We start from the raw sequence: 43,832 nt of genomic DNA, 5'->3' as shown, positions 1-43,832 counted from the left end.
TAATAAACTTAACAACTCAGCACTTCGTGCTTCGTTCGTTTCCGTCTATCTCGTCGGTATGGGTGCATTCTAGAGGATTCCTGAAGCTTTGCAAGCGCTTTTAACCTCTTGTTTTCACGAGTGTTGTATTTTTACGCACCATTTTGAATCAAAAATACACAACTTAGCACCCAACCCATTAATATTTCACACAAATATGTATTTTTAATTAAAACACATTTTTATATGCATTTTTTAATTCGTTGGTGCTTTTATCTTCATATTGATAATTTCAACAGCTTCTACAGGTACATCTTGATGTGTTAGTTTATTTTGCGTTGGCACATTTGCTATTTTATCCACTATATCCATACCTTTAATGACCTTGCCAAATACGGCATAGCCTGCATTTCTTTCTGCTTTATTCAAAAAAGCATTGTCCTCTAAATTAATAAAGAACTGGCTTGATGCAGAATTAGGATCATTACGACGCGCCATTGCTAAAGTGCCGCGGCTATTTAACAGACCATTACTAGATTCATTACGAATAGTTTCGTTAGTTTGTTTTTCTGAAAGATCTTTAGTCATACCACCACCCTGAATCATGAATCCTGGGATTACACGATGGAAAACAGTTCCGTTATAAAAACTACTATCTATATAGCGCTTAAAGTTATCTACTGTAATAGGCGCTTTATCATCATAAAGCTCGAGTTCCACCACACCTACGGACGTTTTCATTTCAACAATAGTATTTGCAGCCATCGCACTAATAGTAGCGAAGCCCATTGTCGTTGCTAAAATAATTTGCTTTAACATTTAATACCTATATCTTCAGATTCACATCACTTGCGTTGCATCATATGCATCTATAGCTATTAAATCTGTTTAAGAAACATAATTTGTTTAAAGTTTACGCTAAAAAACCAAACGCATATATTTTTACTTTTTAGACATAGATCTTAGTTGCTCATCATTTATCTTATCTATACGTTATTCACTACATATATAGTCAAATAACCGCTTTTCTTTATTTATATGATTTGTTTCACATGGAACATTTTTTAGACAAATTATTTAATAATCGAAGTTTGCTTATTATAGTTAATCTAATGATGTCTTAGAATGATGGCTTCTAACAAAATTACTAAAATCAATGCAGCCCTTCTATCCTTTATTCTTCATCCGAAGAACCTAATATAGTTTTTATAAGAAATACTGCAACTCAACCAATTATACAAAACCTTAAATACGGTGATGAAATGCCGAAATGAAATAAACCCAAAGATAAAATGTATCTTTGGGTTTATTTTTGGGAGAGATCAACTATTGAGAATGCCGCTTTTTGTTTAACAACAAAGCGTATTAAATTAATTAAAAATAATATAAAAAAAAGGCCCACCCATAGGACGGGTAAGCCTTGAAAACTAAATAATAAAATAAGAAGAAACATACAGCGATATGAATCTGAGTAAATAATATTCAACTTATCACATCTTGTGAAATATAATTTTAATCGATATTAATAGGTTTTAAATCTTAATAAATTTTTAAGTATAAAAAAAGCTGACCATGGGGATGATCAGCCAAAAACAAGAATTGAGTTGCAGTAACCATATTTAGCTCTCTCCTCAAAATATAGCCACTGCGCATATAGACATAATAGCGATGAAATCCCGCTTCGTAAAAACGATATATTTCATAATATTAATCAACTATTACGATCAATCATTATTTTCTATTACTGATTAACAACTTAAGGCCACTTCACCTCACCTTTTACAACTTTTGCACCAAGTTCAAGACTAGAATCACCTGCTAATTCAGGATATTTCTTTTTCATTTGTGCAATAAGTTCTGCTGAATTTTTTGATGCTGTAACTGCTTTTTCATATTGAGCTAAATAGTCCAATGAAAAGTTCACTGCTGCTAAATTTTGCGGTGCATTTACAGAGGTATGTGCAGGAACAACAACTTCAGGATTCAGTTTTTTAATATTGTTTAAAGCGGCTGCCACGCTTGCACGATCTTGTTTTGTCGAAGAATCTGCCATCCACAAATGAGAACCCGAAGTTACAGGAATACCGCCTACAACTGCTTTTTGTTGTGGAATCCACAAATAAGTCAGTTCATTTTTACCTTTAATCTCAATATTCACATCTTCGAGTTTTAACTTTTTAGATGTGTAAGCTTCTGGCACAATAATTTTGCTTGGTGCATTTGCGCCCATTTGCGGTGCCCAATAATCCACTTTCAATTGATATGTAGATTGAATATGTTTAACAGTTTCAGGGGTTGCAACAATTTGAACATTTGGGAAATATGTTTTAAATACGTCTAAAGCGAAGTAAAAATCTGGATCGCCATAACTAACAAAAATAGTTTTTAAATTTTTACCAGAATCGATAATATCTGCTGCAATACGTAATGCTTCTGATTTTGAAAATTGGGCATTTACTAAAATTGCATCTTTATCGCCTTCTAATAATGTTGATGTCACACCAAAATGTTCAGGTGCAGCAACATAGTTTTTAATTTTTAAATCTTGCGCCATTGCAGTATGCATACCAAGTGCAAGAGTTGTTAAAGCAATCGCTATTGTTTTCAAAGATTTCATTTTTTGTATGTCTCTATATTTGATAGATACACTTTAAATTGCAAATAATGTTTAATAAACACACAAAATTAAGATAAACTATTGCATAAATTGCAACAATCATAAAAATTATGGATACATTAAAAGCAATACAAGTTTTTGTTTGCATTGAAAAAAGTGGCAGTTTAACCAAAGCGGCAGATCAACTTGGTTATTCACGTGCAATGGTTTCTCGTTATTTAGAACATTTAGAAAACCATTTTTCGACACGTTTATTTCATAGAAGTACGCGTAATATCTCCTTAACAAGTGCAGGAGAAAAAGCACTTTTATACTGTCAAAATATTCTTCAGCAACAAAAACTTCTGCAAGAACTATCTTTAGAAGAACAATATACGGGTACGATTCGCTTAACTTGCGGTTTGTTTATTTTAGAAAATGGATTGGTTCAAGCTATTCAAGCTTTCCAAAAAAAATACACGCATATTCGATTTGATATTTTAATTACAGAAGAAACGCTAGATTTGATTGAAGCTCAAATTGATGTTGCTTTTCGAATTACAGCAAAAGTATCTGACAGTTTAATTGCACGACCTTTATTACAAGTGCATTCTGTACTATGTGCTCACCGTGAATATTTAGAAACACTACCTAAAATTGTGCATCCAGATCAACTCATTCAATATGCATGTATTACACATCACAGCATGCAAAATACTTGGACACTTTCCACACAAGAACAACAACCTCAAAACTACCCTATTCGTATTGTTGCTCAAAGTAATGATGCGCATGCATTACATCAAATGTGCCGCAATAAAATGGGCATTGCTATGTTGCCTTATACAATAGTGAAAGATGACTTAGAAAATAGAACTTTAATTGAAGTTTTAAGCAATTATGAAGCACCTCAAATGACACTTTCTGCGGTGTATTCTTCACGACGCCATCTACCTAAAAAGACACAAGAATTTATCGCTTTTGTGATTGAGCATCTAAAAAAATAGTTCAACTTTCAAAATTTAAGTAAATTTAATTATTCATATCGCTTGAATTTTTCTAGCTCGCCCCGATTTCTGTATTAATCATGACACTTAACAAACGCATGGCAGTTCAGTAGTAACAGAGTTCAATCTGACGCCAAAAGGACTGTACATGTTTAAGAACCCATTTAAACGGAGTAAATCAATGGCGACTGATCAGAATCAAGAAGCTCAAGACCTTCAACAAGAGCCAGCCGAACAGCAAACTCAAGCTGAAAATGAGCAAGCTGAAGTTTCAGTTGAAGATTTACAAGAGCAAATTAAAACATTAGCAGAAAGCTTAAAACTTGAAAAAGCACGTACTGCAAATGCGGTATATGAAGCTCAAAAAAGCGTAGAACGTATTCAACGTGAATCTGAAAAGCATAAAGATACTGTGCTTGAAAAATTCTCTAAAGAATTATTAGACACTGTAGATAATCTTGAACGTGCAATTGCTGCCGTTGGTGAAGATAAATCAGCATTATCTGAAGGTGTAGAACTTACCCTTAAATCACTCCTTACAACTTTAGAAAAGTTTGGTGTTGTGGTTGTAGATACAGCAAATGGCTTCAATGCAGATTTACATCAAGCAGTAGGTATTGCTCCTGAAGCAAAAGCAAATGAAATTGGCACTGTATTGCAAAAAGGCTACACATTAAAAGGTCGTTTATTACGCCCTGCAATGGTGTTAGTTGGCTCATAAGGCCTAAAAATTCGGGAGTTTTTTAATTTTTTTTGAAAACAATACTTGAAAAAAATTGAACGGCTCTCATATCGGATAACAAGCGAAAACATTGTAAAAGAAATTCAGAGGAAACATCCAAATGGCTAAAATCATTGGTATTGACTTAGGTACTACAAACTCTTGCGTAGCAGTACTTGAAGGCGACACAGTTAAAGTTATCGAAAACGCTGAAGGCGCTCGTACAACTCCATCTATTATTGCGTATAAAGATGGCGAAATTCTTGTTGGTCAATCTGCTAAGCGTCAAGCGGTAACTAATCCGAAAAACACATTATTCGCAATCAAACGTTTGATTGGTCGTAAGTACCAAGACCAAGCAGTTCAAAAAGATATTGGTCTTGTACCTTACAAAATCATCAAAGCAGACAACGGTGATGCTTGGGTTGATGTAAACGACAAAAAATTAGCGCCACAACAAATCTCTGCTGAAATCTTGAAAAAGATGAAAAAAACAGCTGAAGATTACTTAGGCGAAACAGTAACTGAAGCAGTTATTACTGTTCCTGCTTACTTCAACGATGCTCAACGTCAAGCAACTAAAGATGCGGGTAAAATTGCTGGTTTAGAGGTTAAACGTATCATCAACGAACCTACAGCTGCTGCTTTAGCGTTTGGTATGGATAAGAAAGAAGGCGACCGTAAAATCGCTGTTTACGACCTTGGTGGTGGTACTTTCGACGTATCAATCATTGAAATTGCTGACCTTGATGGCGACCAACAAATTGAAGTGTTATCTACAAACGGTGACACATTCCTTGGTGGTGAAGACTTCGATAACGCATTAATTGAATTCCTTGTTGAAGAATTCAAAAAAGAGCAAAACGTAAACTTGAAACAAGATCCTCTTGCTCTTCAACGTTTAAAAGAAGCTGCTGAAAAAGCGAAGATCGAACTTTCATCTTCTAATGCAACTGAAATTAACCTTCCGTACATCACTGCTGATGCAACAGGCCCTAAACACTTAGTAATTAACGTTACTCGTGCAAAATTAGAAGGTTTAGTTGCTGATTTAGTTGCTCGTACAATTGAGCCATGTAAGATTGCGCTTAAAGATGCTGGTCTTTCGACTTCTGACATCTCTGACGTAATTTTAGTTGGTGGTCAGTCTCGTATGCCACTTGTACAACAAAAAGTACAAGAATTCTTTGGTCGTGAGCCACGTAAAGACGTAAACCCTGACGAAGCTGTAGCAATGGGTGCTGGTATTCAAGGTGCGGTACTTTCAGGTGACAAAACTGACGTACTTTTACTTGACGTTACACCGCTTACACTTGGTATTGAAACAATGGGTGGCGTGTTAACAGCAATTATTGAGAAAAACACAACGATTCCTGCGAAGAAATCTCAAGTGTTCTCAACTGCTGCTGACAACCAGCCTGCTGTAGACATTTCGGTTTACCAAGGTGAACGTAAAATGGCTCAGCAAAACAAATTATTGGGTAACTTCCAATTAGGCGACATTCCACCTGCTCCACGTGGTGTGCCACAAATTGAAGTATCTTTCGACATCAATGCTGATGGTATTTTGAAAGTATCTGCTAAAGATAAGAGCACTGGTAAAGAGCAATCTATCCAAATTAAAGCAAACTCAGGTTTGTCTGATGCTGAAATCGAAGCAATGATTAAAGATGCTGAAGCGAATGCTGAAGAAGACCGCAAATTTGAAGAGTTAGCAAAAGCACGTAACGAAGCTGATGCGCTTGTATCTTCTGCTCAAAAAGCAGTTAAAGATCTTGGCGAGCAAGTAACTGCAGATGAAAAAACTGCAATCGAAACTGCTGTAGCTGAACTTGAGGCTTCTACAAAAGAAAATGATGTAGAAGAAATTAAAGCGAAAACTGAAGCGCTTCAAAACATCATCATGCCTATTAGCCAACGTGCTTATGAAGCTGCACAAGGTCAAGGCGGTGCTGAAGGCTTTGATCCGAATGCATTCGGTGGCGATGCTGGTCAAAAAGCTGACGATGGCGTTGTAGATGCTGAGTTTAAAGAAGTTAAAGACGACAAAAAATAATTTGTCACTTTAGAAAAAACCGCGCGAAAGCGCGGTTTTTTTATGCCTTTTATTCAATATATTTTCACTTTTAAAATAGAATAATCATTTAAATGATAAATTTAATTGTTCTAAATTTAACTTAAATCTTATACAGTTAAAGCACAATAATTCTTCGATTTAAAAATGCGTGTATTTATTCTGGTCTTTGTAAGCTTAGTTTTTATTTTATTGATTGTTCAAAATAAAAAACATCCTCAAGTGATATTAAATAGCCCCATTGATAGAGTTTTACACCCTACAGATACTCGACTCAGATATAAAATTTCAGAAATAGATTCTAGATTTAATATTTCACATGAACGAGCTATTCAATTAAGCCAAGAAGCAGCTGCAATTTGGACAGCAGGCACAGGAAAAGAATTTTTTATTTATGACCCAAAAGCAAAATTAACTATAAATTTTCACTACGATGAACGTCAAGAAGACAGTTCAGCTCGTTTAGTACATCAAAAAAATATTCAGAATGAGCAAACACAATGGGAAGCAAAAAATAACGAAGTAAACTCACTTCGCAATGAAATTGATCGGATTAATGCCCTTTTAAATGCCAAGAAAATTGAATACGAAACACAAGTTCAAAATCATAATCAACAAATTGCACACATTAACCAAAATGGCGGAGCACATGCTTCACAACGCGAAGCTTTCAATCAACAAAGAGTATTTCTAGAACAAAAATTGCAGAATTTAAAATTTGAAATAGATAGCTATAATTCAAAAATTCACCAGCTCAATATGCAAATAGATGAGTTAAATCAAATCAACCAAAATATTAATGCATCTATCCAGCATTTTAATTCGAAATTTAAACCTTATTTATTCGATAAAGGTAATTTTGATGGACGTAATATTAATATTTTTGAGTTTCAATCTGAAGATGACTTACGTTTAACACTTGCACATGAATTTGGTCATGCATTAGGTTTAAAACATCATGAAGACCCTAAAGGTCTCATGCACCCAATGATGCAAGATCAAGAACAAACTAATTTTAGATTATTACATTCAGATTTAATGCTATTTCAAAATCGTGCTTATTCAAGGGAATAATCAATAAAATAATGTATCTAACAAATATCACTTATTAAAAGCTTTTTGCTTTAAAAAAACTCAACCAATCTGCCAATTTCTTGAATATCACGATTCATGCTATTGTATAGATAGATCACTTAGAGGAAAAAGCTGTGAGTTACTATCATATTATTTTGGAAGTAAACGATCATATCAGCACGATTGAAGAAACACGTGATATTGAACTATTTGATATTGTTGAACTTCAACCGTATCTTCACTCAATTTTATTACCTTATTTCAATGAACAAATACTTGAATTAGATGATGATAATATTGAGTTTAAAGATGTTCTTCACCTTGAAATTAAGCAAACATTATTACCAATAAATGACTTAATTGAAGAAGAACAGCGACTTCTTCCAAGTGATACAGACGTAACCATCACAGCTTATGAAATTTTTAATAATCGTGATTTAAGTATTGATATCACAACAGCTGTTTTTGACTTATTAGAAGCTGTAAAAATTGATCCGAATGCGACAATTTAACTAGCTCTAATCATAAAAAAGGTCTGCAAATGCAGACCTTTTTTATTTGTATCATTTGTTATTTCATTATCTTTTTTGCATTTTCATCACGAATAGCATTCAAAAATAATTGCCCTGCTCTACCCGTTGGACTCAAACCAAAACGTAATTGTTCCTGACGAATAGCTTGGCGAGTTCTATCACCAATCAAACCATCAACATCACCAATTGAATAACCACGGCTTAATAAATAAGCTTGAATTTGACGACGTTCAGTTCTAGATGTTCCTGCATCATTGGTTGGCCATTCTGTTACAAAGCCCTGTGCACCTTGTAAACGGTCAGATAAATGTGCAATTGCAAGTGCATAACTTTCTGCTGCATTGTAGCTATAAATGGCTTCAAAGTTTTTAAAGACTAAGAATAATGGTCCACTTGCACCCGCTGGTGACATTAAACCTGCTTGCGATAATTCGGTTAAGTTACCTTGAATTAAAGGTGTACCATCTACTCGAACAACGCCACGCTCTACCCATGAAGCAAGTGACTTTTTATTGCGACGTCCTTCACCAGCAATAGACATACCTTCAGGCACTTTAATTTCAAAACCCCATGGTTGACCTGTTTGCCATCCACGTTTTTTCAGAAAATTAGCTGTAGAGGCTAAAGCATCTGTCGTACTTGAAACTAAATCACGACGACCATCACCATCAAAATCTACCGCAAGTTCTTCATAAGTTGATGGCATAAATTGAGTATGACCAAATGCCCCAGCCCAAGATCCTTTTAGCTTATCTTGTGTTAAATCGCCACGTTGAAGAATTCGCATTGCCGCAAAAAACTCTCCTCGGAAAAAGTTTTGACGACGACCTTCACAGCTTAATGTTCCCAATGACTGTAATAAATCATTTTTACCGGAAATATTACCGTAGTTACTTTCAACTCCCCAAACGGCAACTACTGTTTCAATAGGCACGCCGTAAGTTGCAGAAACTTTCTTTAGTACATCTGCATGTTGTCGAATTTTTATTTTTCCTAATTCAACGCGCTCAACATCAACCAAGCCAGATAAATAATCCCAAATAGGCGTTGAAAATTCTGGCTGATAATTAAGTTTTTCAATAACCGAATAATCTGGCGTTAAATTTTGTGTATAGCGATCAAAAGTAAAACTTGAAACACCAGACTGCATTGCCTGATTTTTTAAGTTCGAAATACAGATTTGAAAAGGATTTGGAGAATTGGAGTCAGAAATATTTTGCCCAGCAGTAATTACTGGAACCGTTTGACCATTAATAATGAGCTCAGCTTGAACCTGAGTTGTGATAAATAAAGCTGAACCAAAAAGAAAAGCAATATTACGCATATTATCCCGATGCTTTTTTGAATTTAAATTATGACTTAAACATACCACTAACAAAGCCAAATAATAGAAGTAAATCGTAAATTTAAATTCATTTTCCTTCACTTTAAATTCATATTTCCAATTTTAAATTCAAAACATAGTTTTAAATTGGATTTTTTAAATTTAAAACTATAAGTATGCGTAAAACTTTGAATTTAAAAACCATAAAATAGGTGCGTTTTGAATTTAAAATGGGGGTTTTAAATTTAAAACAATAGAATATAAATTCAAAATAATCGAGTTATCCACAACTAAAACAAACCAAGAAACCTTCAATTCACTAACTTTGAATTTAAATTAATACTTTTGAATTCAAAATATCCGTTTTTAAATTCATTTTTAGACAATTTAAACTCAAAAACAACCTTTTGAATTCATATTAATTTTTTTAAATTCAAAACTTTAAATTTAAACTACTCGATTTCTTATTTTTATGAATACCTCTCATATAACCATCTATTTTTATTCTTTAATTTTTATATAACTAATTTAATATATTGATTATTTTTAGATCAACAACCTTCCGATAAATGGCACCAAACTCGAAAGAGGCGCAATCATGCCCGAACTACACGCATAAAAAAAGCGGTCATTTGCATGACCGCTTTTTTAACATTCAAACTTTGGTTTAAATGCTCATATCTTCGCTAAGTGCAAGTGGATTCGGTAAAATCTTCGCCAATTTACGACATAAAGCTGTAAGTTCAGCGCTGTCATTTGGCATTAAAGTAATATGACCAATTTTACGACCTTCACGCTCAGTTTTATTGTACAGGTGAAGATGAGCACCTTCTAAAGCAAGTACATCTTCGGTCTTTGGATGTTGACCAATAATATTCACCAATACCGTTGGACGAATAATTTCAGTCGAACCTAAAGGCAAGCCTGCAACAGCACGAATATGGTTTTCAAATTGAGAACAAACTGCGCCTTCAATTGACCAGTGTCCAGAGTTGTGAACACGTGGTGCCATTTCATTGGCATATAAGCCTTTATCCGTCACAAACAATTCAAGCGTTAACACACCCACATAGTTCAAATGATTGAGTAGGCGAGTGATATAGTCTTGCGCCACAGGCTGTAAATCTGTGCTATTTGGAGCAGGAACAATTGAATGCGACAAAATACCATTATGATGATGGTTTTCAGCCAATGGCCAAGTTTTTACATCACCATTTTGACCACGTACTGCAATAATTGATACTTCACGCGAGAAAGTGACAAAGCTTTCTGCAATAAGTTCACCCGCAGGGCCAAGTTCCGCCCATGCTTGATCAATTTGATCTGCCTGACGTAAAACAAACTGACCTTTACCATCATAACCGCCACGTGAGGTTTTAAGGACAATAGGTAAACCCAATTCAGCCACAGCAGACTTTAAGCTTTCTAAAGAATGTACAGCTTTATACGGCGCAACAGGAATTGCCAATTCATCGAACAATGCTTTTTCAGAAAGACGATGTTGTGCAATTGCCAATGCTTGGCGTGGAGGATGCATATCTTTGTTTTGCGTTAAAACATCAACATCTGCCAACGGCGTATTTTCAAATTCAAGGCTAAAAACATCTGCACTTTCAATGAATTGTTGTAATCCATTTTCAGCTTTAGTCGAAATAACCTGACCCAAAGCTGCTGAAGGGCAATCTGTACTTGCTTCAAAGAAAGTACATTGAATGTTTAAAGGCAATGCCGCTTGCGCCATCATTCGACCAAGCTGACCACCACCAAAAATACCAATGGTTTTATCCATGATAAAAATTCCTTAATTAAGCTTGGCTTTAGATTTGACCAGGAATATTTTTGCTTGCGACTTTTTCAGTTTGTGCAGCACGGAATTCTGCAACATTTTTAGCAATTTCAGGACGTGTTAAACCTAGAATTTGCGCTGCCATAATTGCAGCATTTGTTGCGCCCGCTGGACCAATTGCAAGTGTACCTACAGCAATACCTGCTGGCATTTGTACAATTGAAAGCAATGAATCCACGCCATTTAAAATAGATGACTTCACTGGTACACCAAGCACAGGTAAATCAGTTTTTGCCGCACACATACCTGGTAAATGCGCTGCGCCACCTGCACCTGCAATAATGACTTGAATACCACGATCACGTGCTTGTTCAGCATATTCGAATAAGCGATCTGGAGTACGGTGTGCAGACACAACCTCAGCTTCAAAAGGGACACCAAGTTGCTTAAGCATATTGGCAGTGTGTTCTAGAGTAGCCCAGTCAGACTGAGAACCCATGATAATTCCAACTAGAGGAGTGTCTTGTGAAGCGGCCGCATTCATTGCAATGTTTCCAGAGATTAAAGTAAGAGAGATAAATCTCGACTATAGCCAAGCTTTAATAAGAGCCACATATTATAGACTGATTTTTCAACTCAATAAAATTTAACGCTTCATTCAAAGCATGATTTTTATTATTTTCTATGAATATTACAAAAAATAAAGCAAAAATAGGGCAGTAGTAAATTTCTGTTTTTACTACTGACTGCGGAATACAAAATAAACACAACCACATAAGCATAATGCTGCCCATATATAGTCAAGTTTGAAGGGTTGTTTAAATAGGAAAATCATAAAGGGCACAAATACCAATAAAGTTACAACTTCTTGGGTAATTTTCATTTGCCCAACAGCCCAACCATTTTGAGCCAGCATTTTGGTCGCAGGAATCATCAAACCATATTCAAATAGCGCAATAAACCAACTGAATAAAATAGCCTGCCACAACGGAGCATCGTGCGGTAAAAATTTTAAATGACCGTACCATGCAAGTGTCATAAAACAATTGGCAAGAATTAGAAGTAATATTGGTACAAACATCTAAGAAATAACCTAAAAAAGATTTCGCTATTGTACAAATTTATTTCCAAATTTGATGCAAATTTATGAATCATTTTTTTTGAACAAAATTAGGTATTTTCATTGCGAAAAACGTATTAATTGATACAAGAAAAACTATCTTTTCAGGTATAGCCTTGCTATCGTTGCTTACAAATCGAATAAATCATGACAACACCACCAAAAACAACGTGATGTGTCAAAAAAAGAAGTGGAGTTAAACGTATTATGCATCTGCATATTTTAGGTATCTGTGGCACATTCATGGGTTCTTTAGCATTACTTGCGCGTGACCTTGGTCATACAGTTACAGGCTCAGATCAAAACGTTTATCCACCTATGTCTACGCAGTTAGAAAATGCGGGTATTACCTTAATGCAAGGCTATGACCGTAGTCACTTACAACCACATCCAGATTTAGTGATTGTTGGTAATGCCATGAAACGTGGTATTGATGCTGTGGAATATATGCTGAATGAAGGCTTACCGTATATTTCGGGTCCTCAATTCCTTGCAGATCATGTATTACAAGGCAAACATGTACTTGGTGTTGCAGGTACACATGGTAAAACAACAACAACAACAATGCTGGCTTGGGTCCTCGATCAAGCAGGTTTAGAACCAGGTTTCTTAATTGGCGGTGTTCCTTTAGGTTTTAGTGAAAGTGCTCGTTTAGGCGGTGGAAAATACTTCTGTGTAGAAGCGGATGAATACGATTCTGCATTCTTCGACAAGCGTTCTAAGTTCGTGCATTACCATCCTAAAACAGCCATTTTAAATAACTTAGAATTTGACCATGCCGATATTTTTGATGATTTGGCGGCAATTCAAAAACAATTCCATCATTTAGTTCGTACCATTCCAAGTGAAGGTCGCATTATTGCGCCTATTACTGAAACCAATATTGATGAAGTTTTAGAACAAGGTTGTTGGACGCCTGTTGTGCGTACAAGCTTAGATGCGAACGAAAAATCTGAGTTATATGCAGAGCAATTATCTGCCGATGGTTCTCACTTTAAAGTTTTACAACACGGCGTTGTAAAAGGCGAAGTGAAATGGACAATGACAGGTCAGCATTCTGTAGCGAATGCTTTAGCGACCATTGCTGCCGCAGAACATGTTGGCGTTTCAATTGAAACTGCATGTGAAGCATTATCTAATTTTGGTGGTGTAAAACGCCGTATGGAGCTTTTAGGCACTGTACGTGGTATTCAAGTTTATGATGACTTTGCACATCACCCAACGGCAATTGATACGACACTTGAAGGTGCACGTAAGCGTTTAGGCAAACGTAAACTTTGGGCGATTATTGAACCACGTTCAAATACAATGCGTATGGGTAGCCATAAAGATGGTTTAGCACATTCTGCACGTTTGGCTGATGAAGTGATTTGGTACCAACCTGAAGGTTTAGATTGGGACTTACAACCTGTAATTGATGCTGCGCCAAACAAAGCGGTGATTGCGCGCACTTTAGATGACATTATTCAAACTGTAGTCAGCCAAGCAGGTGAGGGCGATGCTGTTGTGATTATGTCGAATGGCGGTTTTGGTGGTTTACATCAGAAGTTAATTACAGCGTTAAAAGCTTAACTTATTGCTTAAAAAAAAAGCCCGCGAATGCGGGCTTTTTTTTATTTTATGCTAATAATCGCTTAATACTTTCTTTCCACTTATCATCGTGAATAATTCTTTTCTTCTGTAAACTATTTGAAATAATTTCAGTTTTAGAAAGCTTAGACAGCTCCTTCCATCTCTGATAGTCAAAAACATAGGTCGCATTATTTTGATTATCACTTTCTAACACGGATATATCTTTGGTTGGAAAATGATAAATAACATAGCCTTTGTAACCACCAAAACCTGTTACGATCTCAATAGGATCATATTTATTAATTTCCAACATTCTCTTTTCAATCACAGGTCTCTCAGATGCTTTTAATTTAGGTGATAAAGACTTTTTAATAGCTTCTTCAATTTCTAATTTTGAACCTTTAGGTAGAATCACCCAATTAACGAAACTAATTTTTGCAGGTAAGGATACGAAACCATCATTTGCAGGAATCTGTATTTCTAATTCACTACCAAATAACTCTAAACATAAATTCAATTTATGAAGATACAACTCGTCACAATCAGAAGGTTTAATCTCTATTAAAAAAAATAAATCTGTATTATTTTTTACACATACTACAGGTACATGAGGAGCAGCTAATCTTTCTCTAGGGTATCGTTTATATGTTCGTGACACAAAATCAGTAACTGTTATACGACTATCTCGACCATCAAATTGTGAACGGCTTGTCCAAAAAGTTCTTGTAACCTCCTCTTTAGGTAAGTCTTTACGAATAATCTCCTTACCTTCAGCATTGAGCGTTGAAAATCTACCAATCTTATTTGGTAAAAAACTTTCACCGTGTAGCCAATCTATTTTATCGGAAATCATTTTTAACCGTGTCTGCTCAATACGGGAAAGCTGAATACCAATTAAAAAATCTTTTCCTAAGTGCATTAAAAAATTAGGAACTTTTCTAAATCTTTTTTGCTTAAATTGCATAATAACCCCAATAAAAAGTGTATTTTTTATACAATTGGTGCTTTTTATGGTTATTCAAGCCTTTTGAAAATTTATTTAAAAACAAATGCTTTTAATTTCTAAGCCTTCACATCTTCTAAACTTTCATCTCGTCTAAACATTACTTCAACATAAGAACAAGTAGGCAAAATTTTCAGGTTTTTTTCACGTGCAAACTCAACTAAAACATCAAGTAATTGGCGTGCAACACCTTGACCACGTAAAGAGTCATCTACCCATGTATGGTTTGCAATAACAGTATATTCACTGCTCCACACATAGGTGATTTCAGCAACTCTTTCCCCAGCAGCATCTACTGCAAAAAACTCACCCAATTGACCATTGTCTTCATGTTGAAATTGCATAGCAAATCTCTAATATTTCTATTTAAATAATAAACATGAATATTTTAACCAAATAAAACATCATGAATAGAAGAATCTTTATTAAAAACAGATTTTGCAAAAGGGCATAACGGTAATATTTTCACGCCTTTTCCACGCGCAAACTCTACAGCACTATTCACTAAATGCACGCCTACGTTTTGTCCACGCAATTCATCTTCCACATGCGTATGGTCAATAATAAATTTATCATCACCTGCCCAAGAATATGTCATTTCAGCTAAACGCTGACCATCTTCACCAATATAAAACTCACCTTTAGAGCCATCTTCTTTATGTTTAATTTCTAACACTTTTCTGTCCTTTAAATTATTCTTAATCTAAAAAATGCCACGTTTTTTTTGGACATACTGTTAATTTTTATTACCCGCAAAATATTTAGGTCACATACAAAATCTATGATGAGAAATAAAACACAGAACTTAACTTCATATTGAATTAAGCCTACAATTCACTCAAATATTCTTTGTTCTTTTTATATGAAAACTTCTCCCATAGAAGCAGAAACCACGCCTACCAAGCAATGGATTTGCGTGATTACACTTGCCTTTGGTGCTTTTATTTTTAACACCACAGAATTTATACCCATCGCCTTATTAAGTGATATAGGCAATAGTTTTGGAATGCCTGCAACAAATGTTGGCATGATGATTACGCTTTACGCATGGGTTGTTGCACCCATCTCTTTACCGATTATGTTGCTCACTAAAAATATCGAAAGACGGTTTTTACTGACGGTTTTATTTATTGTTTTTATTGTGAGTCACGTTTTATCTTATTTTGCATGGAGCTTTACGGTTCTGCTGATTAGCCGTATTGGTATTGCATTTTCACATGCATTATTTTGGGCAATTACTGCATCTTTAGCCGTTCGTGTTGCACCTAAAGGCAAAGAATTTCAAGCTTTAGGTTTACTTGCAACAGGTACAGCTTTAGCCATGGTTTTAGGTATTCCATTTGGTCGCATGATTGGTGAAACTTACGGATGGCGAAATACCTTTGGACTTATAGCCATTTGTGCAACTGTTGTCTGTATTACGCTTGCTAAAACCTTACCGTTATTACCAAGTGTCAATTCAGGTTCTATTCGCAGTTTATCTAGTTTTATAAAACGTCCAAGTTTAATGATGGTTTTTGCTTTAACCATTATTGTGATTACAGCTCAATTTACGGCATATAGTTATATAGAACCTTTTTCACTCAATATTGCTCAATTTAGTTCTGCACAAACCACAACATTACTGCTTATTTTTGGTGGCGCTGGTTTCTTTGGTTCATATCTTTTTGGCAAATTTGGTGCTCGCTATCCAAAACTTGCAATTCCTTTAAGCACTTTTTGTTTAGCTACTTCAATGCTTCTTTTACTGCCGTTTTCGAGTGGCTTTTTAAGCTTAAGTGCTGTGTGCTTATTATGGGGCGTTGGCATTATTGGTTTTAGTCTTGCACTTCAAGCCAAAACACTCAACCTCGCTTCCGATGCAACCGATGTCGCCATGGCAATTTACTCTGGCTTATACAATGTTGGTATTGGTGGCGGTGCATTATTGGGTGGACTTGTTAGCACACATATAGGGTTAAGCTATATTGGAATTATTGGCGGTGTTCTTGCTGTTTTAGGAACATTAATCACATTAATTTTGGTACGCCGTGCAGACTTTATGCCAAATAAAGTTTAATTGTTTTAACATTTACGTATTTGCAGATTCACTCAAAATCTGTCATGCTTCACACATATTTGGATTTATCCAAAACAAAATTTAGTTGAACAAGGGGAGTAGCCTCCTCCAAACGTTAAACACTCTTTATGAATATTTAACGTGTCAGAATATCGTCATTACACTTTGCAAAAAGTCGGTATCTGAGCATCTTAAGTTTAAATACAAAGATGTAGGCAAGACCTTGATCATGTTGTTACAGATGTTTTATTTCATCTGGCGACTGGTCAAGGTTTTTTTATGGCTGGTTGCTAGATGTGGAGAATTCCCCCATGGAAACAATCGGCACTTTATGGCTGTATTTAGCATTCTTCGGTATTGTTACCGTTATGCTAATCATCGACTTTTTAGGCTTTAAACAAAAGCAAGGTCAAGAAGTTAAAGTTAAAACCGCAGCATACTGGAGTATTGCTTGGGTTACAGTCGCAACTTTATTTGGTGGTGGCTTGTGGTTGTACCTAGAACAAACCGCAGGCGCGACAGTCGCGAATACCAAAGTAATGGAATACTTTGCAGGTTATTTACTCGAAAAATCACTCGCTATTGATAACGTATTCGTTTGGCTCATGATTTTCGCAGCCTTTGCTATTCCACCTGCATTACAACGTAAATTACTGTTATACGGCGTATTAGGCGCAATTATTTTACGTACCATCTTTATTTTTATTGGTGCATGGTTTGTTCAAGAATTCTCTTGGATTCTCTACATCTTCGGTGCGTTCTTAGTTTATACAGGCTTCAAATTCTTAAAAGGTCAAGATGATGACCCTAATATTGAAGATATGGCAATTCTAAAATGGCTACGTAAACACATGCGTATTACACCAAAGCTAGAAGGCGATAAATTCTTTGTTCGTCAAAATGGCATGCTTTGGGCAACACCACTTTTCTTGGTTTTAATTTTAGTAGAAGCATCTGACGTTATTTTCGCAGTCGATTCTATTCCTGCTATTTTTGCAGTAACGACTGACCCGTTCATTGTATTAACTGCAAACTTAATGGCAATTTTAGGCTTACGTGCAATGTTCTTCTTATTGTCGGGCGCTGCATCTAAAATGCATTACTTACCGTATGGCTTAGGTCTTATTTTAGTGTTCATTGGCTTTAAAATGCTGATGCTTGACGTATTTCACATGCCAATTTGGATTTCATTAGGCTTTATTGTCATTACCCTGACAATTACAGCAATTTTGTCGATTCGACACAGTAAAAAATATAACGAAACAACCTTATAAGCTTAAAATATAAATGATAAAAGCCTTCCTTTGGGAGGGCTTTTTTAATCTATTAATTTTAACTTTGACCATTTCCCTAAAAAATCCTTTGTTTTTAATCTATATAAAAACACATCATGACTGACTAAATTCTTATTCCAACGTAGCTTCAGTTCAAATAAGTCTGACAATCCAAAGGGTGCGATATATTCAATTTCATTTAGCTGATTCAAACGCACCGCAATTGCTGTTGCGGTTTCAGGCCATAACGACAACGCATGCTCAATAGACGTTAATGGCGCAATTTTTTCACCCGAATCTGTTTTATACCAAGTATGCAAAAAAGCTTGATTGGTGATATCCCACTGTATATTTGGAAAGATTTTCGACATTTCTTTTTGTAATTTTTCTGCATGACAATTATCAAATCCATCATAAAAAATAACATCAACTTCCGTATTTTCTAAAGCGTACTCTTGATCATGTAAATGTGCCCAAACCGTATTACGAATAATGCCTGCTGCAATATATGCTTGTGATTCTATAGCTTTTAAAGCCTTTAAAATTTGCATGATATTCGTATTTTTAAGCAAAATATTTTTCAAATTTTCAGCATACTTTTCTTCCATATTTATCATTTTCACATTCCATCTAATTTTTAAATAATGATCCTAAATTCCAAATTGGTAAAGATTATGTGATGAATCATGGAAGAGTTGATTTTTTACGTTACAATCAAGCGAAAAAAGTACAACCATAGGTTTTCTAATGTCTTCAATTTTATCTCCTATTGCCATTCGTGGTCGTTTTCTCGATATTCAAAATACAGTTTCAAAAGCATCCGATATCGACCAAGCTGTTCGATATATTGAAGATGGCTTACTCATTAGTCATGAAGGAAAAATTTCATGGTTTGGTACGTGGGAAGAAGGGCAATCTCAACTTAATGCAGATATGAATGTTCAGCATTATTCTGATCAGCTCATTGTTCCTGGTTTTATCGACACGCACATTCACTTTCCACAAACAGAAATGATTGGTGCGTATGGCGAACAACTTCTAGAGTGGTTAAATACTTATACTTTCCCAACTGAAATTCAGTTTGAAGACAAAGCATATGCAGACAAAATTGCTCAATTCTTTGTAAACGAACTTCTTAAAAACGGCACAACAACTGCACTGGTTTTTTGCACGGTTCATCCTCAATCTGTAGATGCTTTATTTGAAGTTGCAGAACAGCACCAAATGCGTTTAATTGCAGGTAAAGTGATGATGGATCGTCATGCACCTGAAGCTCTTTGTGACACAGCAGAAAGCGCATACACAGACTCTAAAGCGCTGATTGAAAAGTGGCACGGAAAAGGTCGTAACTTGTATGCAATCACCCCACGTTTTGCACCTACATCTACACCTGAACAGCTTTCTGCGGCAGGCAAACTGAAAGCTGAATTCCCAGATGTTTATGTACACACGCATTTAAGTGAAAATAAAAATGAAATTGCGTGGGTAAAAGATTTATTCCCAGAACAAAAAGGCTATTTGGATGTTTATCATCATTATGGTTTAACAGGCTCGCGTTCTGTATTTGCACACTGCGTTCATTTGGAAGATGAAGAGTGGGATTGTATGCATCAAACCGATTCTGCAATTGCGTTTTGCCCAACTTCAAACTTGTTCTTAGGTAGCGGTTTATTTCCTTTGAAAAAGACATGGGAAAAGCAAGTAAAAGTAGGCTTAGGCACAGATGTAGGGGCAGGGACTTCATTTAACCAACTACAAACACTGAATGAAGCTTATAAAGTTCAACAACTACAAGGCGATAAACTCTCTGCATTTGAAGCGCTTTATCATGCAACAATTGGTGGGGCAAAAGCCTTAGATTTAGATGAAAAGTTAGGTAACTTCAACATTGGAAAAGAAGCCGACTTTGTTGTTTTAGATTTAAAACCAACAGCAATTCAAGCTTTACGCCAAGAACGTGCTAAAGGTATTGATGATTCACTTTTTGCCTTAATGACGATGGGTGATGACCGCAACATTCATAGCACTTATGTATTTGGTCAATTGGCTTATCGCAAAAATAATGCTGAATAATGAATGTCTTTCATCTTTTGTCTGTTGAATAAAATTGACCCATTGTTCTATTTCATTTTGGGGATATTTCACAATTTGAAAAACAATGATTACATTCTAAACAGGCAAAAGGGATGCATCTCATTCTAAGATGTATTAAAATTAAGATAATATGAGGTGTTGCTGGTCAACGCCTTTTTTATTTTTAACTTTTTTCTTTAGGTATCTACCCATGACCGTTCAAATGAGCGTAATGATTTCCACAGAAGAAATCCAAGCTAAAGTTAAAGAGCTTGGTGCAATTATTGATGCACACTACGCAAACAGTGACAAAGAATTAGTACTTGTAGGTTTATTACGTGGTTCTGTAATTTTCATGTCAGATTTATGCCGCGCAATCACAAAACCACACGAACTAGATTTTATGACGGTATCAAGTTATGGCGGTGGAACCGTATCTTCAAAAGACGTTAAAATTTTGAAAGATTTAGACGGCGAAATTCGTGGTAAAGACATTCTTGTTGTTGAAGATATTATCGACTCAGGTAATACCTTAAGCAAAGTTTTAGAAATTTTAAGTACACGTGAGCCTAATTCAATTGAGCTTTGTACTTTAGTGAGCAAGCCTTCACGCCGTGAAATTGATTTAGAAGTTAAATTTTTAGGCTTTGAAGTAGAAGACAAATTCATTGTTGGTTATGGCTTAGATTACGATCAAAAATATCGCCATCTTCCATTTATTGGTGAAATTGGTCTTTAATCAGTTTCATTTTAAAAAGTGGCGTAAGCCACTTTTTTTATTTTCATAAAAAAATTAAAGAACAAAAAACCAACAACTTTTAGCCAAACTTTTCTTTCCTCTTCACGTTTTTTATTTAATGATAGATTTACAAGTTTTTATAATACAAAGATAAATAACAAGGAGATTCATTATGTGGTCACTCATCGTTGCGATTGTTATTGGTTTTGTTGCAGGCTTAATTGCTCGTGCTATTCACCCTGGTGAAGATAAGGCAGGTTTTTTTGTTACCGCTGCATTAGGTATTGCAGGCTCATTACTTGCAACATACGGCGGACGTTTCCTTGGCTTATACCCAGAAGGGTCTAGTGCAGGCTTTATTGCTTCTATTATTGGCGCAATTATCATTCTATTTATTTATAATTTAATTGCGAAAAAGTCGTAAATTAATGAATAAAAAAGCACCGAATTCGGTGCTTTTTTAGCTTTAAACTTAACTTATAAACCAAATTCTTTAAAAATTTGTTCAATTTGTTCAGCAGGATATGCACCTGAAACTTTGAATCCATTCGAGAAAATAATGGTCGGTGTACCACTAATTCCCAAAGTACGTGCCAAAGAAAGGTTACGATCAATTGGGTTTTCACAGGTCTTTTGACCTGTTGGCTCATAGCCTTTTGAAATTAAATCATCCCATGCTTGTGCAGGATTTTTCTCACAGAAAATTTTCTTAGATGGTGCAACAGATTGTGGTTTAAATGCCAAAATAAAAGTATTGATTGTGACATTATCTAGCTTTTTAAGTTCTGCTTCTAACTGCTTACAGAAAGGGCAGTTTGGGTCTGTAAATACCGCAATTTGACGTTTACCATTTCCCTTAACTATTTTAATTGCATCATTAAATGGAAGTTTATTCCAATCTAGTGAATTCTGCTGAACCAACAAACTTTTAGTTAAATTTTGCTTATCTTTCAAACGAACCATTGAACCAGCAAGAATATGTTGAGCATCATCATTTAAATAAACAACTTGCCCATTTAATGAACCGCTGTAAATTCCTTTCATTTCTGTAACTTGAATATTTTGAATATTCACATCGGGATTATTTTTAGCCAAATTTGTTTTTACTGTTTCTACATTTGCAAATGCAAACGTAGACATAAATGCTGTTGCTATAAGTATGGCTTTTTTCATTTTAAATTTTCACATTTATTAAATTGCCTTAATTCTACGCTTTTCACTTTACAAAAGTGTTTGATTTTCTTTAACTCAAACCACAAACACTATAAATTGTTCCACGTGAAACAACTTATATTTTATTAATTTCAACTGAGATGTGTACAATTTCATCATGAACTGAAAGCGCATGACGAACATCATCTGCTGTTAAGTTTTCATTGGTTTCTAAAGATAAAATACAAGAAAACTTACCTTTAGCCACTTTCCAAACATGAATATCTGTAATATTTAAATTAACAGATAATTCATCAATCACTTGTCTAATTTCATCTACAACAGGGTGATCCATTTCAGCATCTAATAATGTTTTTCCAGCTTCTTTCATTAATCCTAAAGCCCATTTAGCCACAAGAATTGAACCTACAATACCCAATAAAGCATCAAGAAAATCCCATCCCATATACTTACCTGCGATTAATGCAACAATTGCAAATACAGAGGTCACAGCATCTGAAACCACATGCAAAAAGGCAGCTTTTTGGTTTAAATCATGATGATCATTTTCCTGAGCATGATTATGTGAATGCTCATGCGAGTGATGGTGATGGTGATGGTGATGGTGATGGTGATGGTGATGGTGATGGTGATGGTGATGGTGATGGTGATGGTGATGGTCGCCATCATGAAGTAACCAAGCACAAATAAGGTTGATCATTAAACCTAAAATCGCAATTGGAATAGCTTCGTTATAATGAATTTCAATAGGATTTATAATTCTAATCACAGATTGTACAGCCATAAAAACAGCAACGACCATCAATAAAATTGCACTGCTATAACCCGCTAAAATTTCGATTTTCCATGTACCAAAACAAAATCTAGAATCTTTTGCATAGTGTCTTGCTGCTCTGTAAGCAAAATAAGCTAAACCCAATGCAAGCATATGTGAGCTCATATGCCATCCATCGGCAAGTAAAGCCATGGAATTAAAAATCCACCCTCCAATGACTTCTAACAGCATCATAATTGCCGTTAAAATTGTCGCGATTAAAATTCGCTTTTGAGCTAATGGATTTCCTTCATCAAATTGATGTGAATGTATTCTTTTAGATTGAAAATTTTGCATAATGATAGGGGAATAATATACTCCCCTATAGTATATTTATTTTTTGGAGTTTTGTGTGAGTCATCTACATCAAGATAAGAAAATTTTAAACCGTGTAAAGCGTTTACAAGGACAACTTAAGGCGGTTGAAACATCTTTAAGTGAACCAGAAACGGGCTGTATTGATGTTTTGCAACAGGTTGCAGCAATTAAAGGTGCTGTAAATGGTTTAATGAATGAATTAACTGAAGCGCATTTGCGTCATCATGTTTTAGCCGATGCTGAACAAGTCAATGAAGAAGAGTTAACTGAGTTTTTAAAATTATTAAAGCGGTATGGGTAGTCTGATATAGTATTGTTTTTCTTAATTATAATATCAGGGGGAATAATGCTAAAACGGATCTTAATCTTCGGGCTTTTAATATCACTCAGCGCTTGTACGTCTATTCAAGTTAATAATACGCAAGGATTTCAAACAAAGAATATCAAACACATTTGCATTATAAAAAATGCAAGAGTTACCATCGGTGATTTTGAAAATATGATTGTAAGAAGTCTAGCTAGATACAATATTCGAGCTGAGGTTTATCCTGAACAATCTAAACCTTTATTTTGCGATGTCACAATGACTTATACCGCTTTAAGAAGTTGGGATATGACAACATACCTAAGTTCAGCAAAATTTGTGCTCTACCAACATAATCAGCAAGTTTCTGAAGCAACGTTCCATTTAAAAGGCAAAGGTGGTTTAGCATTGAATAAATGGCGTTCTACTGAAACCAAAGTAAATGAATTAGTTGATGAATTACTAAAATAAAAAAAGCCCTCATTTGAGGGCTTTTAAAATATCGAATTACTTTCCAATACAGAACGATCCGAAGATCTTTCCTAATAAATCATCTGCACTAAAATCACCCGTAATTTCACCTAAGGCATTTTGCGCTAAACGAAGTGACTCTGCGACCAATTCACCTGCGTTATAAACCACAAGTTGCTCACGTGCTTCTGCTAAATACTCCTGAGTGCGCTTCATTGCGTCTAAATGACGTGTTCTTGCAATGAATGTATCTTCTTCAGGTTGGAAGCCTGCATGCGCTGTAATCGCATCTATGAGCGATTGAACACCTGTTTCTTGTTTCGCAGACACAGTTATATGACGGAAACCTTGATAATCTAAAATTTCAGCGCTTTTTCCTGTTAAATCAAACTTATTACCAATCAACATTAACCGCTTTGGCTCAATATGATCTGCAAAATATTCTTGAGCCAGAGCAAGTGGATCTTCACCTTGGCTCAAGTCATAAACAAGCAATAATAAATCCGCTTGTTCAATTTCTTTAATCGCACGACGAATACCTTCTTTCTCAACAATATCGCCTGTTTCACGTAAACCCGCGGTATCGGTTAAGGTAATTGGCAAACCATTTAAAGTAATTTTTTCGTGTAAAACATCACGTGTTGTTCCTGCAATATCCGTCACAATGGCACGCTCAATGCCCGCCAAAGCATTTAATAATGAAGATTTACCTGCATTCGGTTTCCCCGCAATAACAACTTGCAAACCTTCACGTAGCAATTGCCCCTGACGCGCAGATTGTTGAACAGCAGTTACCGCATTAGTAACACCATCTAACAGGTTTAAAATTTTGCCGTCAGCTAGGAAATCAATTTCTTCTTCAGGAAAATCAATTGCAGCTTCAACGTGTAAACGCAAATGAATGAGTTGTTCTAAAACCGCATTTACTTTTGTTGAAAATGCACCTTGCAAAGAACGAACAGCTGAGCGTGCAGCAGCTTGTGATGTTGCATCGATTAAATCTGCAATAGCTTCTGCTTGAACTAAATCTAGTTTGCCATTTTCAAAGGCACGCATAGAAAACTCACCAGCTTTAGCAGCAACAGCACCAAGCTCAAATAAGCGTCCTAAAAGTGCATTTTGAATCACAGGACCACCATGACCTTGTAACTCAACAACATCTTCACCAGTAAATGAGTGTGGATTTGGAAAGCAAATTGCTAAACCTTCATCCATCACTTCATTATTTGCATCGTAAAACTTACGAAAACCAGCATAACGTGCTTGGTCTAATGCTTTTTTTGTTAGTGCTTCTGCAATTTCATACGCTTTTGGACCCGATAGGCGAATCACCCCGACACCACCACGACCTGGTGGTGTGGCAATAGCAGCAATAGTGGTTCGGTTTTGCATAAAATTCACCTAAAAAATCTAAAAGTACATACAAATAAAAATCCGCCTAAGATTACCATCTTAAGCGGATTTATTCAGCTATTCAGCAAGTCTTACTTTGCTGCGTTCGCTTCTTCACGTTTTATACGGTCTTTTTCAACAGATTTGTTGATTAAACCTTGCTGTAAAATCGTAATACTGTTGTTACAGATCCAGTAAAGTACAAGACCTGCTGGGAAGAACAACATAAATACAGTGAAGATAATTGGCATAAATTTAAATACTTTCGCTTGCATAGGATCTGCAGGCTGAGGGTTTAAACTTTGCTGAACATACATGGTTACACCCATTAATAATGGAAGAATAAACCATGGATCCATTGCCGATAAATCTTGAATCCAAGCTAACCATGGTGCATGGCGAAGCTCAACAGATTCCATCAATACCCAATACAACGCAAGGAAGATTGGCATTTGAAGCAATAATGGTAAACAACCAGAAAGCGGGTTTACTTGTTCACGTTTGTAAAGCGCCATCATTTCTTGAGAGAAACGCATGCGGTCTTCACCAAACTCTTCTTTCATGCGTTGCATTTCTGGTGCAATCACACGCATTTTCGCCATTGAGCGGTAGCTCTTAGACGATAAAGGCCAAAGAATAAGTTTAACAAGAATCGTCAATAAAATAATTGACCAACCCCAGTTTCCAACAATTCCGTGGAAGAATTGCAAACCTAAGAATAGAAGTTTAGCAATTGGCCACAACCAACCGTAATCTACAGTTTGGTTTAAACCAACAGCCAAATCTTTCAATTCAGATTGAATTTTAGGACCTGAATAGAATGTCGCATCTACCTCAGCAACAGTGCCAGCAGGAACTGTGATTGTCGGAGATGTAAAACCAATGATGTTCATATCATCAGCAGATTTACGAGATTCTAATTTTGCTGTGAAAGCTTGACCTTCACCTTGTGTTAACTTGATATCACCAGGAATCCAAGCACTTACAAAGTAATGCTGAACCATAGCAACCCAAGCATCTTTCGCATCTACACTTAACTTTTCTTCACTAAAGTTAGCAAATTTAAGTTTATTGTAGTGCTCATCAGGCGTACCCCAAGCTCCACCTAAGAATGTTCCTAAAGTAAATATACCTTGGTCAGACTTACCTGGATCTTCTGAGTTATCACGCTTAAGCTGACCAAACATTTGACCTTGCCAAGCGCCTGCACTGCGGTTAATCACTTTATGATTAACAACAACTGGGTAATTACCTTCTTTAAACGTGAAGGTTTTGATAATTTCAATACCATCAGTTGTTTTGTATACCATTGGAACAGTTAAAACTTTAACTGCTTTTCCATCTTTATCTTGTGTCGCTTTAGCGTCGGCTAAGCTATAAGTTGTTTTTTCAAACTCATATACAGGACGACCATTACGACTACTATCTGGACCATTTAGACCAATTAAACCAGATTGTGCGACATAAGTACGTTTTGCATCACTCTCAAGCATTACAAAAGGATCATCACTGTCTTTATTTTTGTCATGATTGAGTAATTCAATACGAACAATATCACCGCCTTTAGGATTAATCCAAAGGTGGTAAAGGTCAGTTTGTACTGAAATAAGTTGTTGACTTACAGGTGCTGTGGCATCGGTAGTCTGTTGCGTAGTTGCAATATTTGCTAGCGGCACATCAGTCGTTGCTGTAGCCGTTTGACCATTTGGCAAGTCTGCGGACACATCTTTAGAAACAGCGACAGCTTCTTGCTGTACTTTAGGTTCTACGTGTCCATAATCTTTTTGCCAAGCCAAAATGAGCAAATATGCGACAACGAACATAGCTCCTAGAATGGCAATCCTGGCCCATTGTTGCATATCAATTACCCCAAGTGGTTAGAGTGATTTTGGTTCATTAAACGATCACGAAAGGGTACAACAACGTGAAGCGTTTGAGAATCTATTTGCTGAAATGAAATAAAACGAATTACCTTTGGAGGGACAGGGTCATAACCCGATCCTCCCCAGGGATGACAACGACAAATACGTCTAGTCGCCAGCCACACACCACGCACAGCACCATGTGTATGGACTGCTTCCAATGAATATTGAGAACAAGTGGGAATATAACGACAGCGAGGTCCTAATAAAGGACTAAGCGCAATCTGATAGAAACGAATAAACCAATGCAGTAAACGAACCATTGGCCATCTCTACTTTTGTGGGGATGGAACTATTTTTGAATGCTTTTTGGCAAGGCGTTGCAGTTTTTGCCAAGCACTTTGTAATTGCTGATGCAATTCAGCGTTTGGAATTGTATCAATACCTGATTTAGGCATAACAACAATATCTAAATCATCTAATTGCTGTTGATGCAGGCGAAAACTTTCGCGAGCAAGACGTTTTACTCTATTTCTTTCATGTGCACGACGCACTTTCTTTTTAGCAACAACAATACCCAAACGGCTGTTAGGCAATTCGGAACGTTTTGCTAAAAATAAGAAATGGGGCTGATGCACTTTAAAAAGCGCACCATCAAACACACCTTTATAATCTGCAGCACAGCGTAATCGAACCTCTGTGCTGAAGCTATAAAGTTTTGTTATAACACCCAAGGTTATAATAACTTAACTGATTAAACAGTTAAGCTATGACGACCTTTTGCACGACGGCGAGCTAATACTTGACGACCAGCTTTAGTAGCCATACGAGCACGGAAACCATGAACGCGCTTACGCTTTAATTCAGATGGTTGGAATGTACGTTTCATATTGAAACTCCAAAAATGATCTTGCTATGAAGGTTCGCGATTTTAGTGCTCATTGCTTGAGCTGTCAATGAAAAACGCTACTTGTAACAAAAATGATGTCTTTTTTTAAAATTAAGTCTTTTATAGAATATATTTTTAAAATATACTTATTAACAACTTAACCTACTAATTTAAATAAATATTTAAAACTTAACAACATATTTATCAACAAATTACTTTTTAATTCAATTAAGCTAACTTAATTGTTTTAGTTTTAAATTTGAATTTAAATAAATTTAAAAATATAACCACAAAATTAAGGACTCTTATTATTAAATTCAAATTTATAAATTTAAATTTATTATTATTAGTGTTGATTATTTCTGTGGAAATCATATTTTTTCATTATAAAAACAGTTGTTTATATTGTGGATATTTATGTTCTAATAAAAAGAATACTTTGTGGATAACTTTGTGATATATTTTATCCACACCTTATTTATTATCTTATCCACAGGTGAAAGAATTTAAATTTATTTGCTTGTTTTACGCTTTTTTGTACAAATGAGCTTTAATTTGCCATGACAGATGTGGATAACTTCGTTAGAATGGCGACCCGCTTTTGCGGTCTTGAATATTTTTAATACATCATATTATGTAACGAACAGGGGGTTCGCATGCTTTGGACAGACTGCTTAACTCGTTTAAGACAAGAGTTATCGGGTAATGTCTTTACAATGTGGATTCGTCCTTTAATTGCAGAAGAATTAAACGATACATTGCGTTTGTACGCACCTAATCCATATTGGACGCGTTATATTCAAGAACATCACTTGGAATTAATTTCTATTTTGGCTGAACAACTGTCTGAAGGGCGTGTGTGTAAAGTTGAAATTTTAGTTGATTCACGACCTGGTGCTATTTTATCTGCAAGTGAACAACCTGCAACAACAACTGCTGCTTTAGAAATAGCACCAGTTATTAAACTGAAAAAAGAGAAAGAAGAATTAGGACATAAAAATAGCCGCAAACGCTTACTTAATCCGTTATTTACTTTTTCTTTATTTGTAGAAGGTCGTTCAAACCAAATGGCTGCCGAAACATGCCGTAAGGTTTTAACTCAGCCGGGTGCATCTCAACACAATCCTTTATTTTTATATGGACCTACGGGTTTAGGTAAAACACACTTAATGCAAGCGGTAGGGAATGCTTTATTGCAAGCTAAGCCAAATGCACGTGTGATGTATATGACTGCCGAAAGTTTTGTCCAAGATTTCGTAAAGTCATTACAGCAAGGAAAAGTAGAAGAATTTAAAAAGAATTGTCGTTCTTTAGATTTATTGCTGGTTGATGATATTCATTTACTGGCGGGTAAAGAAGCAAGCCTTGTTGAGTTCTTTTATACGTTTAATGCATTGTTAGATGAATCTAAGCAAATTATTTTGACTTCAGATCGTTATCCAAAAGAATTAACAGAATTAGATCCACGTTTAGTTTCGCGTTTTTCATGGGGCTTATCTGTAGGTGTTGAACCACCAGATATTGAAACTCGTATCGAAATTTTGTTGAAAAAAGCTGAAAGTAACGATGTTGATTTACCACGCAACTGTGCTTTATTTATTGCTCAACAAGTTGTTGCGAACGTTCGTGAGCTTGAAGGTGCTTTAAATAAAGTTGTGGCTATTTCACGTTTTAAAGGGACTCCAATCGATTTAGAAGTCGTTCGTGAATCTTTAAAGGATGTTTTAGCAATTCGTGCGCGTACAATCAGTACTGAAAATATTCAGCGTGTCGTAAGTGAATATTTCAGAATTCCGTTGAAAGAAATGATTGGTCCAAAACGTACACGAATTTATGCACGCCCGCGCCAATTGGCAATGGGTTTGGCACGTGAATTAACAGGTGATAGTTTCCCTGAAATTGGGATGGCTTTTGGTGGTCGAGATCACAGTACAGTGATGCATGCATGTGAAAAAGTGCAAAGCTTACGTGAAGAAGATCCGATCTTTAATGAAGACTATAAAAACTTGCAACGCTTGTTGCAAAGTTGATTAAAACTGTTCAAATTATGTTCTTGCAATGCGGTATTTTCTACCGCATAGTAGACTACTAAAAAATTTATTTATTATTAATCTTCAGTTGTTAGAGGAATGAATCGTGCGTTTGAAAATCGCCAAAGAAAGTCTATTGAATGTTCTATCACATGTTGTTGGAGCGGTAGAGCGTCGCCATACTTTAAACATTCTGTCTAATGTGAAAATTCAAGTAACTAATGAATTATTAACGATTACAGGTTCTGACTTAGAAGTTGAGCTTGTTGCAAGCATGCCATTAGCGGAAGGTGCATGTTTACAAGTGGGTGAAACGACAGTTCCTGCACGTAAATTGGTAGATATTTGTAAATCATTACCAACAGCGGCTTTAATTGACTTTCAAATTACTGAAGATCAACGTTGCATTTTAAAATCTGGAAATAGTCGTTTTGTATTAGGAACTTTACCAGCAGAAGATTATCCGCTTTTAGCAACTGAAAATGTACAAGGCACAGAAGTTTCTGTAACTCAGCGTGAATTAAAACGTCTATTTGAAAAAACTGCATTTGCAATGGCAGTTCAAGATGTACGTTTTTATTTAACAGGTACATTGTTAGAAATCGATCAAACACAACTTCGTGCTGTTACGACTGATGGTCACCGTTTAGCATTGTGTGAAACTGCGGCAACATCTACAGCGACACAAGCTGTTCAAGCGATTGTTCCACGTAAGGCAGTAGGTGAATTACAGCGTTTATTAAGTGTTGAAGATGAGCAATTATCTTTGTTAATTGGTCGTGAATTACTTAATGTGACCATCACAATTGCAAACCGTGACAAAGAACAAGGTGATATTACTGTTCGTTTCACGACTAAATTAATTGATGGTAAATTCCCTGATTACCGTCGTGTAATTCCACGTGGTGGCGACAAAGTTGTAATGATTGCACATGATGTATTTAAACAATCACTTCAACGTGTAGCAATTTTAAGTAATGAAAAACTACGTGGTGTGTTCTTAAACTTCAACGCAGATTCATTGCAGCTTCGTGCGAATAACCCAGAGCAAGATGAAGCAATTGAAGATTTAGCAATTCAGTACGCTGATGCATCTTTAGAAATGTCTTTTAACGCGCAATATTTAATTGAAGTATTAAGCGTTTTAGATGGTGATGATGTTTCTATTACCATGACTGAAGCGAATCAATCTGTATTGGTACAAGATCCAACGCAACAAGATCAAACTTATGTTGTTATGCCAATGCGTGTTTAATTTGCAGAATTTTATTCAGATTCAATTATGCATATCACGCGTTTAAACATAGAACGTGTTCGCAACTTAAAAGCGGTTGCACTCCAAGAGTTGCAGCCGTTTAATGTCTTTTATGGGCAAAATGGTTCAGGGAAAACATCTGTTTTAGAAGCCATACATTTGTTGGCAACAGGACGTTCATTTCGAACACATATTCCAAAAAACTATATTCAAAATAATACGCAAGATGCCATCGTATTTGCACAATCTCTAACTGAAAAAATAGGGATGCAAAAACTGATAAGTGGCGAACAAATTATAAAAGTAAATGGTGATAATGTTGCAACTCAAGGTCAGCTTGCAAAAATACTACCTTTACAGCATATAGATCCGCAAAGTTCAGATATTATTGACTATGGTGCAAAACCAAGAAGACAATTATTAGATTGGATGATGTTCCACGTGGAACCTGAGTTTTATCATGCGTGGCAATATTACTCTCGGGCACTGAAACAACGGAACAGTTTATTAAAAGCAAATAGACGTTTAACCCTTACTGACTTAGAGCCATGGAACTTGATGCTCAGTGAATATGGTGAAATTTTACATAGTCAGCGAGTGGGAGTGGTTGAGAAGTGGAAGCAATATTTTGCGCAAGATTTACAGGCTTTATTACCCAATTTAAATATTGAACTGGAATATGTAGCAGGCTTTCGTGCAGACACAGGATTGTTAAACGATCTCACAAATTATCATTATAAAGATGTCGAACGAGGCTACACAGAGTTTGGTCCACATAAAGCAGATTTGCGTTTAAAAACTCCAACAGGAGATGCAGATAATGTATTATCACGTGGACAAAAAAAATTACTTGTTATGGCACTAAAGCTATCGCAGATTGCAATGCTACATGATTGCAATAGGGAAACTGTGGTATTATTAGATGATCTGACAGCAGAATTAGATTTAACCGCACAACAACGTTTAATTGAGCGATTGAGCCAACTTGGTAGTCAAGTTTTTATTACCACATTAGACCATGAATCAGTACAAAAGCACTTACATGATTTGTCTATCTCATATCAGTTATTCAATGTTGAAAACGGTACAGTTCAAGTTGTTGTGCAATAATTTTCCAAGTTTGGATAAACCTATTTTTCACTAGGGAGAAACCATGAGTTCAGAAGATCAAGCTGCTTCTCAAACAGAACAAACCACTGAAAAGGCTTATGATTCCTCTAGCATCAAGGTATTACGTGGTCTAGACGCAGTACGTAAGCGTCCAGGCATGTATATTGGTGATACAGACGATGGAACAGGCTTACACCATATGGTGTTTGAAGTCGTAGATAACTCTATCGACGAAGCTTTAGCAGGTCACTGTGATGAGATTTTAGTCACTATTCATGAAGATGAATCTGTTTCTGTATCTGATAATGGTCGTGGTATTCCTACCGACATTCACCCTGAAGAAGGTGTTTCGGCAGCAGAGGTTATTTTAACAATTCTGCATGCTGGTGGTAAATTTGATGATAATAGCTATAAAGTTTCTGGCGGTTTACATGGTGTAGGTGTTTCAGTTGTAAACGCTTTATCTGAAAAATTGCTTTTAAATATTCGTCGTGCGGGTAAAACCTACGAACAAGAATATTGCCATGGTGACCCAGTTTATAAACTACGTGAAACAGGTACAACTGAAACTTCAGGAACTACTGTACGTTTCTATCCAAGTGCAGAAACTTTTAGCCAAACAATTTTTAATGTTGATATTTTAGCGCGTCGTTTACGTGAACTGTCGTTCTTAAACGCAGGCGTTCGAATTGTTTTACGTGATGAACGTGTCAATCTTGAAAATGTGTATGACTACGAAGGTGGTTTGTCCGAGTTTGTTAAATATATTAACCAAGGCAAAACACATCTAAATGAAATCTTCCATTTTACAACACAAGCAGAAAACGGCATTGGCGTTGAAGTTGCATTGCAATGGAATGATACATATCAAGAAAATGTTCGTTGCTTTACTAACAACATCCCTCAAAAAGATGGTGGTACTCACTTAGCCGGTTTCCGTGCTGCGTTAACACGTGGTTTAAACAACTACATGGATAGCGAAAATATCCTGAAGAAAGAAAAAGTTGTTGTTTCAGGTGATGATGCACGTGAAGGCTTAACTGCAATTGTTTCTGTTAAAGTGCCAGATCCAAAATTCTCTTCTCAAACGAAAGAGAAACTTGTTTCGAGTGAAGTAAAAACAGCTGTTGAACAAGCAATGAATAAGTCATTCTCTGAATATCTTTTAGAGAATCCTCAAGCTGCTAAATCAATTGCTGGGAAAATTATTGATGCTGCACGTGCACGTGATGCTGCACGTAAAGCACGTGAAATGACACGTCGTAAAAGTGCATTAGATATTGCAGGTCTTCCTGGTAAATTGGCAGATTGCCAAGAGAAAGATCCAGCTTTATCTGAACTTTACTTAGTCGAAGGTGACTCTGCGGGCGGCTCAGCAAAGCAAGGTCGTAACCGTAAGATGCAAGCAATTTTGCCTCTTAAAGGTAAAATTCTAAACGTAGAACGTGCGCGTTTCGATAAGATGATTTCATCTCAAGAAGTGGGTACGCTTATTACTGCATTAGGTTGTGGTATTGGACGTGAAGAATATAATCCTGACAAATTGCGTTATCACAAAATAATTATTATGACCGATGCCGACGTCGATGGTTCGCACATTCGTACGCTACTATTGACTTTCTTCTTCCGTCAAATGCCTGAACTTGTGGAACGTGGTTATATTTATATTGCACAACCACCGCTTTATAAATTGAAAAAAGGTAAGCAAGAACAATATCTTAAAGATAATGATGCGCTTGAAACTTATTTAATTTCAAATGCAATTGATGAGCTTGAATTGCATGTAAGTGCAGAAGCACCTGCTATTCGTGGTGAAGCTTTAGCACGCGTTATTGCAGATTATCAAACATCGCAAAAGAGCTTGCAGCGTTTAACTTTACGTTATCCAGCAACTTTACTTGATGGTTTATTGGCAATTGAAGCATTTAAGCTTGATCAAACGAATGATGAAGCTTATGTTCAACAATGGGCTGAGACGCTTCGTCAACATATTGAAACGACTCAACCAAGTTTGCGCCCAGAATTAACGCTAGAAGCATTTGAAAAAGAAAATGCTGACGGTACTAAATTCACGACATATTTCCCACGTATTACCATTTACGTTCATAATTTACCGCATTCATATTTATTAGATGCTGGTTTATTGGGTTCAGGTGAATATGCGCGTTTATTGAAAAACTCGAAAAGTTGGTTCACATTACTTGAAGAGGGTGCTTACTTACAAAAAGGTGAGCGCAAGATTCCTGTATCTAGCTTCCATCAAGTTTGGCAAAATATTATTCAAGACTCGCGTCGTGGCATGATGATTCAGCGCTACAAAGGTCTTGGAGAGATGAACGCAGAACAGCTTTGGGAAACAACAATGGATCCTGAAAATCGTCATATGCTGCAAGTGACAATTGAAGATGCTATTGAAGCTGACCGTATGTTCTCTTGTTTAATGGGTGATGATGTGGAACCTCGTCGTAAATTCATTGAAGAAAATGCATTAAATGCAGATGTTGATGCGTAATTGATATCTTTAAAAAGCATCCTACGGGATGCTTTTTTTATGTCTTATTAAAAATACAAAATAATTAAAAAATGTACTTTTATAAAATTGACTTATTTAAACAACATAATGATGATGGATGAAAAGAAATCCTGAATAACAGGTGGAATATAACGTGAATTATTTATTAGAACAAAGTCGTGATGCTTGGATCAATGCCTTTTTTACAGGAAATTATGAGGTATTGGCACAATATGAAGATGAAAATTTTAAAGTTATTTATGAGCAAGATGGTCGTATTGAAACTAATTCAGTGAGATATGAACGTATTGCGCATGCTGTGCAAAATGGAGTGTGGAAGCCACGTAATCCAGATGTAGAGTTTGAAGAGTTCGAATATAACAATGACCTTAATCAATGCACGGTTTTACTTGGACTGGAGCAAGGAAAAACGATGATTCAGGAAAATTGGATTTTTGATGGACGATGGAAAATCACAGAATTAAGATTTTTAAAGAAGAAACTTGAAGAGAGTTAATTTTAGAAATAAAAAAACCGCAAAGTAGGTTAATTTACTTTGCGGTTTTTTGAAGAATTAATAAATCTTAATCATCAAAAGAATTTTCTAACTCTTCTAATTCCATCATTAATTCCAAAATGAGTTCTTCAGCAGTTTCAAGCTTAGCTTTCAATTCTGTTTGCTCATTCATAAGCTTTAACAAGTCATCTTTACGACCTGCTTCGTATAAAGCTGTATCGCCAAGCAAGTTTTCAATTTCGACTAAACGAGGCTGAATTTTTGCAACAACAGCTTCATTTTTTTCAATATTTTTACGAATAGGTCTGCCTAATTCACGACGACGAGCTGCTTCTTTACGTTGACCTTCTTTATCAAGTTTTGACAGAGTTGGTTTTACTTCAACTTGAGATTTAACAGGTGCAGCAGGCTTTTGACCGTTTTTCATCATGTCGATACGTGCTTGACGTAACCAATCTGCATACGCGACTAAGTCACCTTCAAATTCACGACTTACACCGCCATGAACTAAAATTAGCTCATCGCAAACACTTGCCACTAATTGACGTTCATGTGAAACAAGAACAACAGCACCTTCATAGTCTTGAAGAGCCATTGTTAATGCATGACGCATATCTAAATCTAAATGGTTTGTTGGTTCGTCTAGAATTAATACGTTAGGGCGTTGCCATACAATTAAAGCCAATGCCAAACGTGCACGTTCACCACCAGAGAAGCTTTCACTTGGTGTATCCATGCGTTCGCCACTAAAACCAAAGCTACCTAAGAATGAACGTAAAGATGCTTCGCTGATTTTTTTATCTGCAATACGCGCAAGCTGTAACATTGGACTTGCATTACCATCTAAAGCATCCATTTGGTGCTGTGCAAAGTAGCCAATGTTAAGTAATTCAGAGTCTTTACGCTTACCTTGCATAAGCTTTAAATCACCTACAAGTGATTTAATTAAAGTCGATTTACCTGCACCATTCATACCCAATAAACCAATTCGGCTTGTTGGTGTAATTTGTAAATTTACATTGGTTACAATCAGTTTGTCGCCATAACCGATATCTGCATTTTCAAGTTCAAGTAAAGGCGAACTCATTTTTGTAGGTTCACGGAACGAGAACGTAAATGGTGTATCTACATGCGCAGCAGATAATTCCTGCATACGTTCAAGTTGTTTAATACGGCTCTGTGCTTGTTTTGCTTTGGTTGCTTGAGCTTTAAAGCGGTCAATATACTTTTGCAAATGTGCACGTGTTTCAAGCTGCTTTTCATAAGCTTGTTGTTGTTGTGCTAAACGTTCACTACGGGTACGTTCAAATGTTGAATAGTTACCCGTGTAAAGAATAAGTTCTTGATTTTCAATGTGTAAAATATGATCGGTAATTGCATCTAAGAAATCACGGTCATGTGAAATTAGAACAAGTGTACCTTCATAAGCTTTTAACCAATCTTCAAGCCATAAAATTGCGTCTAAATCTAAATGGTTTGTTGGTTCATCAAGTAATAATAAGTCTGAACGGCTCATAAGCGTACGAGCAAGGTTCAAACGCATACGCCAACCACCAGAAAAGCTCGAAACATCAAGTTGAGATTGATGTTCAAAAAAGCCTAAACCAGCCATAAGTTGAGATGCTTTAGATGGTGCAGAATAACCATCAATTTCATCAAAACGACCATATAAATGAGCAAGTTCATCATCATTTAAACTTTCAGGATGGTCTAATTTATTTTGAATTTCCCAAAATTCTTCATCGCCAGAAAGAACAAAATCAATTGCTTTCATATCTAAAGCTTTAATTTCTTGTGCCATATGTGCAACTGTCCAAACAGCAGGACGCGTAAGTGAACCACTATCTGATTCTATACCGCCCAGCAGTGCAGAAAATAATGTCGACTTACCAGCACCATTCACGCCTGTTAAGCCAATTTTCCAACCTGGATGTAGTTGCATGGATGCTTTTTGAAATAAAACACGCCCACTACGACGTATAGAAAGTTGGTCTAACTGAATCATGAATAAAATTGAACATAAGCGAAAAGATGGCTTATTCTAATGGATGCAGGAGATAAAAGAAAAAGAACAATCAATAATTTTATAAAGCTAATGATTTCATTGGTTTATGTTTTAATGAGTGGTGAATATAAATATATCTTTATAAAAATAATGTGAAAATTAAACCCCTTTAAAATTAAATAGTATAATTCTGATGAAAATAGTCTGAATTAACATTGAATCGCAGATAACTGACCATATATTGTCTATGTTATACTTAACCCATAGTCTTTTATTTAAAGACGTTTGAATTGTATTGAGGAATCCCACATGACTGCCCAAGCACTTGAGCTATCTGATAACGCTGCAAATAAAGTACGCCAATTGCGTGACAGTGAAGGGAACCAAGACTTAATGCTACGTGTTTATGTAACGGGTGGTGGTTGTTCTGGTTTCTCTTACGGTTTTAACTTTGCAGAAAGCCAAAATGAAGATGATGCCGAATTCGTAAATGGCGATGTGAAAATGCTTGTAGATTCATTGAGCTACCAATATTTAGTAGGTTCTGTTGTAGATTATTTAGAAGGTTTAGAAGGTTCTCGCTTTGTGGTTCAAAACCCAAATGCAACAACAACATGTGGTTGTGGTTCTTCTTTCTCTATTTAAAATAAAATAGATATATGAAATTTTAAAAGCCCTCAAATGAGGGCTTTTTTATTGCAAGAAAAACTCAATATTTCATTTAATTTATTTTTAAAGAATCTATTTGTTCTGGAATTCTATTTTTAAGAAAATCCAAACACAATCTTAACGCGAGTGTTCTGTATTGCCGACTTGGCGTAACAATAAAAACATCTTCTTGAGATAAGTGCCACTCAGGAAAAATGTGTATTAATTTCTTTTGTTTAAGTAAGGTCGCAACTTGAATTTCAGCAACCGCAGCAATTCCTAAGTTAGATTCTACTGCTGTAAGTGCATGTTCAGATGGCGTAACCGTTAAACGACTGTGAATTTGAATATGCTTTGTTTGTTGTGCTTGAAAGAGTTTAATTTTATTTAAGCTTCTATTATGTGAAATTAATCTGTAAGTTTGAAGTTGCTCAGGTTCATTCGGAACTCCATATAGTTCTGCATATTGTGAGCTTGCACATAAAATACGTCTAACCGTACCTACATGCTGTGCATATAAATTTGAGTCGGCTAAATGACCAATACGAATTGCAAAATCGAAACCTTCGGCAATTAAATCTACCTTTTTATCATTTAGGTCTATATCAATTTCTATTTGTGGGTATTCACGAAGAAACTCAGAAATAAGTGGCAAAATCACCAATTTTCCAAAAGTTCCTGAAGCCGCTATGCGAATTCTACCTTTAGGCTCTATTTCTAAATTAGATAAATCACTAGTAATAGTTTCGATTTGCTGAAAAATGGGTGAAATTTCTTTTAAAAATAACTTTCCCGCATCTGTAAGTGAAGATGCATTTGTATTTCGGTTTAAGAGTTTAATTTCCAAAATACTTTCAAGGCGTGAAAGCCGATTTGATAAAGTCGATTTCGGAATATCATATCTTTTTGAAGCAGCAGATAAACTTCCAGCTTCTGCAATTAATACAAACCAATATAGGTCATCTATAGAGTAGGGTAAGCTGTTCATATTTTCGAACACGACCTTTCATTTTTATTGTCTATTCACATCATTATAGAACAGTTAAGTTATGTCAAACGGTCATTTGTATTGACCAATAAACAAACTAAATATGAAGGAAATTTCTCATGGCTTTAAACTGTGATATTGAAACAGGTACTTGTAGTGTTGGCGAATTAATGCCTAAAAAACCACAACAGGCAAAAGAATATTTGCATGATATGGCATTAATTTATATTGGTGATCCAATGTGTTCATGGTGTTGGGGTTCATCTAATGTTGTGAAAGAAGCACGTGCATTTGCTTTAGGAAAAGGGATTCAATTTTCTGCAATTGTGGGTGGTTTACGCCCTGGTGGTGGAGATGAATGGAATGAAACGCTTAAACGTTTTTTACGTAAAGAGTGGGCGAATATTCAACAAGCTACAAATCAGCCTTTTAGCTTTAAAATATTAGATCGTGAACAATTTAATTATGATACTGAACCATCGTGTCGTGCTGTGGTTGTTGCTCGTGATTTGTGGCAAGGTATAGATGACAATGATGAAAAATTATTAGAATTCTTTTCTGCCATTCAGCATAAATTTTATGTGGGCGGTGAAGATCCAGCAGCATTAGATTTTTATCAATCTATTTGTATTGAACATCATATTGATTTCGAAAAATTCTCTCAACTTTTTGAATCTGAAGTGGCGAAAGACAAAACTCATGAAGAGTTTTTATTAAATAGAAGTTGGAATATTAAAGGTTTTCCAAGCTTTGCATTACGTGTTGGCAATCAAGTGACGCCAATTGGTAGTGGTTACATGCAAATTGAAACAATTAATCAGGCAATAGAAACAGCAAATTCTAAAATTGAACAGGTTAAATAAAGACAATAAAATGGCGTATATTTTACAAGTAGATTTTCCATATGAGGGGCCTTGGGGCTCCGATATGGAACAAGCAATGAAACCTTTGGCAGATTCAATTGCTTTGGAAAAAGGATTGATTTGGAAAGTTTGGACAGAAAATCAAAGTTTAAAAGAGGCAGGTGGAATCTATTTGTTTACCAATCCTGTAGATGCTCAGAATTATATTGAAAAACATGAAAAGAGATTAAATGAAAATGGAATACATCAAATTCGTTATAAAATTTTTCATGTAAATTAGCAATTATCTCAGTTAAACAGAGCACCTATTTAATGAAAGTAGGGTAATTCAAACTTATGGGTTATGAATTGAATATGCTTCTGGTGTAGAGAAAGTTCCAAGTGGAACTTTTTGGTTAAGTATTGAGCTTAATTGTGTTTTTAAGTTTGTTATTATTTAAAGCTCATATCACATTAATGATACGAGCTTTAATAGATTTAGACAGCAGTTATTGTTCCAAGAACACGATAACCTTTAGCTCCTGTTACGCTTGGTAAGTTGCCATTTAATTGATTGATAAAACGCATTGCTAGCCATGCAAAAGCAGTTGCCTCTACCCAAGTTGGGCTTAGTCCTAAGTCTGCTGTGGTTTGAACCGTCCATTCATGTTTACGTAAACGCCAACGAAGTTGTTCTAATAAATGTGAGTTATAAGCACCGCCACCACACACATAAACTTCGCCAGTTTTCATATCTGAACGATAAATCGCTTTTTTAATTGCACGAGTGGTTAACTTCATTAGCGTTGCTTGAATATTTTCTGGGGTATCTTCTAGTTCATTATATTCAAGGTCGCTACGCCAGTCTAAAATTTGTTCATCTAACCATTCCAAATTAAAGTCTTCACGACCTGTACTTTTTGGCGGTTCTTTAGAGAAAAATTCATGTGCTTGTAAACGGTCTAATAAGCTACGAATAGCTGTGCCATAAGCTGCCCAATTGCCATTTTCATCGTATGGTTGGCCTGTATATCTATGGCACCATGCATCCATTAAAATATTTGCAGGCCCAGTATCGAACCCAAAAACATCTTCAGGTTTACCCGCAGGTAACATGCTGACATTGGCAATTCCACCTAAATTTAAAATTACGCGGTGGATGCTGTCATGTTGGAAAATATCTTGGTGAAATGCAGGAACTAAAGGTGCACCTTGACCGCCTGCTGCCATATCTCGACGTCGAAAATCTGAAATGACAGGAATTTTTGTGATTTCTGTAATGATGTTCGGATCGCCAATTTGCAAGGTAAAACCATGTTCTGGTCTGTGGCGAATAGTTTGTCCATGCGAACCAATTGCTTTGATTTTTGTTCTATCTAAATTATTTTGCTCAATTAAGGTATTAATTCCAGTACCAATCATGTTTGCAAGTGCTACATCTGCTTTTCCCATGCGGTCAATTTCGTTGTCATCGGGCAGCGTTAGTGCCATCAGTTCATCACGTAAATCTGGGTCAAATGGTAGTGTAAGGGTGGCATGTAGCTGCAATGGATCAAAAGAAGCAGCAACAATATCGACACCATCCATACTTGTGCCGGTCATTACCCCAATATAGATCGCTGTCATGATGATTCTTAAGCCTGCAATGTGCTGAAAAAATGTTAGTATATCGCACAAATTGAATAACTGACGTATTTGGGTTTTGTGATGTCAAATTTCCTGCCAGCTGAAGAACAACTTGCCCTCATCCAACGAGGCACTCATGAAATTATCTCTGAAGAGGATCTGTTAAAGAAACTTAAAGAGAACCGTCCTTTAAAAGTTAAGGCGGGTTTTGATCCTACAGCTCCAGACCTTCACTTGGGTCATACTGTACTTATTAATAAGTTAAAAGTATTTCAAGATTTAGGTCATGAAGTATTGTTCTTAATTGGTGACTATACTGCGATGATTGGTGACCCGACTGGGAAAAGCGCTACGCGTCCGCCATTGTCACGTGAACAAGTTTTAGAAAATGCCAAAACTTATCAAGAACAAGTTTTTAAAATTCTTGATCCAAATAAAACAAAAGTTGTTTTTAACTCTGAATGGTTTGCAAAAAAATCTGCGGCAGATTTAATTCAACTAGCATCACAACAAACTGTTGCGCGTATGTTAGAACGTGATGACTTTACAAAGCGTTATAACAACCATCAGCCAATCGCAATTCATGAATTTTTGTATCCATTGGTACAAGGTTATGACTCTATTGCGTTGGAAGCAGACGTTGAACTTGGTGGTACAGACCAAACCTTTAACTTATTAATGGGTCGTACGCTTCAAGGTCGTTACAACCAAGAAGCACAAGTATGTATTACTGTGCCAATTCTTGAAGGTTTAGATGGCGTAAATAAAATGTCTAAATCTTTAGGTAACTATATTGGTGTGTTTGATGCACCGGGCGCAATGTATCAAAAAGTACTTTCAATGCCAGATTCTTTAATTGAGCGCTATTTTGATTTATTGAGCTTTAAATCTGTTGAAGAAATTCAGCAGTTATTAAAAGAGGTTGCAGAAGGTCGCAATCCACAAGATGTGAAAAAGATTCTTGCGCTTGAATTGGTAGAGCGTTTCCATGGTGAAGAAGCTGCTTCAAATGCACATAAAGGTGCAGGTAACTTAATTACAGAAGGTGAATTACCAGAAGGTACACCAGAAGTAACAATTTCACGCGGTGAATTTGGTGGTGAGATGTTTATCACTTCAATTTTACGTGAAGCAGGCTTAACTAAAAATGCTGCACAAGCAAAAGATGCATTAGGTCGTGGTGCTGTTAAAGTCGATTGGCAAACAGTTGATACAACATTCTCTGTAAAAGAAAATGTTACTTTAATTATTCAAGCAAGTAAAAAGGCAATTGCGAAAGTAACATTCACAGACTAAGACACACTGTAGTGTTATTTAAGTTATTGAAAACAAAGCAGACTAAATGTCTGCTTTTTTTATATCTGAATATTAAATAAGTAACTTCAAAAAAACCTTATAAAAAAGACACTTAAATTTACCTAAAGATATTGATTTTCATTAAAGGGGTGTTTAAGCTCTAGATATTTAGGAATATATGTATATAGTGCAAATATTTAATATAAACATATATTTTACAAATATTTAGTTTGATTTTTTTGATGAGAGTTTTACCAATAACTACAACAATAACAGAATGAATCCTAAACCGATTCAACTATAGGGAGAGATTTTGGGAGAGATCTCTTTCTTTTTTTTGTCCAAAATTTAAGATTTAACTTATCTGTCTACTATTTTCTATCTTTAAGCTACTTAACGATGAGTAATTATCTCAAATTCTGAATTGCAAAAATTAAAAGCAATTACAGACGTCATAAATCTTATCTATATAAAAGTAATTTCATAAAGATATATCAATAATGCTTCCTATATATAGGTAAATGGATTTTTTGGCTGAATATTTGGAAAAGATTTTGAAAATGACTAAAAAATTTAAAAAGAACGGGTGGTAAACGGAAAAATAATGTAGGAAATAACAAATAAGAAGAAAATAAAATTCAAAATAAAATCATTTTTTTGCCTGAAACGTTCAATAAATAGCTTAAAAAAACGAATATTGCTAGTTTTTGCCGAAAAATAATACATACGTGAAAAATATTGCTAAATAGGGGTTGCAAAGCTTCAGGAATCCTCTAGAATGCACCCATACCGACGAGATAGACGGAAACGAACGAAGCACGAAGTGCTGAGTTGTTAAGTTTATTG

The 43,832-nt window shown here is 35.7% G+C and carries 42 protein-coding genes; 22 read left to right on the top strand and 20 right to left on the bottom strand.

Annotation, left to right across the window (positions count from 1 at the left end; genetic code table 11):
- Positions 1-234: 234 nt before the first annotated feature.
- Positions 235-798 carry a peptidylprolyl isomerase gene (locus SKM54_RS11990; RefSeq protein ID WP_321088597.1) on the bottom strand — a complete coding sequence of 188 codons (564 nt, stop codon included), beginning with the start codon at positions 796-798 and terminating at the stop codon, positions 235-237.
- A gap of 937 nt (positions 799-1,735) precedes the next feature.
- On the bottom strand, positions 1,736-2,596 hold the full coding sequence (locus SKM54_RS11985) for an MBL fold metallo-hydrolase (RefSeq protein WP_407061307.1): 861 nt from the start codon (positions 2,594-2,596) through the stop codon (positions 1,736-1,738).
- Positions 2,597-2,706: 110 nt separating this feature from the next.
- Between SKM54_RS11985 and SKM54_RS11980 the strand changes: the two genes are divergently transcribed.
- The 5 genes from SKM54_RS11980 to SKM54_RS11960 all read left to right on the top strand — a co-directional run bounded on the left by SKM54_RS11980 (position 2,707) and on the right by SKM54_RS11960 (position 7,963).
- Complete coding sequence (locus SKM54_RS11980; protein ID WP_321095443.1) at positions 2,707-3,582, top strand: LysR family transcriptional regulator; 876 nt, start codon at positions 2,707-2,709, stop codon at positions 3,580-3,582.
- A gap of 181 nt (positions 3,583-3,763) precedes the next feature.
- A complete protein-coding gene (gene grpE, locus SKM54_RS11975) occupies positions 3,764-4,303 on the top strand; it encodes a nucleotide exchange factor GrpE (protein ID WP_321090323.1) in 540 nt (179 codons plus the stop codon).
- Between the two features lie 121 nt (positions 4,304-4,424).
- Entirely contained in the window at positions 4,425-6,359 is a 1,935-nt protein-coding gene (gene dnaK / locus SKM54_RS11970) for a molecular chaperone DnaK (RefSeq protein WP_154772983.1), read from the top strand.
- A 165-nt stretch (positions 6,360-6,524) separates the two neighbouring features.
- Positions 6,525-7,451: a matrixin family metalloprotease gene (locus SKM54_RS11965; protein ID WP_321095442.1), complete on the top strand. Its 927-nt coding sequence runs from the start codon at positions 6,525-6,527 to the stop codon at positions 7,449-7,451.
- Positions 7,452-7,585: 134 nt separating this feature from the next.
- Positions 7,586-7,963, top strand: coding sequence for a hypothetical protein (locus tag SKM54_RS11960; protein ID WP_171501291.1), 378 nt, complete (start codon positions 7,586-7,588; stop codon positions 7,961-7,963).
- A 58-nt stretch (positions 7,964-8,021) separates the two neighbouring features.
- On the opposite strand, the gene SKM54_RS11955 is transcribed toward SKM54_RS11960, so the two are convergent.
- From SKM54_RS11955 to SKM54_RS11940, 4 genes are all read right to left on the bottom strand, one after another.
- On the bottom strand, positions 8,022-9,308 hold the full coding sequence (locus tag SKM54_RS11955) for a lytic murein transglycosylase (RefSeq protein WP_321095440.1): 1,287 nt from the start codon (positions 9,306-9,308) through the stop codon (positions 8,022-8,024).
- A 667-nt stretch (positions 9,309-9,975) separates the two neighbouring features.
- A complete protein-coding gene (locus SKM54_RS11950) occupies positions 9,976-11,097 on the bottom strand; it encodes a 5-(carboxyamino)imidazole ribonucleotide synthase (protein ID WP_321095439.1) in 1,122 nt (373 codons plus the stop codon).
- Between the two features lie 28 nt (positions 11,098-11,125).
- Positions 11,126-11,638, bottom strand: a complete 513-nt coding sequence (gene purE, locus SKM54_RS11945) for a 5-(carboxyamino)imidazole ribonucleotide mutase (protein ID WP_321095438.1) — start codon at positions 11,636-11,638, stop codon at positions 11,126-11,128.
- Positions 11,639-11,833: 195 nt separating this feature from the next.
- Complete coding sequence (locus SKM54_RS11940; protein WP_154772988.1) at positions 11,834-12,175, bottom strand: DMT family protein; 342 nt, start codon at positions 12,173-12,175, stop codon at positions 11,834-11,836.
- Positions 12,176-12,421: 246 nt separating this feature from the next.
- On the opposite strand from SKM54_RS11940, the gene mpl reads away from it, so the two are divergent.
- Complete coding sequence (mpl, locus tag SKM54_RS11935; RefSeq protein WP_321095437.1) at positions 12,422-13,786, top strand: UDP-N-acetylmuramate:L-alanyl-gamma-D-glutamyl-meso-diaminopimelate ligase; 1,365 nt, start codon at positions 12,422-12,424, stop codon at positions 13,784-13,786.
- 46 nt (positions 13,787-13,832) lie between these two features.
- Here mpl and SKM54_RS11930 read toward each other — a convergent pair whose 3' ends face one another.
- From SKM54_RS11930 to SKM54_RS11920, 3 genes are all read right to left on the bottom strand, one after another.
- The gene (locus tag SKM54_RS11930) at positions 13,833-14,750 is read right to left on the bottom strand and encodes a hypothetical protein (protein ID WP_321095435.1); all 918 of its coding nucleotides are present in this window, start codon (positions 14,748-14,750) and stop codon (positions 13,833-13,835) included.
- Positions 14,751-14,848: 98 nt separating this feature from the next.
- A complete protein-coding gene (locus SKM54_RS11925) occupies positions 14,849-15,133 on the bottom strand; it encodes a GNAT family N-acetyltransferase (RefSeq protein ID WP_321095433.1) in 285 nt (94 codons plus the stop codon).
- A 44-nt stretch (positions 15,134-15,177) separates the two neighbouring features.
- Positions 15,178-15,465: a GNAT family N-acetyltransferase gene (locus SKM54_RS11920; RefSeq protein WP_321095432.1), complete on the bottom strand. Its 288-nt coding sequence runs from the start codon at positions 15,463-15,465 to the stop codon at positions 15,178-15,180.
- Positions 15,466-15,651: 186 nt separating this feature from the next.
- Here SKM54_RS11920 and SKM54_RS11915 point away from each other — a divergent pair, with 186 nt between their 5' ends.
- Positions 15,652-16,848 (top strand): sugar transporter, encoded by a 1,197-nt coding sequence (locus SKM54_RS11915; protein ID WP_321095431.1) that lies wholly within the window; start codon positions 15,652-15,654, stop codon positions 16,846-16,848.
- Between the two features lie 311 nt (positions 16,849-17,159).
- Positions 17,160-18,122: a TerC family protein gene (locus tag SKM54_RS11910; protein ID WP_321095430.1), complete on the top strand. Its 963-nt coding sequence runs from the start codon at positions 17,160-17,162 to the stop codon at positions 18,120-18,122.
- A 44-nt stretch (positions 18,123-18,166) separates the two neighbouring features.
- On the opposite strand, the gene SKM54_RS11905 is transcribed toward SKM54_RS11910, so the two are convergent.
- On the bottom strand, positions 18,167-18,739 hold the full coding sequence (locus SKM54_RS11905) for a nucleotidyltransferase family protein (protein ID WP_321095429.1): 573 nt from the start codon (positions 18,737-18,739) through the stop codon (positions 18,167-18,169).
- Between the two features lie 130 nt (positions 18,740-18,869).
- Here SKM54_RS11905 and guaD point away from each other — a divergent pair, with 130 nt between their 5' ends.
- The 3 genes from guaD (at position 18,870) to SKM54_RS11890 (ending at position 21,358) form a co-directional block, all read left to right on the top strand.
- Positions 18,870-20,195, top strand: coding sequence for a guanine deaminase (gene guaD, locus SKM54_RS11900; protein ID WP_321095428.1), 1,326 nt, complete (start codon positions 18,870-18,872; stop codon positions 20,193-20,195).
- 211 nt (positions 20,196-20,406) lie between these two features.
- A complete protein-coding gene (gene hpt / locus SKM54_RS11895) occupies positions 20,407-20,934 on the top strand; it encodes a hypoxanthine phosphoribosyltransferase (RefSeq protein ID WP_154772994.1) in 528 nt (175 codons plus the stop codon).
- Positions 20,935-21,106: 172 nt separating this feature from the next.
- Positions 21,107-21,358 (top strand): GlsB/YeaQ/YmgE family stress response membrane protein, encoded by a 252-nt coding sequence (locus SKM54_RS11890; protein WP_154772995.1) that lies wholly within the window; start codon positions 21,107-21,109, stop codon positions 21,356-21,358.
- Between the two features lie 53 nt (positions 21,359-21,411).
- Here SKM54_RS11890 and SKM54_RS11885 read toward each other — a convergent pair whose 3' ends face one another.
- Together SKM54_RS11885 and dmeF are read right to left on the bottom strand one after the other, a co-directional pair.
- On the bottom strand, positions 21,412-22,107 hold the full coding sequence (locus SKM54_RS11885) for a DsbC family protein (protein ID WP_154772996.1): 696 nt from the start codon (positions 22,105-22,107) through the stop codon (positions 21,412-21,414).
- 115 nt (positions 22,108-22,222) lie between these two features.
- Positions 22,223-23,218: a CDF family Co(II)/Ni(II) efflux transporter DmeF gene (dmeF, locus tag SKM54_RS11880; protein WP_321095427.1), complete on the bottom strand. Its 996-nt coding sequence runs from the start codon at positions 23,216-23,218 to the stop codon at positions 22,223-22,225.
- Between the two features lie 55 nt (positions 23,219-23,273).
- On the opposite strand from dmeF, the gene SKM54_RS11875 reads away from it, so the two are divergent.
- Both SKM54_RS11875 and SKM54_RS11870 read left to right on the top strand, forming a co-directional pair.
- A complete protein-coding gene (locus SKM54_RS11875) occupies positions 23,274-23,540 on the top strand; it encodes a metal/formaldehyde-sensitive transcriptional repressor (RefSeq protein ID WP_321088612.1) in 267 nt (88 codons plus the stop codon).
- Between the two features lie 45 nt (positions 23,541-23,585).
- Positions 23,586-24,014, top strand: a complete 429-nt coding sequence (locus SKM54_RS11870; RefSeq protein ID WP_321090301.1) for an Sbal_3080 family lipoprotein — start codon at positions 23,586-23,588, stop codon at positions 24,012-24,014.
- A gap of 36 nt (positions 24,015-24,050) precedes the next feature.
- On the opposite strand, the gene mnmE is transcribed toward SKM54_RS11870, so the two are convergent.
- From mnmE to rpmH, 5 genes are all read right to left on the bottom strand, one after another.
- Positions 24,051-25,406, bottom strand: coding sequence for a tRNA uridine-5-carboxymethylaminomethyl(34) synthesis GTPase MnmE (mnmE, locus tag SKM54_RS11865; protein ID WP_321095426.1), 1,356 nt, complete (start codon positions 25,404-25,406; stop codon positions 24,051-24,053).
- Positions 25,407-25,498: 92 nt separating this feature from the next.
- Positions 25,499-27,265: a membrane protein insertase YidC gene (yidC, locus tag SKM54_RS11860; protein ID WP_321095425.1), complete on the bottom strand. Its 1,767-nt coding sequence runs from the start codon at positions 27,263-27,265 to the stop codon at positions 25,499-25,501.
- A 5-nt stretch (positions 27,266-27,270) separates the two neighbouring features.
- Positions 27,271-27,591, bottom strand: coding sequence for a membrane protein insertion efficiency factor YidD (gene yidD / locus SKM54_RS11855; RefSeq protein ID WP_321090297.1), 321 nt, complete (start codon positions 27,589-27,591; stop codon positions 27,271-27,273).
- A gap of 9 nt (positions 27,592-27,600) precedes the next feature.
- Positions 27,601-27,993: a ribonuclease P protein component gene (gene rnpA / locus SKM54_RS11850; RefSeq protein ID WP_321090327.1), complete on the bottom strand. Its 393-nt coding sequence runs from the start codon at positions 27,991-27,993 to the stop codon at positions 27,601-27,603.
- A 29-nt stretch (positions 27,994-28,022) separates the two neighbouring features.
- Positions 28,023-28,157: a 50S ribosomal protein L34 gene (gene rpmH / locus SKM54_RS11845; protein WP_000831329.1), complete on the bottom strand. Its 135-nt coding sequence runs from the start codon at positions 28,155-28,157 to the stop codon at positions 28,023-28,025.
- Positions 28,158-28,813: 656 nt separating this feature from the next.
- Here rpmH and dnaA point away from each other — a divergent pair.
- The 5 genes from dnaA to SKM54_RS11820 all read left to right on the top strand — a co-directional run bounded on the left by dnaA (position 28,814) and on the right by SKM54_RS11820 (position 35,581).
- On the top strand, positions 28,814-30,187 hold the full coding sequence (gene dnaA / locus SKM54_RS11840; RefSeq protein ID WP_321095424.1) for a chromosomal replication initiator protein DnaA: 1,374 nt from the start codon (positions 28,814-28,816) through the stop codon (positions 30,185-30,187).
- A 106-nt stretch (positions 30,188-30,293) separates the two neighbouring features.
- Positions 30,294-31,442, top strand: a complete 1,149-nt coding sequence (gene dnaN, locus SKM54_RS11835) for a DNA polymerase III subunit beta (RefSeq protein ID WP_321095423.1) — start codon at positions 30,294-30,296, stop codon at positions 31,440-31,442.
- A 27-nt stretch (positions 31,443-31,469) separates the two neighbouring features.
- The gene (gene recF, locus SKM54_RS11830) at positions 31,470-32,552 is read left to right on the top strand and encodes a DNA replication/repair protein RecF (protein ID WP_321090294.1); all 1,083 of its coding nucleotides are present in this window, start codon (positions 31,470-31,472) and stop codon (positions 32,550-32,552) included.
- Between the two features lie 43 nt (positions 32,553-32,595).
- A complete protein-coding gene (gene gyrB / locus SKM54_RS11825; protein WP_154773006.1) occupies positions 32,596-35,064 on the top strand; it encodes a DNA topoisomerase (ATP-hydrolyzing) subunit B in 2,469 nt (822 codons plus the stop codon).
- Positions 35,065-35,218: 154 nt separating this feature from the next.
- Positions 35,219-35,581 carry a hypothetical protein gene (locus SKM54_RS11820; RefSeq protein WP_321095445.1) on the top strand — a complete coding sequence of 121 codons (363 nt, stop codon included), beginning with the start codon at positions 35,219-35,221 and terminating at the stop codon, positions 35,579-35,581.
- 67 nt (positions 35,582-35,648) lie between these two features.
- On the opposite strand, the gene SKM54_RS11815 is transcribed toward SKM54_RS11820, so the two are convergent.
- A complete protein-coding gene (locus tag SKM54_RS11815) occupies positions 35,649-37,586 on the bottom strand; it encodes an ATP-binding cassette domain-containing protein (protein ID WP_321090292.1) in 1,938 nt (645 codons plus the stop codon).
- Between the two features lie 309 nt (positions 37,587-37,895).
- Between SKM54_RS11815 and erpA the strand changes: the two genes are divergently transcribed.
- Positions 37,896-38,231 (top strand): iron-sulfur cluster insertion protein ErpA, encoded by a 336-nt coding sequence (gene erpA / locus SKM54_RS11810; protein WP_154773008.1) that lies wholly within the window; start codon positions 37,896-37,898, stop codon positions 38,229-38,231.
- Between the two features lie 76 nt (positions 38,232-38,307).
- Here erpA and SKM54_RS11805 read toward each other — a convergent pair whose 3' ends face one another.
- Positions 38,308-39,234 carry a LysR family transcriptional regulator gene (locus tag SKM54_RS11805; protein WP_321095422.1) on the bottom strand — a complete coding sequence of 309 codons (927 nt, stop codon included), beginning with the start codon at positions 39,232-39,234 and terminating at the stop codon, positions 38,308-38,310.
- Positions 39,235-39,341: 107 nt separating this feature from the next.
- Here SKM54_RS11805 and SKM54_RS11800 point away from each other — a divergent pair, with 107 nt between their 5' ends.
- Together SKM54_RS11800 and SKM54_RS11795 are read left to right on the top strand one after the other, a co-directional pair.
- The gene (locus SKM54_RS11800) at positions 39,342-40,085 is read left to right on the top strand and encodes a DsbA family protein (protein ID WP_321095421.1); all 744 of its coding nucleotides are present in this window, start codon (positions 39,342-39,344) and stop codon (positions 40,083-40,085) included.
- Between the two features lie 10 nt (positions 40,086-40,095).
- Positions 40,096-40,365, top strand: coding sequence for a monooxygenase (locus SKM54_RS11795; RefSeq protein ID WP_321095420.1), 270 nt, complete (start codon positions 40,096-40,098; stop codon positions 40,363-40,365).
- Between the two features lie 197 nt (positions 40,366-40,562).
- Here the strand turns inward: SKM54_RS11795 and SKM54_RS11790 are convergent, their stop codons facing one another.
- Positions 40,563-41,690, bottom strand: coding sequence for an anhydro-N-acetylmuramic acid kinase (locus SKM54_RS11790; protein ID WP_321095419.1), 1,128 nt, complete (start codon positions 41,688-41,690; stop codon positions 40,563-40,565).
- Between the two features lie 81 nt (positions 41,691-41,771).
- Here SKM54_RS11790 and tyrS point away from each other — a divergent pair, with 81 nt between their 5' ends.
- The gene (gene tyrS, locus SKM54_RS11785; RefSeq protein ID WP_321095418.1) at positions 41,772-42,986 is read left to right on the top strand and encodes a tyrosine--tRNA ligase; all 1,215 of its coding nucleotides are present in this window, start codon (positions 41,772-41,774) and stop codon (positions 42,984-42,986) included.
- Positions 42,987-43,832: the final 846 nt, after the last annotated feature.

The sequence above is a fragment of the Acinetobacter faecalis genome (genome assembly GCF_034187745.1).
Taxonomy (GTDB): Bacteria; Pseudomonadota; Gammaproteobacteria; order Pseudomonadales; family Moraxellaceae; genus Acinetobacter; species Acinetobacter faecalis.
This window is presented reverse-complemented; position numbering and strand designations above follow the sequence as displayed.

What these genes read in the sequence shown, in the direction of transcription:
- recF (WP_321090294.1), top strand. Translation starts at nt 31,470, where the DNA reads ATGCATATCACGCGTTTAAACATAGAACGTGTTCGCAACTTAAAAGCG.
- rpmH (WP_000831329.1), bottom strand. Translation starts at nt 28,157, where the DNA reads ATGAAACGTACATTCCAACCATCTGAATTAAAGCGTAAGCGCGTTCAT.
- hpt (WP_154772994.1), top strand. Translation starts at nt 20,407, where the DNA reads ATGACCGTTCAAATGAGCGTAATGATTTCCACAGAAGAAATCCAAGCT.
- SKM54_RS11885 (WP_154772996.1), bottom strand. Translation starts at nt 22,107, where the DNA reads ATGAAAAAAGCCATACTTATAGCAACAGCATTTATGTCTACGTTTGCA.
- tyrS (WP_321095418.1), top strand. Translation starts at nt 41,772, where the DNA reads ATGTCAAATTTCCTGCCAGCTGAAGAACAACTTGCCCTCATCCAACGA.
- SKM54_RS11965 (WP_321095442.1), top strand. Translation starts at nt 6,525, where the DNA reads ATGCGTGTATTTATTCTGGTCTTTGTAAGCTTAGTTTTTATTTTATTG.
- SKM54_RS11955 (WP_321095440.1), bottom strand. Translation starts at nt 9,308, where the DNA reads ATGCGTAATATTGCTTTTCTTTTTGGTTCAGCTTTATTTATCACAACT.
- SKM54_RS11980 (WP_321095443.1), top strand. Translation starts at nt 2,707, where the DNA reads ATGGATACATTAAAAGCAATACAAGTTTTTGTTTGCATTGAAAAAAGT.
- SKM54_RS11915 (WP_321095431.1), top strand. Translation starts at nt 15,652, where the DNA reads ATGAAAACTTCTCCCATAGAAGCAGAAACCACGCCTACCAAGCAATGG.
- SKM54_RS11795 (WP_321095420.1), top strand. Translation starts at nt 40,096, where the DNA reads ATGGCGTATATTTTACAAGTAGATTTTCCATATGAGGGGCCTTGGGGC.
- dmeF (WP_321095427.1), bottom strand. Translation starts at nt 23,218, where the DNA reads ATGCAAAATTTTCAATCTAAAAGAATACATTCACATCAATTTGATGAA.
- SKM54_RS11815 (WP_321090292.1), bottom strand. Translation starts at nt 37,586, where the DNA reads ATGATTCAGTTAGACCAACTTTCTATACGTCGTAGTGGGCGTGTTTTA.
- SKM54_RS11910 (WP_321095430.1), top strand. Translation starts at nt 17,160, where the DNA reads ATGGAAACAATCGGCACTTTATGGCTGTATTTAGCATTCTTCGGTATT.
- SKM54_RS11940 (WP_154772988.1), bottom strand. Translation starts at nt 12,175, where the DNA reads ATGTTTGTACCAATATTACTTCTAATTCTTGCCAATTGTTTTATGACA.
- SKM54_RS11950 (WP_321095439.1), bottom strand. Translation starts at nt 11,097, where the DNA reads ATGGATAAAACCATTGGTATTTTTGGTGGTGGTCAGCTTGGTCGAATG.
- dnaA (WP_321095424.1), top strand. Translation starts at nt 28,814, where the DNA reads ATGCTTTGGACAGACTGCTTAACTCGTTTAAGACAAGAGTTATCGGGT.
- yidD (WP_321090297.1), bottom strand. Translation starts at nt 27,591, where the DNA reads ATGGTTCGTTTACTGCATTGGTTTATTCGTTTCTATCAGATTGCGCTT.
- purE (WP_321095438.1), bottom strand. Translation starts at nt 11,638, where the DNA reads ATGAATGCGGCCGCTTCACAAGACACTCCTCTAGTTGGAATTATCATG.
- yidC (WP_321095425.1), bottom strand. Translation starts at nt 27,265, where the DNA reads ATGCAACAATGGGCCAGGATTGCCATTCTAGGAGCTATGTTCGTTGTC.
- mnmE (WP_321095426.1), bottom strand. Translation starts at nt 25,406, where the DNA reads ATGCAAAACCGAACCACTATTGCTGCTATTGCCACACCACCAGGTCGT.
- gyrB (WP_154773006.1), top strand. Translation starts at nt 32,596, where the DNA reads ATGAGTTCAGAAGATCAAGCTGCTTCTCAAACAGAACAAACCACTGAA.
- SKM54_RS11985 (WP_407061307.1), bottom strand. Translation starts at nt 2,596, where the DNA reads ATGAAATCTTTGAAAACAATAGCGATTGCTTTAACAACTCTTGCACTT.
- dnaK (WP_154772983.1), top strand. Translation starts at nt 4,425, where the DNA reads ATGGCTAAAATCATTGGTATTGACTTAGGTACTACAAACTCTTGCGTA.
- SKM54_RS11925 (WP_321095433.1), bottom strand. Translation starts at nt 15,133, where the DNA reads ATGCAATTTCAACATGAAGACAATGGTCAATTGGGTGAGTTTTTTGCA.
- mpl (WP_321095437.1), top strand. Translation starts at nt 12,422, where the DNA reads ATGCATCTGCATATTTTAGGTATCTGTGGCACATTCATGGGTTCTTTA.
- SKM54_RS11890 (WP_154772995.1), top strand. Translation starts at nt 21,107, where the DNA reads ATGTGGTCACTCATCGTTGCGATTGTTATTGGTTTTGTTGCAGGCTTA.
- SKM54_RS11790 (WP_321095419.1), bottom strand. Translation starts at nt 41,690, where the DNA reads ATGACAGCGATCTATATTGGGGTAATGACCGGCACAAGTATGGATGGT.
- SKM54_RS11990 (WP_321088597.1), bottom strand. Translation starts at nt 798, where the DNA reads ATGTTAAAGCAAATTATTTTAGCAACGACAATGGGCTTCGCTACTATT.
- SKM54_RS11930 (WP_321095435.1), bottom strand. Translation starts at nt 14,750, where the DNA reads ATGCAATTTAAGCAAAAAAGATTTAGAAAAGTTCCTAATTTTTTAATG.
- grpE (WP_321090323.1), top strand. Translation starts at nt 3,764, where the DNA reads ATGGCGACTGATCAGAATCAAGAAGCTCAAGACCTTCAACAAGAGCCA.
- SKM54_RS11870 (WP_321090301.1), top strand. Translation starts at nt 23,586, where the DNA reads ATGCTAAAACGGATCTTAATCTTCGGGCTTTTAATATCACTCAGCGCT.
- erpA (WP_154773008.1), top strand. Translation starts at nt 37,896, where the DNA reads ATGACTGCCCAAGCACTTGAGCTATCTGATAACGCTGCAAATAAAGTA.
- guaD (WP_321095428.1), top strand. Translation starts at nt 18,870, where the DNA reads ATGTCTTCAATTTTATCTCCTATTGCCATTCGTGGTCGTTTTCTCGAT.
- SKM54_RS11800 (WP_321095421.1), top strand. Translation starts at nt 39,342, where the DNA reads ATGGCTTTAAACTGTGATATTGAAACAGGTACTTGTAGTGTTGGCGAA.
- SKM54_RS11905 (WP_321095429.1), bottom strand. Translation starts at nt 18,739, where the DNA reads ATGATAAATATGGAAGAAAAGTATGCTGAAAATTTGAAAAATATTTTG.